This window comes from Helicobacter pametensis ATCC 51478 (assembly GCF_000518225.1).
Lineage (GTDB): Bacteria > Campylobacterota > Campylobacteria > Campylobacterales > Helicobacteraceae > Helicobacter_G > Helicobacter_G pametensis.
Window position 1 is genome coordinate 1 of sequence record NZ_KI912401.1, and the last position, 57446, is coordinate 57446.

At 39.7% G+C, this 57446-nt stretch carries 56 protein-coding genes and 2 tRNA genes (1 of these 58 running past the window's edge); 32 read left to right on the forward strand and 26 right to left on the reverse strand.

What is annotated here, in order from left to right; all coding sequences use genetic code 11:
- Both T391_RS08415 and T391_RS08015 read right to left on the reverse strand, forming a co-directional pair.
- Positions 1 to 498 (reverse strand): DDE-type integrase/transposase/recombinase (locus T391_RS08415; protein ID WP_338041833.1); only part of this gene is annotated, 498 nt, incomplete at its 3' end.
- Positions 473 to 985 carry a helix-turn-helix domain-containing protein gene (locus tag T391_RS08015; RefSeq protein ID WP_027327324.1) on the reverse strand — a complete coding sequence of 171 codons (513 nt, stop codon included), beginning with the start codon at positions 983 to 985 and terminating at the stop codon, positions 473 to 475. The genes T391_RS08015 and T391_RS08415, both read right to left, overlap by 26 nt.
- A 310-nt stretch (positions 986 to 1295) precedes the next feature.
- Between T391_RS08015 and T391_RS08020 the strand changes: the two genes are divergently transcribed.
- Positions 1296 to 2036 (forward strand): Fic family protein, encoded by a 741-nt coding sequence (locus T391_RS08020; RefSeq protein WP_034583902.1) that lies wholly within the window; start codon positions 1296 to 1298, stop codon positions 2034 to 2036.
- A 16-nt stretch (positions 2037 to 2052) separates the two neighbouring features.
- On the opposite strand, the gene T391_RS0104595 is transcribed toward T391_RS08020, so the two are convergent.
- Positions 2053 to 2140, reverse strand: a tRNA-Ser gene (locus T391_RS0104595).
- 97 nt (positions 2141 to 2237) lie between these two features.
- On the opposite strand from T391_RS0104595, the gene T391_RS0104600 reads away from it, so the two are divergent.
- From T391_RS0104600 to T391_RS0104615, 4 genes are all read left to right on the forward strand, one after another.
- On the forward strand, positions 2238 to 3230 hold the full coding sequence (locus T391_RS0104600) for an adenosine deaminase (RefSeq protein WP_027327338.1): 993 nt from the start codon (positions 2238 to 2240) through the stop codon (positions 3228 to 3230).
- A gap of 214 nt (positions 3231 to 3444) precedes the next feature.
- Positions 3445 to 4686, forward strand: a complete 1242-nt coding sequence (locus T391_RS0104605) for an SLC5/6 family protein (protein ID WP_027327339.1) — start codon at positions 3445 to 3447, stop codon at positions 4684 to 4686.
- Positions 4687 to 4696: 10 nt separating this feature from the next.
- Complete coding sequence (locus tag T391_RS0104610) at positions 4697 to 6061, forward strand: L-serine ammonia-lyase (protein ID WP_027327340.1); 1365 nt, start codon at positions 4697 to 4699, stop codon at positions 6059 to 6061.
- A gap of 20 nt (positions 6062 to 6081) precedes the next feature.
- Positions 6082 to 6489 carry an RrF2 family transcriptional regulator gene (locus T391_RS0104615; protein WP_027327341.1) on the forward strand — a complete coding sequence of 136 codons (408 nt, stop codon included), beginning with the start codon at positions 6082 to 6084 and terminating at the stop codon, positions 6487 to 6489.
- 44 nt (positions 6490 to 6533) lie between these two features.
- Here T391_RS0104615 and T391_RS0104620 read toward each other — a convergent pair whose 3' ends face one another.
- The gene (locus tag T391_RS0104620) at positions 6534 to 8750 is read right to left on the reverse strand and encodes a cbb3-type cytochrome c oxidase subunit I (RefSeq protein ID WP_027327342.1); all 2217 of its coding nucleotides are present in this window, start codon (positions 8748 to 8750) and stop codon (positions 6534 to 6536) included.
- A 103-nt stretch (positions 8751 to 8853) separates the two neighbouring features.
- Complete coding sequence (locus T391_RS0104625) at positions 8854 to 11544, reverse strand: autotransporter outer membrane beta-barrel domain-containing protein (protein WP_027327343.1); 2691 nt, start codon at positions 11542 to 11544, stop codon at positions 8854 to 8856.
- Positions 11545 to 11623: 79 nt separating this feature from the next.
- Here T391_RS0104625 and T391_RS0104630 point away from each other — a divergent pair, with 79 nt between their 5' ends.
- Positions 11624 to 12067 (forward strand): hypothetical protein, encoded by a 444-nt coding sequence (locus tag T391_RS0104630; protein WP_027327344.1) that lies wholly within the window; start codon positions 11624 to 11626, stop codon positions 12065 to 12067.
- 154 nt (positions 12068 to 12221) lie between these two features.
- Here T391_RS0104630 and carA read toward each other — a convergent pair whose 3' ends face one another.
- The 4 genes from carA to T391_RS0104650 all read right to left on the reverse strand — a co-directional run bounded on the left by carA (position 12222) and on the right by T391_RS0104650 (position 17098).
- Entirely contained in the window at positions 12222 to 13340 is a 1119-nt protein-coding gene (gene carA / locus T391_RS0104635; protein WP_027327345.1) for a glutamine-hydrolyzing carbamoyl-phosphate synthase small subunit, read from the reverse strand.
- Positions 13337 to 13888, reverse strand: a complete 552-nt coding sequence (locus T391_RS0104640) for a DUF507 family protein (RefSeq protein WP_027327346.1) — start codon at positions 13886 to 13888, stop codon at positions 13337 to 13339. Before T391_RS0104640 ends, carA begins: the two co-directional genes overlap by 4 nt.
- An 82-nt stretch (positions 13889 to 13970) precedes the next feature.
- Entirely contained in the window at positions 13971 to 15995 is a 2025-nt protein-coding gene (locus tag T391_RS0104645; protein ID WP_027327347.1) for a penicillin-binding protein 1A, read from the reverse strand.
- Positions 15989 to 17098, reverse strand: coding sequence for an aminotransferase class I/II-fold pyridoxal phosphate-dependent enzyme (locus T391_RS0104650; protein ID WP_027327348.1), 1110 nt, complete (start codon positions 17096 to 17098; stop codon positions 15989 to 15991). The genes T391_RS0104645 and T391_RS0104650 overlap by 7 nt, the downstream gene beginning before the upstream one ends.
- 127 nt (positions 17099 to 17225) lie before the next feature.
- Here T391_RS0104650 and fur point away from each other — a divergent pair, with 127 nt between their 5' ends.
- The gene (gene fur / locus T391_RS0104655; RefSeq protein WP_027327349.1) at positions 17226 to 17669 is read left to right on the forward strand and encodes a ferric iron uptake transcriptional regulator; all 444 of its coding nucleotides are present in this window, start codon (positions 17226 to 17228) and stop codon (positions 17667 to 17669) included.
- On the opposite strand, the gene pseI is transcribed toward fur, so the two are convergent.
- The 4 genes from pseI to flgH are packed head-to-tail and all read right to left on the reverse strand — an operon-like array spanning position 17662 to position 21299.
- Entirely contained in the window at positions 17662 to 18666 is a 1005-nt protein-coding gene (gene pseI / locus T391_RS0104660; protein ID WP_027327350.1) for a pseudaminic acid synthase, read from the reverse strand. The genes fur and pseI overlap by 8 nt on opposite strands.
- The gene (locus tag T391_RS08025) at positions 18663 to 19934 is read right to left on the reverse strand and encodes a GNAT family N-acetyltransferase (RefSeq protein WP_034583908.1); all 1272 of its coding nucleotides are present in this window, start codon (positions 19932 to 19934) and stop codon (positions 18663 to 18665) included. Before T391_RS08025 ends, pseI begins: the two co-directional genes overlap by 4 nt.
- Positions 19924 to 20610 carry a pseudaminic acid cytidylyltransferase gene (pseF, locus tag T391_RS0104670; RefSeq protein ID WP_027327351.1) on the reverse strand — a complete coding sequence of 229 codons (687 nt, stop codon included), beginning with the start codon at positions 20608 to 20610 and terminating at the stop codon, positions 19924 to 19926. The genes T391_RS08025 and pseF overlap by 11 nt, the downstream gene beginning before the upstream one ends.
- Positions 20610 to 21299, reverse strand: coding sequence for a flagellar basal body L-ring protein FlgH (flgH, locus tag T391_RS0104675; protein ID WP_051420691.1), 690 nt, complete (start codon positions 21297 to 21299; stop codon positions 20610 to 20612). Before flgH ends, pseF begins: the two co-directional genes overlap by 1 nt.
- Before the next feature lie 83 nt (positions 21300 to 21382).
- Here flgH and T391_RS0104680 point away from each other — a divergent pair, with 83 nt between their 5' ends.
- The 3 genes from T391_RS0104680 to gatB all read left to right on the forward strand — a co-directional run bounded on the left by T391_RS0104680 (position 21383) and on the right by gatB (position 24848).
- Complete coding sequence (locus T391_RS0104680) at positions 21383 to 21832, forward strand: GatB/YqeY domain-containing protein (RefSeq protein WP_027327353.1); 450 nt, start codon at positions 21383 to 21385, stop codon at positions 21830 to 21832.
- An 11-nt stretch (positions 21833 to 21843) separates the two neighbouring features.
- The gene (locus T391_RS0104685) at positions 21844 to 23334 is read left to right on the forward strand and encodes an OmpP1/FadL family transporter (RefSeq protein ID WP_027327354.1); all 1491 of its coding nucleotides are present in this window, start codon (positions 21844 to 21846) and stop codon (positions 23332 to 23334) included.
- 92 nt (positions 23335 to 23426) lie between these two features.
- Positions 23427 to 24848: an Asp-tRNA(Asn)/Glu-tRNA(Gln) amidotransferase subunit GatB gene (gene gatB, locus T391_RS0104690; protein WP_027327355.1), complete on the forward strand. Its 1422-nt coding sequence runs from the start codon at positions 23427 to 23429 to the stop codon at positions 24846 to 24848.
- Positions 24849 to 24913: 65 nt separating this feature from the next.
- Here the strand turns inward: gatB and T391_RS0104695 are convergent, their stop codons facing one another.
- The 3 genes from T391_RS0104695 to T391_RS08030 form a co-directional block, all read right to left on the reverse strand.
- A complete protein-coding gene (locus tag T391_RS0104695; RefSeq protein ID WP_027327356.1) occupies positions 24914 to 25999 on the reverse strand; it encodes a hypothetical protein in 1086 nt (361 codons plus the stop codon).
- A 67-nt stretch (positions 26000 to 26066) separates the two neighbouring features.
- Entirely contained in the window at positions 26067 to 27149 is a 1083-nt protein-coding gene (locus T391_RS0104700; RefSeq protein ID WP_027327357.1) for a hypothetical protein, read from the reverse strand.
- A gap of 54 nt (positions 27150 to 27203) precedes the next feature.
- Positions 27204 to 28424, reverse strand: a complete 1221-nt coding sequence (locus T391_RS08030) for a DNA recombination protein RmuC (protein WP_034583912.1) — start codon at positions 28422 to 28424, stop codon at positions 27204 to 27206.
- 176 nt (positions 28425 to 28600) lie between these two features.
- Here T391_RS08030 and ppsA point away from each other — a divergent pair, with 176 nt between their 5' ends.
- The 6 genes from ppsA (at position 28601) to T391_RS0104735 (ending at position 34654) form a co-directional block, all read left to right on the forward strand.
- Complete coding sequence (ppsA, locus tag T391_RS0104710) at positions 28601 to 31018, forward strand: pyruvate, water dikinase (RefSeq protein WP_027327358.1); 2418 nt, start codon at positions 28601 to 28603, stop codon at positions 31016 to 31018.
- A gap of 9 nt (positions 31019 to 31027) precedes the next feature.
- Positions 31028 to 32056 carry an aspartate-semialdehyde dehydrogenase gene (locus T391_RS0104715; protein ID WP_027327359.1) on the forward strand — a complete coding sequence of 343 codons (1029 nt, stop codon included), beginning with the start codon at positions 31028 to 31030 and terminating at the stop codon, positions 32054 to 32056.
- A complete protein-coding gene (locus T391_RS0104720; RefSeq protein WP_027327360.1) occupies positions 32053 to 32568 on the forward strand; it encodes a YqhA family protein in 516 nt (171 codons plus the stop codon). Before T391_RS0104715 ends, T391_RS0104720 begins: the two co-directional genes overlap by 4 nt.
- 14 nt (positions 32569 to 32582) lie before the next feature.
- On the forward strand, positions 32583 to 33605 hold the full coding sequence (hemE, locus tag T391_RS0104725; RefSeq protein ID WP_027327361.1) for a uroporphyrinogen decarboxylase: 1023 nt from the start codon (positions 32583 to 32585) through the stop codon (positions 33603 to 33605).
- Positions 33605 to 34528: a radical SAM protein gene (locus T391_RS0104730; protein ID WP_051420611.1), complete on the forward strand. Its 924-nt coding sequence runs from the start codon at positions 33605 to 33607 to the stop codon at positions 34526 to 34528. The genes hemE and T391_RS0104730 overlap by 1 nt, the downstream gene beginning before the upstream one ends.
- Before the next feature lie 51 nt (positions 34529 to 34579).
- A tRNA-Asn gene (locus T391_RS0104735) sits at positions 34580 to 34654 on the forward strand.
- Positions 34655 to 34747: 93 nt separating this feature from the next.
- Here the strand turns inward: T391_RS0104735 and T391_RS0104740 are convergent.
- The 8 genes from T391_RS0104740 to T391_RS0104775 are packed head-to-tail and all read right to left on the reverse strand — an operon-like array spanning position 34748 to position 40865.
- The gene (locus tag T391_RS0104740) at positions 34748 to 36148 is read right to left on the reverse strand and encodes an aldehyde dehydrogenase family protein (RefSeq protein WP_034583916.1); all 1401 of its coding nucleotides are present in this window, start codon (positions 36146 to 36148) and stop codon (positions 34748 to 34750) included.
- Positions 36141 to 37004, reverse strand: a complete 864-nt coding sequence (locus T391_RS0104745) for a polyprenyl synthetase family protein (protein WP_034583919.1) — start codon at positions 37002 to 37004, stop codon at positions 36141 to 36143. Before T391_RS0104745 ends, T391_RS0104740 begins: the two co-directional genes overlap by 8 nt.
- The gene (locus tag T391_RS08035; RefSeq protein WP_051420612.1) at positions 36964 to 38076 is read right to left on the reverse strand and encodes a DUF7488 domain-containing protein; all 1113 of its coding nucleotides are present in this window, start codon (positions 38074 to 38076) and stop codon (positions 36964 to 36966) included. The genes T391_RS0104745 and T391_RS08035 overlap by 41 nt, the downstream gene beginning before the upstream one ends.
- Positions 38076 to 38381 (reverse strand): YbaB/EbfC family nucleoid-associated protein, encoded by a 306-nt coding sequence (locus T391_RS0104755; RefSeq protein ID WP_027327365.1) that lies wholly within the window; start codon positions 38379 to 38381, stop codon positions 38076 to 38078. The genes T391_RS08035 and T391_RS0104755 overlap by 1 nt, the downstream gene beginning before the upstream one ends.
- Positions 38374 to 38748, reverse strand: a complete 375-nt coding sequence (gene panD / locus T391_RS0104760; RefSeq protein WP_027327366.1) for an aspartate 1-decarboxylase — start codon at positions 38746 to 38748, stop codon at positions 38374 to 38376. The genes T391_RS0104755 and panD overlap by 8 nt, the downstream gene beginning before the upstream one ends.
- The gene (locus tag T391_RS0104765) at positions 38745 to 40058 is read right to left on the reverse strand and encodes a UDP-N-acetylmuramoyl-L-alanyl-D-glutamate--2,6-diaminopimelate ligase (RefSeq protein ID WP_027327367.1); all 1314 of its coding nucleotides are present in this window, start codon (positions 40056 to 40058) and stop codon (positions 38745 to 38747) included. The genes panD and T391_RS0104765 overlap by 4 nt, the downstream gene beginning before the upstream one ends.
- Positions 40055 to 40624 carry a hypothetical protein gene (locus T391_RS0104770; protein WP_027327368.1) on the reverse strand — a complete coding sequence of 190 codons (570 nt, stop codon included), beginning with the start codon at positions 40622 to 40624 and terminating at the stop codon, positions 40055 to 40057. Before T391_RS0104770 ends, T391_RS0104765 begins: the two co-directional genes overlap by 4 nt.
- Complete coding sequence (locus tag T391_RS0104775; RefSeq protein ID WP_034583922.1) at positions 40617 to 40865, reverse strand: NifU family protein; 249 nt, start codon at positions 40863 to 40865, stop codon at positions 40617 to 40619. The genes T391_RS0104770 and T391_RS0104775 overlap by 8 nt, the downstream gene beginning before the upstream one ends.
- A gap of 159 nt (positions 40866 to 41024) precedes the next feature.
- On the opposite strand from T391_RS0104775, the gene T391_RS0104780 reads away from it, so the two are divergent.
- Together T391_RS0104780 and T391_RS0104785 are read left to right on the forward strand one after the other, a co-directional pair.
- Positions 41025 to 42587: an inorganic phosphate transporter gene (locus T391_RS0104780; RefSeq protein ID WP_027327370.1), complete on the forward strand. Its 1563-nt coding sequence runs from the start codon at positions 41025 to 41027 to the stop codon at positions 42585 to 42587.
- An 85-nt stretch (positions 42588 to 42672) separates the two neighbouring features.
- Entirely contained in the window at positions 42673 to 44007 is a 1335-nt protein-coding gene (locus tag T391_RS0104785) for a hemolysin family protein (RefSeq protein ID WP_027327371.1), read from the forward strand.
- 15 nt (positions 44008 to 44022) lie between these two features.
- Here T391_RS0104785 and T391_RS0104790 read toward each other — a convergent pair whose 3' ends face one another.
- A complete protein-coding gene (locus T391_RS0104790) occupies positions 44023 to 44355 on the reverse strand; it encodes a c-type cytochrome (protein ID WP_034583924.1) in 333 nt (110 codons plus the stop codon).
- Positions 44356 to 44419: 64 nt separating this feature from the next.
- Here T391_RS0104790 and folD point away from each other — a divergent pair, with 64 nt between their 5' ends.
- The 14 genes from folD to glnA all read left to right on the forward strand — a co-directional run bounded on the left by folD (position 44420) and on the right by glnA (position 57139).
- On the forward strand, positions 44420 to 45274 hold the full coding sequence (folD, locus tag T391_RS0104795) for a bifunctional methylenetetrahydrofolate dehydrogenase/methenyltetrahydrofolate cyclohydrolase FolD (protein ID WP_027327373.1): 855 nt from the start codon (positions 44420 to 44422) through the stop codon (positions 45272 to 45274).
- A complete protein-coding gene (gene lepB / locus T391_RS0104800; RefSeq protein ID WP_027327374.1) occupies positions 45271 to 46248 on the forward strand; it encodes a signal peptidase I in 978 nt (325 codons plus the stop codon). Before folD ends, lepB begins: the two co-directional genes overlap by 4 nt.
- Positions 46235 to 46882 (forward strand): zinc metalloprotease, encoded by a 648-nt coding sequence (locus T391_RS0104810; protein WP_051420613.1) that lies wholly within the window; start codon positions 46235 to 46237, stop codon positions 46880 to 46882. The genes lepB and T391_RS0104810 overlap by 14 nt, the downstream gene beginning before the upstream one ends.
- A gap of 9 nt (positions 46883 to 46891) precedes the next feature.
- Positions 46892 to 47335 carry a ribose 5-phosphate isomerase B gene (rpiB, locus tag T391_RS0104815; protein ID WP_027327376.1) on the forward strand — a complete coding sequence of 148 codons (444 nt, stop codon included), beginning with the start codon at positions 46892 to 46894 and terminating at the stop codon, positions 47333 to 47335.
- Entirely contained in the window at positions 47336 to 47677 is a 342-nt protein-coding gene (locus T391_RS0104820) for a hypothetical protein (RefSeq protein WP_034583925.1), read from the forward strand.
- A gap of 8 nt (positions 47678 to 47685) precedes the next feature.
- Complete coding sequence (locus T391_RS0104825; RefSeq protein WP_027327378.1) at positions 47686 to 48216, forward strand: adenine phosphoribosyltransferase; 531 nt, start codon at positions 47686 to 47688, stop codon at positions 48214 to 48216.
- 9 nt (positions 48217 to 48225) lie between these two features.
- Positions 48226 to 48807: a DedA family protein gene (locus T391_RS0104830; RefSeq protein ID WP_027327379.1), complete on the forward strand. Its 582-nt coding sequence runs from the start codon at positions 48226 to 48228 to the stop codon at positions 48805 to 48807.
- Positions 48808 to 48811: 4 nt separating this feature from the next.
- Positions 48812 to 50197 carry a leucyl aminopeptidase gene (locus T391_RS0104835; protein ID WP_027327380.1) on the forward strand — a complete coding sequence of 462 codons (1386 nt, stop codon included), beginning with the start codon at positions 48812 to 48814 and terminating at the stop codon, positions 50195 to 50197.
- The gene (gene ychF / locus T391_RS0104840) at positions 50198 to 51298 is read left to right on the forward strand and encodes a redox-regulated ATPase YchF (RefSeq protein WP_027327381.1); all 1101 of its coding nucleotides are present in this window, start codon (positions 50198 to 50200) and stop codon (positions 51296 to 51298) included.
- 88 nt (positions 51299 to 51386) lie between these two features.
- Positions 51387 to 52130, forward strand: coding sequence for an SPASM domain-containing protein (locus tag T391_RS08040; protein ID WP_051420614.1), 744 nt, complete (start codon positions 51387 to 51389; stop codon positions 52128 to 52130).
- A 54-nt stretch (positions 52131 to 52184) separates the two neighbouring features.
- Positions 52185 to 53279 carry a hypothetical protein gene (locus T391_RS0104850; RefSeq protein ID WP_027327382.1) on the forward strand — a complete coding sequence of 365 codons (1095 nt, stop codon included), beginning with the start codon at positions 52185 to 52187 and terminating at the stop codon, positions 53277 to 53279.
- A gap of 75 nt (positions 53280 to 53354) precedes the next feature.
- A complete protein-coding gene (locus tag T391_RS0104855; RefSeq protein ID WP_027327383.1) occupies positions 53355 to 54548 on the forward strand; it encodes a hypothetical protein in 1194 nt (397 codons plus the stop codon).
- A gap of 30 nt (positions 54549 to 54578) precedes the next feature.
- Positions 54579 to 55679: a DegT/DnrJ/EryC1/StrS family aminotransferase gene (locus T391_RS0104860; RefSeq protein WP_027327384.1), complete on the forward strand. Its 1101-nt coding sequence runs from the start codon at positions 54579 to 54581 to the stop codon at positions 55677 to 55679.
- 38 nt (positions 55680 to 55717) lie between these two features.
- Positions 55718 to 57139: a type I glutamate--ammonia ligase gene (glnA, locus tag T391_RS0104865; RefSeq protein ID WP_027327385.1), complete on the forward strand. Its 1422-nt coding sequence runs from the start codon at positions 55718 to 55720 to the stop codon at positions 57137 to 57139.
- Here the strand turns inward: glnA and T391_RS08045 are convergent.
- Positions 57129 to 57446 carry the 3' end of a cation:proton antiporter gene (locus tag T391_RS08045; protein ID WP_244874352.1) on the reverse strand. The gene runs 828 nt beyond the window's last position, so only the last 318 of its 1146 coding nucleotides appear in the window; the start codon falls outside the window, past its right edge; the stop codon is at positions 57129 to 57131. The genes glnA and T391_RS08045 overlap by 11 nt on opposite strands.

A 57446-nucleotide genomic window follows, 5' to 3' on the forward strand; every position in this document is an offset into this window, starting at 1 on the left:
ATTGTAAATCTCTAGCCATTCTCTCAACTTCTCTTCAAATCTTTTTGGTTTTTTAAAGAGTAAATCTTGGTTGTATTGAATGAAACTCTCTTGTATTGTTCTATTAAATCTTTCATTGTGAGCATTTTGCTTTGGACTTCTAGGATAAGTCCATAAGTGTTCTAGTTTTCTCTCTTTGATTAAAGCTTCAAATTCTTTATGAAATTCACTTCCATTGTCTGAAAGGATTGTGATAGTGTTTTTGGATTGATTGGATATAGATGAGCCAAGAGCTTTGGTTCTTAGACTCTCTACACTCTCTATCACTTCTAAGAGTGCTTGAGCAGTGTGTTTAGTATGTTTAGTAGGTAATGGCTTAGCATAGGCTACTCTTGTATTTAAATCAATGGCTGTAAGCACGAAATGATTTCTTCCTTCAAATCTATAAGTAATAGTATCCATTGCAATGGTTTGAAGTGGAGGAGAAGTATAATCAATCTTTTGGTTTTCTTCTTTTATCTATAACTCTAAGTCTTTTTATCTTTGGTTTTTTAAGTGCATATCTCATTTTAAAAGGATCTCTAGAGATAATTCTTCCTATGGTGCTAATGGAGGGGATAGAATAGTTTCTTTCTTTGCAATATTCTCTAAATTCTTTGAGATGAAATATCTTATCTTTTCCCATATTTGGATATATTTCTCTAATCTCTCTGATTTTTCTTATGATCAAAGGGTTTATTCTAGAAGCTCGGAAGGTAATGGGTCTAGAGCTTCTGGGTTTTAAAGCAACAACTCTTTTAGTGTATTTGAGTTTGGCTCTCCACCGAAATAAAGTTCTTCTACTGATATTAAATGCATCAAGTGTTGCATCTAATCCGTGTTTGTCATAGAAGCATAAGACTCTATAACGATATTTGGCTACTTCTCCTGCATTATCCCAATCCTCTATATATTTTTCAACACTCTGATATGTTTTAATGCCTCCAGCAATAAAAAATGTTTGCATATTCTTCTTTCTCCTTAAATGTCTTTAGATTTTTATTCAAATGGAGAAAAGAATCTAGCTCAAATCTACATCCTATCTAAGCCCCATTTTGGATGAGATGATAGAAAGATGCAAAAGTGCCAAAGGTGTTTGGACTTTTGCAAAAATACTTTGACACTCTCACAATCATACAAGGAAGAAAGTCCAAGAATGGAAGCTAGATTGAGTGGAGAGTTTTTCCTGCCTCTCCTTGTATGAATTTGCTTGATTTTTATTCTTATGTTTGTTTGTCATGTTGGAGTCAAATAAACATAAAGAATAGGAGAGAGGAATGAATCTAGAACAAATTTTAAATGAAATTGATGATCTCAAAAACTTAATCGCTCAATTTGAAATTCTAGAAGAAGAAGAAAAATCATTTCGACAAGATTTCAATTTGCGATATACCTATGAAAGCAATGCAATCGAGGGAAATACACTTACACTTATGGAAACAAAAGTTGTTTTGGAGGGTGTTACTATAGGGGGAAAATCACTAAGAGAACATTTTGAAGTGATCAATCATCATGATGCGATTGAGTTTATTGAAGGATTGGTTGGAGAAAAACAACCACTAAATGAATATGATATTAAATCGATCCATTCTCTCATTTTGAAGGGCATTGATGATAATAATGCAAGAACTTATAGAAAATGCAATGTAAGGATTTCAGGATCAGAGCATATTCCTCCAGAACATTTTGAAGTCCCTAGTAAAATGCAAGACTTTATCCAATGGTATCAAACTCAAGATTTGCACCCCATTATCAAGGCCTCAAGAACTCATGCGATTTTAGTGGGTATCCATCCTTTTGTTGATGGCAATGGAAGAACATCAAGATTAGTAATGAATCTTGAATTGCTTAAAGCGGGTTATCCCGCGATCAATATCAAAAATGAAAGCAAATTTGAGTATTACAATGCCCTTGAATTGGCTCACACAAAAGAAGATTTTTCAAAATTTGATGTTTTAGTGGCTCGATATTCTCTCTCAACACTTCAAGAGAAAAAACAGAGATTAGTAAAAATATAGTTGAGAAGTCATAATATGGCAGACAGGAAGGGATTCGAACCCTCGAAGGCTTGCACCTTACACGCGTTCCAGGCGTGCTCCTTCAACCACTCGGACACCTGTCTATAATAAAGCTTGGGATTCTAGCATAAGCTAGGCTCTCATTGTGCTCAAAATCTTCTTTTGTGTATAATCCTCAATCTTTTTTGATAAGGAATCTATATGCTTCACTTTATCCACTCTCTTCCCAAAATCGAACTGCATCTTCATATTGAAGGCGCACTTGAGCCTGAAATGATGTTGAAACTAAGCCATGCCAATGGGATCCCTATCCCTTATCAGAATCTCCAAGAGATTCGACGGGCTTATCAGTTTGGAGATTTGCAGTCGTTTTTGGATCTTTATTATGCGGGAGCTTCTGTGCTTTGTAAGCAAGAGGATTTTTTTGAACTAACATGGGCTTATATGCTTCGATGTCATCAAGAGCGCGTTGTCCATACAGAGATTTTCTTCGATCCACAAACACACACGATGCGAGGCATACCACTTGAAACTGTTGTCAGAGGGATTACTCAAGCACTCAAGAAAGCCAAAGAAGAGCTAGGGATCTCTAGCTATCTGATTGCATGTATTTTGCGCCATCTGTCTGAAGAAGAGGGGATGAGGACTTTGGAAGATCTGCTTGATTTTAGACATGAAGTCATTGGAATCGGCCTTGATAGCTCAGAGGTGGGTAATCCTCCCTCAAAGTTTAAAAATCTTTTCAAAAGAGCAAAAGAAGAGGGTTTTTTGCTAGTGGCACATGCTGGAGAGGAGGGGGATTCTAGCTATATTCAAGAGGCGTTAGAGCTTGGGGTGTGTCGGATCGATCATGGTGTGAGATGTGAGGAGAGTTTGGAGCTTCTTGAAGTATTGAGATCTAGACGCATTCCTTTGACTATGTGTCCTCTCTCCAATTATGCACTTAAAGTAACGCCAAACCTTAAAAATCATAATCTTTTGCGACTTTTGAGGTATGGACTATGTGTCACGATCAATTCTGATGATCCGGCATATTTTGGTGGATATATGAATGCAAATTTTGAAGCGATTGCTCAAGCGCTCCATCCTGCGCAAGATGAGCTGAGACAACTTAGTCTCAATGCTCTGGAGGCAAGCTTTTTGCCACTAGATCAAAAGAAAGAGATCAAAGCACTAATTCTTGAGTATTCTTAATCTAAACTTAAATCATTGAAGTTTTAACCTTGGAAGTAGACTAAGTGTTTTTCTACTTGTTATTTAGGGGATTTTCCCCAAGAGATCCTCAGAAAATGGCAGATATTGTAGAATCTGCTTGATTTAAGAAGAGCGTAATTTGGAGTGCAAAAACTATGGGTTTTGTTAGAATAAATGCTTGGTATACAACCAGATTTTTTTCTAAGGAGCTTTTATGCAGAAAAAATTGAGTTGGACGACATTTGATACACGATGGATGTTGTCTTTGTTTGGAACAGCAGTTGGAGCAGGGATCTTGTTTTTGCCAATTCGTGCTGGGACTGGAGGGTTTTGGCCAATTGTTGTGATGGCTTTGCTTGTGTTTCCTATGACTTGGCTTAGTCACAGAGCGCTTAGTCGTTTTGTGTGTGCATCAAGTGCAGCAGACAAAGACATCACTCATGCTGCTGAAGAGCATTTTGGGCGTGGTATCAGTCTTTTGATTACGATTTTGTATTTTTTTGCGATCTATCCTATTTGTTTGGCTTATGGGGTAGGGATTACCAATACTTTTGATAGTTTTTTTGTCAATCAGCTTGGTTTTGATCCCTTTAATCGCTTTGTCCTTGCTGCACTTTTGGTGAGTGCGATGATGTTTGTGATGACATTGAGTGAAGAATTGGTGACCAAGGCATGTAATGCCCTTGTCTATCCATTGTGCTTAGTTCTTCTTGCTTTTTCTGTGTATTTGATTCCAAGTTGGAAGCTTGAGATTCTCTCAGAAGTTCCAAGTGCCAAAGAATTTCTAAGCGTTGTGTGGCTGACTTTGCCTGTGCTTGTGTTTTCTTTCAATCATTCTCCTGCAATTTCAACTTTTTCTGTTGCGATGAGAAGAGAATATGGTGATTTGGCTCCATATAAGGCCTCTCAGAATCTCTTTAGAACCTCAGGGATGTTGCTCTTTTTTGTCATGTTCTTTGTGGTGAGTTGTATTATGTGTCTTGATGCTCAAGATTTCCAAGCTGCACGCGAGGCAAATATCCCAATCCTTTCATACTTTGCCAATAAACTTGATAATCCAATCATCTCCTATGGTGCCCCACTTGTCGCATTTTTGGCGATTTTGAGCTCATTTTTTGGTCATTATTTTGGTGCTAGAGAAGGGCTTAATGGGATCATTAGAAAAGCCATCAAAATGAGTGGAAATGAGAATCCTAATCTTAAGGCAATCAATATTTTCACAACAGTATTTATGTATGTCACAATGATTTGGGTGGCTTATGTCAATCCAAGTATTTTGGGATTCATTGAAGATCTTGGTGGGCCAATCATTGCTGTGATTTTGTTCTTGATGCCAATTTATGCAGTTTATCGCGTGAAGGCAATGGAAAAATGGAAAAATCCAGCTCTTGATGCGTTTGTGGTCATCACTGGATTGTTGGCTATTTCTAGTATCATGGCTAAATTTTTCCTCTAAAGAGTAGAAAATGGGAAGCAATCTTAGTATTTTTAAAATCGGCGTTGGTCCTTCCAGTTCCCACACTGTGGGACCCATGCTTGCGGGGAATCTTTTTTGTGAATTGATCACACCTCATCTTCAAGATGTGAAAAAAATCAAAATCGAACTTTATGGATCTCTTTCTTTGACAGGAAAGGGACATTTGACAGATTTGGCTTGCATCATTGGACTAAGTGGTATCAAGGCTCAGGAGCTGACGCCAACTTCTAAAGAATCTATCTTGCATTTAGCACTCAATGATCATAAGCTCAATCTTGCTGGAACTCAAGAGATCCCATTTTTTTATGAAGAAGATGTGGTGTTTTATAGAGATTTTTTACCGCTTCATGAAAATGGGATGCGTTTGAATGCTTTTGATGCTGAAGGGAAGCTTATTTGCTCACAAGTGTATTATTCAATCGGTGGCGGCTTCATCGCTACAGAAGAAGAGCTCAAAAATCCTTCTACAACAAGTGGAGATTCTAAGCTTGAGTTAGATTTCACGAGTGCCAAAGATTTGCTTGAATTGTGTAGCAAGTATCACAAGAGTATCGCTGAAATTTCCATGGAGTTTGAGAAGCAATTTCACACACAAGAAGAGATTGAGAAATATTGTCTAGAGATTTGGGATGCGATGCAAGAGTCATATCGCAATGGTTGTGAGCCAAATTCAGAAATTTTGCCAGGACCACTTAAACTCAAGCGTCGTGCTCCAGAACTCTATAGAAAACACAAAAGCACTTCTTCTGATCCTTTGGCGATTGTTGATAGTGTTTCACTGTATGCGATTGCTGTGGCAGAAGAAAATGGTGCTGGAGGAAAAGTCGTCACAGCTCCTACCAATGGAGCCTGTGCGGTAGTTCCTGCTGTGATGCTTTATTTGCAAGAACAGCTCAAAGAACGCTTTGGACCAAAGATGGTAGTCGATTTTCTTTTGACGGCTATGGCAATTGGATCACTTTATAAGAAAAATGCTTCTATCAGTGGTGCTGAAGCAGGATGCCAAGCAGAGATGGGTTCGGCAAGCTCGATGGCAGCAGGTGCGATGGCAATGGTGATGGGTGCTACTCCTGCCCAAGTTTGCTCAGCTGCTGAAATTGCTATGGAGCATCATTTGGGTTTGACTTGTGATCCTGTAGCAGGGCTTGTGCAGATCCCATGTATTGAGCGTAATGCATTTGGAGCGATCAAGGCAATCAGTGCAGCTAGAATGGCAATGAGCAGAGAGAGTGATCCAACTGTTGGGCTTGATGAAGTGATTTTGACGATGTATCAGACTGGAAAAGATATGGATCTTAAATACAAAGAAACTTCTTTGGGTGGACTTGCTAAAACCTTTGGAAGTGTGTGCTAGGAGAATAGAGAGAGAGTTAGATGGTTTTAAATCAGACACAAAAATATGCACTTAAAATCGTCTATCATCTTTCCCTCTCTCCTAACACTATTTTTTCTGCCTTGAAACTTCATACTGATTTGAAAATCCCCTACAAGTATCTCACACATATTTTGACCAAGCTCTCTAAGAGCGACATTCTAAGTGTTCAAAGGGGGAGAGATGGGGGCTTTCAGTTTATCCGTGATCCTAAGAGAGTGTTTTTATACGATATAGTTCAAAGTGTGAGCGAATTGGATGAGCATCGCTGTATTTTGAATGCTTCACAATGTGATTGCAAAAATCCTTGTTTTTTGCATCATAAATGGAGCAAGATCCGTAATGAAATCATTGCCTTACTTAGTGAGACTTCATTGTCAAATTTGGAGAGTTTGAAGATCTTGGATTAGAAGATTGAAATCTTAGTCTAGAGAAAGATCTCTAGACTAGAGTATTAGGCTTTCTTAGCCATATAGATTTTTTGAAGTAGATCAAGGAAGACGATAATCCCACCAATAATCATCATCGAATCTGGAAGGATTCTAAACCACATCCACCCTTCAACCGCTTCTAGTGTTTCTCTCAATCTTGCAAAGTAATAGCCATACTCATATGCAATTTGTGCTTGATGGAAACCAATGATGAGTGTTGGAATACTATAGACGATCACACCTATGGTCAAAAGCCAGAAGCCAACTTTGCTAGGAGTATCACTCCACTCTAGATTTTTGGCCAATGCATTGGCTTTGGCAAGCATATAAACAAAGGCATATGCGATAAATCCAAACGCACCAAGCATCGCCACATGTCCGTGAGGAATGATGAGATATGTTCCATGAGAGTAGTAGTTGATGATTGGAGTATTGATCACCATACCAAGCCATCCTGCTCCAAACCAATTGAGGAATGCACTTCCAGCAAGCCACAAGAAAGGAACACCCCATTCAAATTTTTTGCCCATTGCTTTGATGTGGTTTTGCTCTTTGATTGCTTCAATCATAAGGATGATCAAAGGAAGAGGTTCAAGTGCTGAGAAGATTCCACCAATTGCAATCCAGTGACTATCTGCACCTTGCCACCAGTAGTGATGTCCAACACCAAGAATTCCTGTCAAAACAATCAAAACAAGCTCAAATAGCATCACGCGCTGAGCGATTGATTTTCTCACAAGTCCTAGTGCTACAGATAAGAAAGCAATGACACCAGAGGCAAAGATTTCAAAAGTCAATTCCACCCAAAGATGCACAACCCACCATCGATAATAGTCATCAACAGTGAAATTTGGGATGATTTTGTGAATAGGCATCATTCCAGAAATATAGAGTGTTGCGATCCCAAAAGCAGACCAAATAATCGTCCCGACAAGAATATCTTGCTTGGCTTTTCTGATTGTTGAGAAAACCATAAGGAACCAAAATACTAGCCCAATCAAAAGTCCGATATCCCAAACTCTTCCAAGCTCTAAGTATTCTCTTCCCTCGCTTCCAAGCCAAAACCATGTTTCGCGCAAATATCCTTGAGTCCCAAGATAGATTCCGATTAGTCCACCTCCACCAACAACAAGCAAGGCAATCCACAAAACATCTACAAGTCGTGGGAATCTCAAATCTTTTCCACTCACTAAAGGAGCGATAAATAAACCTCCAACAAGCCATCCAATCGTCACCCAAATAATGGCTAGATTGATGTGAAATTGTCGCACTACATTGAAGGGTAAAATCTCTTGAGGGATGATAAATGTCTCATTTGGTGTTGCATAAATATGCGCCAAATATCCTCCAAGAACAAGCTGAATCACACTAAAGAGTGCCACGATAGGGACATACTTCAAAAGCTTTTCTTGAGATTTAAACATAGAGTTAATCTGAAGAGGAGGAGAGAGTGGCTCATGTTCTGATTCTTTAGATTTGATGAGATATTCATAAGTCATCCAAACCACCAAAATACTCAAAGGCCATAACCATAGCCATTCCCAAAGACTGATAGAATGAGCTTCCCATGTCGCATCTTGATCGATTAGAGGCTCATTGGGCCAGTTGTTTGACCAAGTGACAGTTTTGCCTGGACGATATGTTGTGGCAACAAGAGTGGACCAGTCAAAAAATGCAGCAATCGCTTTAGCTTCTTCTGGACGGATAATCTTTCCTTGATATCCCCAGTCAGGATTCCCATCGACAAGAAAATCAGCAATATACTTCACAGCTTGATGAAAGGCTTCTGTCGTCTCTTGAGTATAGGTGACAGTTCCTTCAGTGAGCTGAACGCTTCTGACATCCTCGATGACTTGAGCCTTGATAGAAGCTTTTTGTGCAGCATCAAGGGATTGAAGATCTTTTTGAAATAGCTTTTGAGAATAGATTTCATAGAGATTGACGATTTTTTTGTGCATCATCTCTGTTGTGAAATCTGGTCCCATATAAGAACCCATTCCAAGAAGAGTTCCATAACCCATTAGACCAAATTGTTGAAAATATCCTTTTCCAGCAATGATATCTTCTTGAGTATAGAGAACCTTTCCATCGCTGCTTTTTACAGAAGCGGGAAGTGGTGGAACCTCTTTTCCAAGATTCGCACTATAATAAACCAAAATCGTGCTCATAAGAATCGTGATGATCCAAAAAGCACTCTTGAGCGATTTTTGCTCCATAAATTTTTGTAGTAATTGATTCATTTTTCCTCCTTTTAGGTTATATTTAGTATTCATTGTTTAATTACTACAAATCTATAGTAATTAAAAACTTCAAAAAAGTCAATCAAAATTTTTTACATAAGGCTTAGAAACCATAAATAATCGGAGGATGTGGTGGTTGTGAAGATGAGGGATTTTCTTGTTTGGCATGGCCGATGGGGATCCTAATACCCGCATTGAGATTAAATACTGGAGCGATACGCCCCAAAAATGCTGAATGCATCTCAAAATAAAAGCGCATTCCTGAGTTTAGGATCAGACTACTTCCGATTCCAAGTTTGAGATTGAAAATATCATCTTGTTTGAAAGTGCCTTGGTTGAAAGGTGTCTGAAGCGTGATGGGATTGCCAGCATTGAATGTGTATTCTGCTCCAAGAGTGACAAACACATCTCCCAAAAAAGAAGGACGATCAAAGCGTCTCCCAAGATCAAAAGATAGGCTTGTCTGGATAGGGATAGAAGAGGCATATTGAGCATGGATAGAGTAATGATTCCTATGTGCTACTGATATGGGTTTGCCACCAAAAATATTGCCGACTACCAAATTGATTTGAGGTTTGAGATAATAAAAGCTATGATCAAAATTTGAAGTCTCAATGGGTAGTCTAAACCGATATCCCATCTCAAAGGATCCAAGTAGAGCTTGAGAGGAGAAATTGATCGAAGATCCAAGCAAATCTTGGGAAGATAGCTTGTATTCATGGTTGGCAAAAAAGTATTTTATGACTATATCTGTGTAGATTCCATTATCAAACAGTGTGCTGCCATACAAAGAGAATCCATATGCGATGCTATTGCCCTGATAGCTTTGATTTTCTCCAAAATCTTGAAATGGCGTGATGTTGAGCGCAGCACCCAAAAAAGTCTTTCCTCTATAGCTATATAGTCCATAATCTGCTCCAAGAGTGATGTCTGTATGCATACTCAAAGCCTGAGAGGCCAAAAGAGTTCCTTTGGCATGAAGGAGGGAATAACTAGTTTTGAGATAGGCTCCAAATGAAGTATTGAGATATCTAAGATCTCCTAAACGCTGATGAAGTGTGGAGATTTGAGAAATAAAATTCTTGTAAGGAATACTAAAGATACCATTGAGGGTTTTGGCAGGTTGTGATGGAGTGGGGTCTGGAGAGAGGCCATTGATATTTCCAATGATCCATTTATATCCGACTGTATTATTTGTCTCATCTTTGAGCTCTTCTTTGATAAGTGAAGTGGTGTAGTTATAAATCCCAATCGGAGTGGAGGCACCGATAAAATTGCCTTGAGTTTCTGTGCTAAGTTGCTTGGCTACGATGAGATGATGTTTTTTGAGATCCACACCAATAAGTGATGAATCAAGGGTTTTTGGATCCCAATAGATCTGAATATAGTGATCTCCTTTGATAAGATTTGTGATGATTTGATCAGTAGCGATTGAGTTACCTTGTGCATCTTTGTCCCAAAGAGCAGTATTTAAAATCCCATAGAGTTTGAAAACTCCCTCATGTCCAGCGATGAGTTTGGAAGTGAGCGTGATGCGATTGGCTTCACTCATACGATCAAAGCTTCTTAGGGTTTGATTGAAATCAGAATATCTTAGATCTATATTTCCTCCACTTCCAGAAGGAGTAAGCTCTGGGGGATAGGGGGGTGGAGGATTGGGTGGAGGTTGATCGGGGATGACTGGATCTTGTTGAGTGGGTAATAAGACATTGAAAAAAATCTCATCAGCAAATGCATTATGGGTTGTGATCCAAGTCCCTTGATTGTGCAAGGCAATCCTTGTGTTGTCTCTATCTCCTCTTTTGGCTGAGCCTGGAGAGTAGGAGAGATTGGCATAAAGTAAGGAATGTGACACATCAAAATCGATCAAAGCATATTGAGTGCGATCTAGAGTCGCATCGATGGTGGCTTTGGAGCCATTTTGCAAAGAGAGAGTGAAGCGTTGGGGGGCGGGATTGGTACTTTGGAGAAAATTGAGATTGATTTTTGCACTTGCTCCATTATTGATCCTCACAATATTTTGAGAATAATAAATTGGAGAATCACCAATCTCAAAATGTCCTTCAAAGATAGATTGGGGAGTCAAAAGATTGAGCTCAAATCTCTGACCTGCTGAGATAATATCTCCATAAATTTGGACATCAAAATCTTTTTCATAAGTATTGATTTTTGTAGCGACTCCGTGATGCTCGACTGCGACTTTGCGAACTCCTGTGATTTTGGGATCAGTGAAAGTTCCTTCTTGATCTCTTAGATCTACAAAAAATCTCCCATCAAACTCAAGTGTCCCACCATTGTGAAAGACAGATCGAACTCTTCCTTTTGGCTTAAGGGTAAGAAAAACATTTTGATCCAGTGTCAATGTGCCTTTATCGAGATAAAACATACGATTGAGTGGAGTGAGAGTGGAATCGATTTGAAACTTTAGTGAGCAGGCCCCTTCATTGCCCTGCATTTTTCCACATGTAAAAGCATTTAAAACTGGGGGGGATTTTTCAGTTCTCCAATAAATTGGGGTATAGCCATCAGCTGTTGCTCCTTGTGTGGTGAGATTGATTTGTAGATCAACTCCTTCAGCAAGCAGATCCCCATCAAAATATTGCTGATTGAGCGTAGGATCAGAAGATGTGGTGAGGGTGAGTGTGCTGTGTTCTTTGAGTGTGATCTCACCAACTATTGCTCCACTTGGTGGCTTGGGTACTTGTGAGATTCCTAACTCTTGCCAAGAATTTGCTTCTATAGAATAAAGAATCTGCGCAAAAGCAACGAAAGAAACAAAAATAGGTATTTTCATGCCATCCATCTAAAAAATATTAAATCAAATATTAGTTTATTTTTTGGATAGGATTGCAATTTTTTAAAAGGAGTTAGAAATGGAGATGGTTTATCCTTATGCACTGATTGTGCATTTGTTTTGTGCGATTTTTTTCGTGGGATTTTTGTTTGCTGAAATAGTCTTTATCACCCCGATTCTAAATCGTATCCCTCAAGAGTGGAGTGCTCAGATCAAAGGTATTCTTGGCACAATGGAAACAAGAGTGATGCCTCCATGCTTATTGTTATTGATTTTGAGTGGAGGGATGATGATTTCTCAGCATCTTGGAGGTGGAAATGGATATTTTGATACGATGGGGCAAACGCTTCTAACGATCAAAATGATTTTGGGATTGAGCATTTTTGCTTTGGCTGCTTTTTCGCTCTCGATGTTTTTTATTTTCAAAAGACCCAATCCGATTGGAAAATATGTCCATCCGATTGTATTTTGTCTCTCATTGATCATTGTTTTGCTAGCCAAATTAGCTTTTATCGTGGGGTGATTTAAGACAAAAAAAGGGGGGGGGGATAAAAATAGGGGGTGATAGGTGATTTGTTTAATCTTTTAGATACCTTCAAAACTAAAATTTTCGATCAGTATATCTAGGCTAGCTAGATGGGTTGATAGCCTTTCTAGCATACTTTTATCCAGAGCGATCAAAGCATTTGAGCAAATTGTCTAAAAAGCTCTTTGCTATCTGTTGGACCAGGGCTTGCTTCTGGGTGATATTGCACAGAGAAGATTGGAGCATTTTTGTATCTTACTCCTTCGATCGTGTTGTCAAAAAGATTGCGATGTGTGACATCAGCGATCTCCAAAATCGCATCTGTGACAGAATAGTTGTGATTTTGTGCCGTGATTTCTACTTTTCCATTGGCAAGATTTTTGACTGGATGATTGCCACCGTGGTGACCAAATTTGAGTTTTTCTGTGGGGTAGCCATGAGCTATGGAGAGGAGCTGATGACCCAAACAGATCCCAAAGATGGGGATCTTGGCTGCAATGAGCTTTTGGATTTGCTTCACTTCATCCTGCAAGACCATGGGATCTCCCGGACCATTGGAGAGAAAAACTCCATGGATTTTTTTGTCTTGATAGAGAGAGATGATCTCTTGGGCATCAAAGTTGTGAGGTTTAAGAATCACATGCAAGCCAGCTTGCACAAGCTCATTGAGAATATTATCTTTGGCACCAAAATCTATGGCAACTACTGTTTTGTGTGTTGGTGGAGTTTGAAAATCCATTTTAGCAAAGCAAAAAGTTCCTTTGGAATGTGCTTTCTCATCCGTGATAGAGACTTTTTGGATGTAGTTGATTTCTTCGATACGAGGAGATTTGGCAAGTCTAGCTTTGAGTTCTTCAATCTCTGAAAATTCTGTAGAAATGATTGCCATCATCGCACCCTGATCGCGAAGCATCGCTGTCACTCCTCTTGTATCAATATCGCAAATCCCCATGATTTGGTGCTTACATAAAAAATCAGAGAGTTTTTCTTGGGATCGGAAATTGGATGGGAAATCTTGATATTTTCTGACAATAATCCCTTTGCAATGTGGAATCTCGCGCTCATTATCTTTGGAGTTTGTCCCTACGATTCCAATTTCTGGCATTGTAAAAGTGATGAATTGTCCTGCATAACTTGGATCTGTGATGATCTCTTGATATCCACTCATGGATGTGTTAAATACCACTTCTCCGACACTAGTGCCATCTGCTCCAAAGCTTAAGGCTTCCAAAAAAGTGCCATTTTCAAAGTAGATATACGCTTTTTTCATAGGTATCCCTTCTTTTTGAGTTCTTCTTCATAGAGTTTGCTAAAGATTAGTTCATATTCATCACTTCCTGCAACAAGCTTGCGTTTATAGTTTTTGAGTTTTTCAATCACGATATCTTCTATTTCTTCATAAAGTTTGACATAGGAATCGATGGCTTTGAAGATGAGGTTTTTGATCACATTGTCTGAGAGAGAGTATGAGATCAAGCCACCTTTGGTGAGTGCATGAAGAATTTGATGAGAGAGATTGCTATAGCGATCATCCCAATTAAGAGGGAATCCGCTCTCTTGTGCGACTTGTTTTTTGATCATCCAAAATAACTGTCTCTCATCAGCACGCATAAACTCAATCTCTTCTAAATTCTCTTCAAGCAGGGATCGTACTTTTTCATCGATAATGATTTCAGCTTTGATGTCTTCTTCTAGGATTGCAAAGATTGTTTTTTGTAAGTGCTCGATCGAGGCTTTTTCATCAATAAAAGTTGAGTTGAAAATATCAAGAGCGATCTTATTTGCTACATAAGGAGCTTGTTGTAATTTGATCTTCATGGTTAAGCCTTTTTTTGGGCAGTATTTTAACTTTTTTTTATTTCAAACTCAATAATCCACCCCTAGATTTGGGTGGAATTATCTAAAAAATTGGTTTTTGCTGAATGCTTTCAAGCTTGCTAGAATTGGAGGGATTAGAGGTGCGTGTATAATAAAAAGTTTCCTTTCCAATGCTTTTTTTATAAACCCCATTTGGGATTTCAAAGTCACGCTTCAATCCTGGCTCTAGCTTAAGTAGGTTTTTGAAAAAATAGGCAAATGCTGGAGGACCTACAACTCCTCCTGATTCATATTTTCCAATTGGAGTATTATCATCGCGCCCATACCATACGATCACTTGCACATCAGGAGAGAATCCACAAAACCATGCATCCACATTGTCATTTGTCGTCCCTGTTTTGCCTGCAAGCTCGATCCCTCTGACTTTAGCTCTTTTGCCTGTCCCACTTGTGATGGTCTCTTCTAGGATGCTGGAGACAAGGAAAGCTTGCTCTTTGGAGGTGATCACTTCTTCTTGAGTTTTAAATGTCGTGATTTGTCCAAATCGATCTTGGATGGAGGAGATGAGATAGGGATCGATCATCACACCGCTATTGGAGAAGACTGAGTATTCGCGTGCTGCTTCAAGTGGGCTTAGACTAAGGCTTCCAAGCACGATAGACATATCTTTGGGAATATGGCTAAATCCAAATTTTTCGATATTTTCATAGATTCGATCAAACCCAATAAGTTCAACGAGATTGATTGTGGCAAGATTGAGAGAATTGATCAGTGCAGTTTTGAGCGTCACCACTCCGCTAAAGCTCCTTGAATAATTCCTAGGTCTCCAATACTCAACCTCCTCATTTTCTTCAATCACTTGTAGATCTTGCTCATTTTGCTTTTTGGATTGGGCATCAAAGGTTCTATTGAAACTTCTTGCGACATCTGGGACTTGACTAGCTGGAGAATAGCCATTGTCAAATGCGATTTGATAGATGAAGGGTTTGATCGCGCTTCCAAACTGTCTTTTGGCTTGTGTTGCTCGATTGAATGGACTTTTGCTATGATCAACCCCTCCTACAAGAGCTAGGATTTTCCCAGTATGATTTTCAGTCACAACCATCGCTCCATTGAGTGTCGTATCTGGGGTAGTTTCTTGATTGGACTTTTGTGTTTTGCGCTGTCTTGAATGGATGCGATCAAGAATCCGATCATATCCGACTACAAGTGCATCTTGAGCAATCCTTTGATAATCCAAATCAATATTGAGTCTAATGACATAACCCCCGCTTCTAAGATTTGCAATGTGAGAGAGTTGCTTGAGTGTTTCATCCACGACATAAGGAGCTTTGTTTTGGGTAAGGCTTTGAGAATATACTTCTGGGACTTCTGAAATACTTGCATAGTATTCACTCTCAGAGATCCAGCCTAGGGTTTTCATCCGCTCAAGGATGTTGTTGGCGCGAGAGAGTGAGAATTCTAGATTGCGTGTAGGATCATAGAAACTAGGTGCGCGTGGAAGTCCTACGATCATGGCGATTTCTTTGAGGCTCAAATCTTGAAGAGATTTTTTGAAATATCCTTGTGCAGCAGCCTTGATTCCATAATATCCATGCCCAAAGAAAGTTTCATTGAGATAGCGCTCTAGAATCTGCTCTTTGGAGAGTTTGTTTTCGACTTGAAATGCAAGAATGGCTTCTTTGAGCTTTCTGACCAGAGTTTTGTCTCGATTGAGTGCGACATTTTTGACAAGTTGCTGAGTGAGTGTGCTTCCTCCCTCTACATATCTACCAGCAGCAATATTTTTGAGCATCGCCCTAGAAACTGCATCAAAGTTAATCCCCCCATGTTCAAAAAATAGCGTATCTTCTACAGCCAAAAGAGCCTCAATCATCCGTGGAGGAATCTCATCAAATGAAGCATAAAATCGCAGTTCATTATCAAAAACATTTGCCACAAGACGCCCCTTGCGATCAAAAATCTGTGTTGCAAGTTCGGGTTGATAATTGATGACTTTATCAAGACTTTCTTGAAGCTGAAAATAGAGTCTTGTGATGAAGGCTGAAGAAATCAAAGCAAGCAGTAAGCAGATGATAAGAAAGGAAGTTTTGATCTTTTTTAGCATTTGTATCCTATTGATTTTAAAGCGTTTTGGAGTATTTTACATAATTTTTGAGTTTGCATTTTGGAGTTTTTGAGATTGAGACTGATGCGTAATCTTGGGGTGTTTGAAGTTGGTTTCCGAATCGAACCTACAAGAAAATGATGATCAAGAAGAAGTTGTGAGATCTCCATCATTTGCTCTTGTTTGACAAAGGGCAAGATGGCGAGTTGGGATTGAGGGAGGCATAGGGGTTGCAAGGATTCTCTTTGCTCTTGAAGTTTGGTGGAGATTTCTTGAGTGTGTTGCTGGATATAGAGGAGATTTTCATGTGCTAGGGCGATATCAAAGAGACTGGGTGCTGTTGTATAGATTGAGGACTTGGCTTTGGAAAACAAAAAATCAGTCACACTTTTAGCTCCAAGGACAAACGCTCCATAACTTCCATAGGCTTTGCTCAGCGTGCCCATCTTGATGATATTTTGGGAGATGGGGAGGTGATGGTAGTCTAGATAGCCCTTGAGATTATCTCCGATCACTCCGCTACTATGGGCTTCATCAATGATTAGCAGTGCATTGTATTCTTGGGCGATGAGAGCAAATTCTTTGGAGGCGATATCTCCATCCATCGAATACACTCCTTCAATCGCGATGAGAATCCTGCCTTTGGCTAGATGGGATTTGAGTTTTTGACGCAAGTCGTTGGGGTCATTGTGAGAGAAAAAAATCGCCTGATCTTTGAGGAGCTTGGCTGGGTATTGCCCACTTGCATGATAAAGCTCATCAATAAAGATTAGATCATGTTTGCGCACAAGAGTGTCAAATAAAGCAAGATTTGCTAGAAAGCCACTTCCAAAAAGTGTGCAAGATTCAAAACCAAAATAAGAAACAAGCAGAGATTCCAAATCCAAATGCAGCGGATGATAGCCATTGATAGCCATAGAAGAGATGGGGGCATGGATAGGTGAGGTTTTAAGTCTAAGGATGGCTTTTTCCAAAAGTTGAGAATCACAAGCAAGCCCTAGATAATCATTGGATGCATAATCCATAAGGTAAGAGGGGTGGATTTTTTTCTCTCTTAGAAGTTTGGATTTTTGGAGGATTGATAATTCTTTGGAATAGGGCATTGCTTTCCTTGATATCCCCCTAGTTTAGGGGCAGGGTTTATTGTTTCTCATTATAATGAGTTATTTGATAAAATTAGTCATTTGTATCCATGTGCTTAGGGAATGATTAAATGATAGAGGAGTAGTAGTGGAGAGACTTGAAACACTTGAGGCGATCCTTGAGCGACTAAGAAAAAGCATTAGAGAAAAGGGATTGAAAAATTCCAAACAAAGAGAAGAAGTCTTGGCCGTTTTGTATAAAAGTGGCACGCATCTTAGTCCAGAAGAGATTGCACAGCAAATCAAGCTTGCAGATAGAGGTGCTAGTCTCTCTTCTGTGTATCGCTTGCTTGCTTATCTTGAGCAAGAAGGTTTTATTTCGGGTTTGAAGACAAACCATGGGGGCAAGCGTTATGAAATCGCTTCCAAACTCCATCATGATCATATTATTTGCCTAGAGTGTGGGGAGATTATTGAGTTTGTTGATGAAGAGATTGAGCGCTTACAGTTGGAGGTCGCTCAAAAATTTGGTGCCAAACTCATAAGCCATGATATGCGTTTGTTTGTCAAATGTGAGAAATGCTCTAGCTAAGATCTTCGCTTCTAAGCGCATCTCCAAATTCCAAATCCCTCTTCACTCTTTTCCCAAGGATTAGATGCAAATCTCTAGGATGTAGCCCGATATTTGGGCGCTTGATGGTGAGATGCTCTAGTGTGATTCTCTCACCTTTGTGGATTGGTTTTTGGATAAAAATACTGCGAGAGAAGATGCGCTTGGGATCTTGTGGAGAGTTTTGATAGTGTGGATCTCCTAGGGCTTGGGATGCAAGATGCACTTGTTTGATCATCTCTTCAAATTCTTTGGCATTTAAGCTAAAAGCACTATCAGCCCCACCCAAAGAGCGATCAAGGATGAAATGCTTCTCAATCATACTCGCACCCAAAGTCGTAGCCATCACAGGAAGTAAAAACCCCTCACTATGATCAGATAATCCAAATTTCACTCCCCATTTTTTGGCAAACTCAGGCATCGCCAAGAGATTGGCATCTTCAAATTTGGCAGGATAGGCTGAGGTGCATTTAAGTAGTGTGATGTCATATGCTCCTTGACTTTTGCACGCTTCAAGTGCTTCTTCTATCTCCTCATCAGTAGCAATTCCACTTGAGAGAATGAGGGGCTTTTGGGTGCGAGCCACCTGTCGGAGTAGTTCTAGATCAGTGAGTTCAAAGCTTGCGATTTTATACATCGGGCAAGATAGGGATTCTAAGAGTTCTAGGGCTTTGAGACTAAAGGGAGAGCTAAAGAGAGTGATCTCAAGCTTTTTGGCATAGTCAAAGAGTTCTTTATGCCACTCAAATGGTGTATAGGCCTGAGAGTAGAGATCATAGAGAAACATTCCATCCCAAAGTCCTCCTTTGATTTTGAAATGCTCTTTTGGAGAATTGAGCGTGAGGCATTCTGGAGTGTAGGTCTGGATTTTTATGCAATCTGCTCCAATTTCTTTGGCTTTTTGGATGTGTTTGAGGGCGAGATCTAGGTCTTGGTTGTGATTGGCGCTAAGTTCGGCGATGATCAATGGTGGATTCATTTTGTCTCCTTTTGATAGTGCATGATGAAATGATCTTGATACTCTTTTGATATGCAAAAATGATGCTTTTGATAAAAGGCGATTGCTTTGGTGTTGGTTTTGAGCACCTTTAATTCTAGTGTTTGGATATCAAGCTTTGAGGCGATCTGAAGCAGTTTGAAAAGGATTTTGGAGCCTGCTTGTTTGCATCTCATATCTTTGTAGATTCCAAGGGTTGCGAGGTTGGGAGCGATGAGATGGAGTGAGCCAGATCCAATGATGCGTCTGCCTTCAAAAAATGCAAAATACATCATCTGATTGGGCTTGATGGAATCAATAAATCTAAGATGCTCTTTGAGTGTGATTGGAGCTGGATTGAAACTAGCTTGTCTGACTTCTGGTTGATTTCTAAGAGAGAGGATTTGTTTTTTTTCATAATGTGTGAGGTGTTGGAAGAGTTTGATGGTGGGGGGGAGAGAAAGGTATTGATGTAGCCAGAGTGAAAATAGCTTTGGAAGTTTTGAGCCAAAGTGGGTAGAAAATGTTTGAGTGCGAGCAAGGGCATTGCTGAGTTTGTGTGAGAGTTGATGATGGGGGTTGAAAATGATTGGGAATCTTTTCTTGTAGGCATTGAGTTGAGGTTTTTGGTTTGGAGCGATACAAAGAGCGATGATTTTTTTGTTGCGCGAGATGACCTCATTGAGCGTGCCTCCTCCAGCACAAATCACATATTCACTCTCATCAATCAAAGTGCAAATTTCATGGGAAGATAGGTTGTGACTTGATTGAGGATGTTTAAAGGTGGGGCTAATGATTTTGGGTGTGAAATGTGAGGGGAGAGCATCAAGGATTTGTGTGATCAGTGTGTTTTGATCGCTTCCACCTAGAGTGATTAAGACTTGATTGGGGATGGTTTGAGTAGATGGTGGAAGCAAAAAGACTGGATTGAGAATCACACAAGGGATTCCAGAAAATCTTTTGGATCTCAGAGCTGTTGGGCTTAAGATCAAAGCTTTGGAAGGGTAAGAGAGACGATGAAAATCATCTAGGCAAATCAGACACTTAGATCTTTGATCTAGGAATTGATAAGCACTTTTTTCTAAAATATAGCTATCAATGATGACAAACTCATAGAAGAGGTCTGGGATGGGTGCAGGCAGAGCGTGAAATGAGATTTGAAACTTAAGATGATGAAAATATCGCACAAAAAGCTCGATGAGATTCTCACAACGCCTCAAATGTCCCAATCCATAAGAATCCCCCCATTCACAAAAGACATCAATGCGCATGGTGTAAGAGTTGATATTTGAGTTTGGCTAGCTCAAAATCTTCTGGTGTATCAATATCTTGGATTTGATGATTTGGGACAATGATTGGCAGACTTGTGGGTGAAAAAATCGGAATCTGATCGATAAAAGTGCGTGCTAGTCCAAAATAAAATTGCCCCCCATCATGATAGATCTTGGGGAGATCTTGTGAGCGTATGTTTTGATGCTCTGGATATAGCATCTCTAGGGTTTGATCCTCCAGAATAAATCCTCTTAAAGGAGTGAATGAAAATTCAGTTGCTATAAACACATAAGAGGGAGATTTGCTCTCTAAGAGTTGGTAGGCTTGGATGAGATGAGTGGATTGAAGAAGTGGAGCTGTGGGATAGATGCAGCATATGGGTGTGTTGGCCTGAATTGAGCATTGCTTGATTGCATCTATGATGACATCAAGAGTTGGGGTGAAATCATCGCTTAGGCATTGATCTCGCAGAAATGGAACAATCGCACCATATTGTTTGGCGATGGAGGCGATGTGTGGAGAATCTGTGCTTACGATGATGTGCTCAAAAAGCTTGCTTTGATGTGCTGCTTGGATACTGTAGGCGATGAGTGGTTGGCCTAGGAAGTCTTTGATATTTTTATTTGGGATTCTTTTGCTCCCAGCGCGTGCTGGGATGATTGCGATGGGTTTCATCAAAATGGCCATTTATCTTGGATGGCTTGAGTGGTTGGCTTTTCTTTGGTTGTGTTGCTGATCGCACCCGCATTTTTGTATTCGATTTTGGCATCTGCGATGTATTTGGAGGCAATGGTATTGTCCCTTGAAATATCATAGGGTCGGATAACACCACTCAATCGCATCACTTGCTTTTCTCCATTGACCAAGATTTCTTTGTTGCCATAGATGAAGTAATTTCCATTTTCCAAAACCTTGATAATGCGTGCGGTGATGGTCATTTTGGTGCTTTGGCTTTGATTTTGATTGCCCCCTCCTTGGAAATTTGAAGCATTGTTTCCTTTTTGGAGAGAAAAATTTGCCTGATCATTGAGGTATTTTGTCGCTTCTTTTTGGGATTCATCTTCTCCATTGTATGTGAGCATCGGTGGGGTGGAGTTCCCTCCAGAGTTTCCATTGTAGGTTTTGTTGGTGTTGAAAGAAGATTCTGAGCTTTCATCGATGAGGACTGTGATGAGATCATCAGGTTTCATTGCGCGTCTATCAGCAAAGAGCGGACGATCTCCTTGACCAAAGAGACTGCCAGCCTTATTGAACTCTGGGATGAATTCTTTCTCAGGCATATTCTCAACATAATCAGGAGGAGTGAGATCGATACTTGGCTCATTGGCTCCAAGCAACCCCGCACACAATAAGATAAAATACATTTTTTTCACTACGCAATCCTTTGTTTCAAAGTGAACTTGCGAAGAAAAAAGCAAAAATAATTCCAAGTATAAAGAGGCAGAAAATGAGTGAGATCAAAGAGAGAATGATGCAGGATTTGAAAGATGCGATGAAGAGTGGCGATACAGCAAGACGAGATGCTTTGAGATTGCTTAGTGCATCTCTTAAACAAGTCGAAGTTGATGAGAGGATTGAGCTTAGCGATGAGCGTGTGATAGGGATTTTGAAAAGTGCTTACAAACAAAGAGAAGATGCTCTTGAGGCATATACTCAAGCTCAAAGACAAGATTTAATCCAAAAAGAAAAATTAGAAATGGATATAATCCTCTCTTATCTTCCCAAACAATTAAGCGATGAAGAATTGGCTCAGAGAGTTGCTGGACTGATTGATAGTCTTCAAGCACAGGGGATGAAAGATCTAGGAAAAGTGATGAGTGCCAGCAAAGAGCTAAGTTCTGTAGCAAGTGGCAAGAGGATTAGCGAGATGGCAAAGAGACTGCTAGGTAGTCAATAAAAGGAAAAAACATGAAAAAACACTTGGTCGTAGTTACGCTTGGGGCGTATTCTCTATATGGAGCTGGATTTAAACTCAATGAGCATAGTCTAAACTCTATCGCTCTGAGTTCAGCCTATGTCGCTGGGGCTAATGGTGCTGATAGTGCGCTCTATAATCCAGCCAATATGGGGATGGGTAAGTTTGCCAATAAGCATGAAATCGAGGTTTCTGTCACTTGGCTGAATGTCCCAAGCTTTGATTTCACAACAGATTTCACAAAGGTCAAAAATGAAATCGGACGCGATCAGGGGACGCAAGTGAGTTGTAAGCCTAATAGCGTGTTGGGATCTTTAACCTGTGTTGGTGTTGACTTATTCGCTCCAGGTGCCCCTCAGGGTGTTCCAAAAGCAGATGGCCATGCCAAAGCGACCAATTTTGCCTATCCTGAGATTTTTTACAAATCCCCAACTTTTTATGGATTCAATGTCGGATTATCTGTCACTGCACCTTCGGGGATGACGATAGATTGGGATGGAGAAGGAGGGAAGTTCCTAGATAATAGCTTCATTGCGATGGTGGAAGCCAATCCTGTGATCTCTTTTAAGTTTGCTGAGTGGTTCTCAATCGGAGGAGGAGGGAGAGTACTCTATGGAATGGGGAAATTTAAAAACTCTCTGTATGTGCCTTATGAGCAATCGATGCAAATAGGTACTCCCGGGTTTACGGCAATTGTTACAAGTAAGGGTACCACAGCAGTAGATCAGATCTCTGATACAAAGGGCTGGGGCTATGGATGGAATGCTGCATTGACCCTCAAGCCTCTGTATTTTTGGAACAAGGGCTTAAGTATCTCAGCTACCTATCGCTCACCTGCGCATATTAACTTTGAGGGCACACTCAAAGCCAAAGCTCGCACAGGAAGTGCAGATAAACCAATGGTCACAGCAGATATGGATGCAGATCTCACACTCTCAACAGATCTTCCACCAGTGATGCAAATTGGCGTAGCTCAACAGATTGGGAAGTTTTTGGTGGAGTTTGTGTATGAGCGCAACTTCTGGAGCTATGGAGATAAGTTTGAGTTCAATTATAAAAATCAAAAATTTAGCAATATTGCAGGAAGTCAGGCTGGACAATTGGGTTCTACACCAGAACAGCAAGAGCAAGCAATGCATAATATGATGAGTGGGGCGGACTATGATGCTGTAGCGATTGGTCGGGGGTGGCAAGATACCAACTCATATCGTCTAGGTGTGACTTATGGAGTGGGGCAAAAGCTTAGGTTGATGGCTTCTGTGGCTTATGATGAAACTCCAGTGCCAAGTGATGCATTTGGAATCCCTGATGCTGATGGATATATGGTCGGTGTAGGGGCAAGATATTCGATGTTTGATGACACACTTGATGTGGGTGCGGCTTATTCTATGACATTCAAAGACAATCGAAAGTCAGCCGTGCAATCCCATGATGGCTGGGGAAAACTCCAGCTTGTCAATGTCTCAATGGCTTGTCGATTCTAAAATGCCCAAAAGGAGGTGGAATGCAAAGGAATTTCTGTATTTTATGGGAGAGATTTGTTTGATACAATCCATCTTTTTCAAAAGGGTTAAAAATGAATTTTGAAACTGTTATTGGACTAGAAGTCCATGTCCAACTCAATACAAAAACAAAAATTTTCTGCTCTTGTGCGACTTCTTTTGGAGAGAGTCCCAACACCAATGTGTGTCCGACTTGTTTGGGATTGCCTGGGGCATTGCCCACGCTTAATCGTGAAGCAGTCAAAAAGGCGATTTCTTTTGCTACAGCAATTGATGCACAGATCAATCAAAACTCTATCTTTGCTCGCAAAAACTATTTCTACCCTGATTTGCCTAAAGCCTATCAAATCAGTCAATTTGAGGTTCCAATCGTAGGAAAAGGACAGATTGAGATTGTTTTAGATGGAGTGAAGAAGACAATCGGTGTCACTCGCGCTCATCTAGAAGAAGATGCTGGGAAAAATATCCATGAGGGTGAGTTCTCCAAGATCGATCTCAATCGTGCTTGCACTCCACTGCTTGAGATTGTGAGTGAGCCAGATATGAGAAGTGCTGATGAGGCAGTCGCCTATCTCAAGAAGCTTCACTCTATCGTGCGCTTTATTGGGATCAGTGATGCCAATATGCAAGAGGGAAGCTTCAGATGTGATGCAAATGTCTCCATCCGTCCAAAGGGAGATGAGCGATTTTATATAAGAGTAGAGATCAAGAATCTCAATAGTTTCAAGTTTATTGGCAAAGCCATCGAGTATGAAGTGCAGCGTCAGATTGAGGCGTGGGAAGATGGAGTGTATGAGAGAGAGATCGTGCAGGAGACGCGCCTTTTTGATCCTGTGAGTGGAATCACAAGATCGATGAGGGGCAAAGAAGGCGCAGCAGATTATCGCTATTTCACAGATCCTGATTTGCTTCCTGTTTTCATCGATGAGGAATTGATGAAAGAGGGGAGAGATATTAGCGAGCTTCCTGATGAGAAGAAAGATCGTTATATGAGGGATTTTGGGATCAAAGAGAGTGATGCTGAGGTTTTGATTGGATCTTTGGAGCTTTGTGAGTATTTTGAGGCTATGCTTGAGTATGGAGCCAATCCAAAAGGAGCATTGACATGGCTGACAACTGAGTTGCTTGGGCGCTTGAAGGGGGATGTGACGATTTTGAATTGTGGGATTGATAGTGAGATGTTGGCTACGCTTGTGAAGCGAATCAGTGAGGAAAAAATCAGTGGAAAAAGTGCCAAAGAATTACTAGATGTTCTTGTTGAACAAAAGGGAGGGGATGTGGATGCTTTGATCACATCCATGGGGCTAGAGCAAGTTAATGATGATGGAATGATCATTGAAGTGATTGAGCGTGTTTTATCAACACATGCAGACAAAGTGGAAGAATACAAAAGTGGCAAAGATAAGCTCTTTGGCTTTTTTGTAGGTCAGGTGATGAAAGAAGCAAAAGGAGTCAATCCCTCAAAAGTCAATGAACTCCTAAAAGAAAGACTATAAGAAGAAAGATACAAATCTCTAAGAGAGATTGCAAAGGGGATTCTAGATCTTAGAATCCCTTGAGATCAAAATCGATATTTGATCTCAGTATTAAGTCCATTTGTATCAGGGCTACCAACATATTCAAAAGAGATACCAAAATCCCTCATCGGCATAAAATCTGCCCCAACCAAAAACGCAATAGGGTATTTTTCTACCTCCACATTGTAGGCTGAGACGATGCCACCAGTGATCTGAGTGAGATCTCGTCCTTTGGTCGCACCAAAGAGTATCACTCTTTGAAGTCCTACATGTGCTGTAAGAATCCCATGATAGCTATAGCCAATGCGTGGGGCGACATACATCAGTGGTTTTTGGACAAATCCACTGATGTGATTTTTGAGATCATTGAGCTGGACATAACCTCCTGAGAGCATACATGAGGCAAAGAATCCTTTATATCCTAGGAGAAAATTCGCTCCCCCCATAGCGACCCATCCATCAAGAGAATTGCTCATATCTCCCATTTTGAAATCAATTTGACCTATTCCATTTGTAGGCATTGATGCAACACCCACATGTGTAGTCTGATCAGTTTTGATATAGGCAGTTGTTGCAAAAAGCTGCATAAATGGAAGGAGGAATACATCAGCCTTCACCCCAAAAGCCATAGTTTTAGTCTCTACTCTTCCATCTGAAAGTGCCCATTCTTTCTCTTCTCCTGCTCCAAGGAGTTTGTTAAGACTTTGTGCTCCATCTTTCTCAGCACAAATGCTTTGCATGATCTCTTTGTATTCTGGTGGGACGATATTGAGATTGGCACAAAGTGCTTCACCGATATGTTGTCCTAGAGTGCCTTTGAAGTGCTTGACATGGTAGCGCTCATGTGTGAAACTTGATATCAATGAAACTCCGATAGGATTGGGAAAAGTCCCAGGTTGGATATGCATCATGGATTGAAAAAGTGGAAGATATGAGGCACTTTTGGGAATCTTGGAGGGGATTAAATAGTGCATATCTTGGATGGGAAGGTCATCAGGAGGTTTTGGGGCATCAAGAAGGGATTGATCTTGAGGGGATTGAGCCTGATTTTCTTGAGAAGAGAGAGGCACAGAGATCTCTACCCCCCACAAACACAACGAAATAAAAAACAAACAAATAATTTTTCTCATTATTGTCCTTTTTTGAGAATCTTTTGGAAGAGATTCTCGCATCAAGGTTAATTAATGAGTAATGAGATTAGAATCGATAGGCAAGTTCGGCATTGATTCCATTTGTGTCTGGACTGCCAACATATTCCACAGATAGTCCTAAATCTCTTGCAAACATAAACTGAAAGCCTGCGAGGAAATTGATGGGAAATTTATCAACTTCTACAGAATATCCTGCTACAAGCCCACCTGTAGTTTTGCTCAGATCTTTGCCTTCTGTGGCTCCAAAGAGTTCCACTCTCTGCACCCCAACATGTGCGGTGACAATCCCATGATAGCTATAGCCAATGCGCGGGGCGATATACATGAAGGGCTTTTGCACAAAACCTGAGACATTATTGATGCGATCATCAAGCTGGACATATCCACCAGAGATCATCAGCGAGGCAAAGAAACCTTTGTAGCCAATCATAAGATTTGTCCCACCCATGACTAGATATCCATCAAGAGAGTTTCTGATGGTGGAGACAGGGATGGTCATATTATTGGCTGTAGCCTTGCCACCCATAGGCTTAAGAAAGAGATTGATAAGACCTTGCTCGACTCCATTTGCTTCGCGTGCAAAGGGAATCGTAGCTTGTCCGATACGGGTTTCTTGCTCCATATGGAGATAGGCTCCTGTCACAAAGAGTTGCATAAAAGGAAAAAGTAAAATATCAGCCTTGATTCCAAATGTTGATGTGCGTGTCTCTGACTTTCCCTCAGAGAGTTTCCATTCTTGAGGTGTAGTATGAAAAAGTCCATTGCCAAGTTTTATCAGTGTGGGACCTGACTGTGCATTGAATTTTTTGACATTAAATCTTTCCACCAAATGACTTCCGATGAAAGATACTCCGATGGGATTGGGCAATGTGCCTGCTTTGATGCTAAGCAGGGTTTGCAAAAAGGGTAAAAATTCTGCTGTTTTGGGAATGGGAGAGTGAATCAAAAATTTGCTTTCTGTGACAGGAACACTTTCGCGAGGGACGGCGATAGCTTTTTCTCTTTCTTTGATTTTATCAATCAGTCTTTCTTCTTTGTGTTCTTCTTTTTCTTGTTCTTTTTCTTGGGGAAGGGGATCTTGGGCTATGAGTTGCGATCCCAAAAAGAGTGCCAAATAAAACTTTCTCATCATTTTCCTTAGTTGATTGTGTCTCCATTGTGTGAGCAAAGGGGTGATTATATCCTAATCTGCCTTGATGCTTTTTTTGGTTTTGGCACCCAATTCTTTGAGTTTTTCAAAGCGTGAGAGGAGATTGCCATGGCCTGATCTGAGTTTATTGTCTAGATCAGCTTGAGATTTTTGCAGACGATTGATAAGTGTTTGAATCTCTTCAAAGTTTTGCACAACACCGATGAATTTGTCATAAAACTTCCCAATCTCTTCAAATGCTTTTTGTGCATTTTGGTTGCGCTTGATGTCAATCCAAGTGATATGGATGGTTTTGAGCGCCATAAAGAGCGTGTGAGGTGTGGTGAGATAGATCTTTTGAGTATAGGCGTATTGATAAAGAGCGGGATCAGATTCTAATGCTAGATCAAGGAGATTTTGATAAGGAATAAAAAGCAAAATAAAATCATAAGTGTTGGAATCAAAGTCTTTGTAGGGTTTTTTGGCAAGTTCATCGATCCTGTTTTTGAGATTGGAGGCGATTTGAGCTTGTGCATTGGGAGAGTGAGAGTGGAGATCCCAATCAGTGGGAAGAGAGAATTTGGAATCAATGATGATGCTTTTGTGATTCTCAAGATAAACAATAGCATCAGGGATATATCGAGATCCTTCGATACGGAGATTTTCTTGGAGCTTGTATTGTTCACCTTCTACTAATCCGCTGTGCTCTAGGAGCATTTTGAGCTGTATCTCACCAAAGTTTCCTCTGATTTTTTTATCACCTTTGAGAATCTGTGCAAGTTTGTTGGCATTTTGCTCCACATTTTTGCTGTATTCAAACATATTTTTTAGGCTTGTTTGGATGCTTGTTTCATTTTGGGTGAGGCGCTCTGAGTATTCTTTGACTTGCTGTTGGATGGGAGAGAAAATTTCTTTGAGGAGTTTTTTGGAATCTTCATTGAGGAGATTTTTGTTTTGAGCAAGGAGAGTGTTGGTGTGAAGGGTGCTTTGTGAGGTAAATTCTTCTTTGAGGGCTATGAGGTTTTGATCATATTTTTCTTCAAGTCGCTTTAGATTTTGATCATATTGAGCTTGGATCTGCTCTTTTTGTATGCAGAAATCGCGCTTGTATTCTTCTAGTAATTGAGATTTTTGAGAAAGCTCAAGTTCAAGGAGGGCGAGCTGTTCTCTTTGTTTTTGTGTTTTTGTGATGAGTGTTTGTCTGCTAAACCAGATGAGAATACATAGCATCAAGAGTAAGACAGAGCCAATTTGGAAGAGCAAAAGTAAGTTCATATTTATCCTTTGAGATGTGAGTTGCAAAATAAAATGAAATTTTGCATTTATTTTGTGGATTTTTGGATTGGATTTGGTGGATATTGGGTGAGGTGCGAAACACTTTGATGTTTGATTTGAGGATTAAAAATTGTATGATTTTGAAATTTTAAAACTCAAAGTGAATGGGAGAAGGAATGAAATACATCAAGTTTTTTAAAGAACTTAATAATAAAGATGTTCCAATTGTTGGGGGGAAAAATGCAAGCATTGGAGAAATGTTTCAAGAGTTGCTTCCAGTTGGGATCAAAGTCCCCAATGGATTTGCAATCACAAGTGAGGCATATTGGTATTTGCTTGATAGTGCTGGGATTAGAGAGCAGATTGTTGCGTTGCTTGAGGGTGTGGATCCAACAGAGATTGATGTATTGAAAGTGAGAGCCAAGAAGATTCGAGATCTGATTTTTCAAACACCTCTCCCACTAGATCTTAGAGATGAGATTTTGCAAGCTTATAAAATCCTTTCTGATGAATATGGAATGCAAGAGGCTGATGTAGCTGTGCGAAGCTCGGCTACTGCTGAAGATTTGCCTGATGCCTCATTTGCTGGACAGCAAGATACATATCTGAGTGTTAAGGGGCAGAGTGAGCTGATTCATTATGTGAAATCATGCTTTGCTTCACTCTTTACAGATCGTGCGATTAGCTATCGTGCATCAAGGGGCTTTGATCATTTTAAGGTAGCTTTGAGTGTGGGTGTGCAGAAAATGGTGCGAGCAGATAAGGGGAGTGCTGGAGTGATGTTCTCAATCGATACAGAGACAGGATTCAAAGATGCGGTATTGATCACATCAAGTTGGGGATTGGGTGAGAATGTCGTAGGTGGGATGGTGAATCCTGATGAGTTCTATGTCTTTAAACCTACTCTTTTGGAAGGTAAGCGCCCTATCATCAAGCGTCAGCTTGGACATAAGCATCAAAAGATGGTTTATGCACCCAAAGGAAGTGAGCATCCTACCAAGAATATCCCCACAACAGAAAAAGAATACAACTCATTTTCAATCGATGATGAAGATATCTTGAAACTTGCTCGCTATGCCATTTTGATCGAAGAGCACTATAGCAAGGAAGCTGGAGAGTATCGTCCAATGGATATGGAATGGGCCAAGGATGGAGAAAGTGGAGAGATCTTCATCGTCCAAGCACGACCTGAAACTGTGCAATCTCAAGTGATCAAAAAAGGCGGAGGGCAAACGGTAGAAAAATATCGCTTCAAAACTCCTATCGCCAAATCTGAAGTGATTCTCAAAGGGATTGCAATTGGCGGGAAGATCGGAAGTGGGAAGGTTAGGATCATCAATGATATTGAGCATATGGGGTCATTCAAAGAAGGAGAGATTCTAGTCACTGATAATACAGATCCTGACTGGGAGCCAGCGATGAAAAAAGCTGCAGCAGTCATTACCAATAGAGGTGGGAGAACATGTCATGCTGCTATCGTTGCGCGTGAGATTGGTGTGCCGACAATTGTAGGAGCCTTGGGTGCGACAGAACGACTTTATAATGGGATGGAAATTACGATTTCTTGTGCTGAAGGTGAGGAGGGTTATATCTACAATGGGATTCACCCCTATGAAGTGGATGTGATCGAGCTATCAAATTTTGAACAACCCAAAACAAAGATCTATCTCAATATCGGAAACCCAGAAAAAGCATTTGATTTTTCAAGATTCCCAAATAATGGTGTCGGACTTGCTCGTATGGAGATGATCATCCTCAATCAAATCAAAGCTCATCCATTAGCACTTGTGGATATGCAAAATCAAAAAGAAGTCAAATGTGCTCATGAGATTCAAAAACTTATGAGTGGATATGATAGTCCCAAAGATTTCTTTATCCAAAAAATTGCTGAAGGGATGGGGATGATCGCATCAGCCTTCTATCCAAATCCAGTGATTGTCAGGACGAGTGATTTTAAATCCAATGAATATCGTGGGATGATTTGTGGGACAGATTATGAGCCACATGAAGAAAATCCAATGCTTGGATATAGAGGTGCGAGTCGATACTATTCAGAGCAATATAGAAGTGCCTTTGAGTGGGAGTGTCAGGCCTTGGCTATGGTGCGAGATGAGATGGGGCTTACAAATCTTAAAGTGATGATTCCATTCCTTAGAACTCCAGAGGAGGGCAAAAAAGTCCTAGAGATTATGCGACGCAATGGTTTGGAGCAGGGCAAAGATGGGCTTGAAGTGTATGTCATGTGCGAGTTGCCAGTCAATGTGATTTTGGCAGATGAGTTTTTGAATCTCTTTGATGGATTCTCTATCGGATCCAATGATTTGACTCAATTGACTTTAGGTGTTGATCGAGATGGTGAGCTTGTGAGTCATATTTTTGATGAGCGAAATCCTGCGATGCTTGAGATGTTTAAGCGAGCGATTGAGGCATGTAAGCGACACAATAAATACTGTGGGATCTGTGGTCAGGCTCCAAGTGATTATCCAGAGGTTGCTGAGTTTTTGGTCAAAGAGGGTATCACCTCTATTTCTCTCAATCCCGATTCGGTTATCCATACTTGGGAGAGAGTGCTTAAGCTAGAAAAAACTCTATAAGGAATACAAATGAAAAAATACAAAGTGGCGATCGTGGGGGCAAGTGGAGCTGTGGGGGAAGAGATTTTGAGAATCTTGGAGGAAGAAAATTTCCCCATTTCTTCAATCCTTCCTCTTGCAAGTGCTAGAAGTGCTGGAAAATTTGTCGAGGCTTTTGGGAGTGAATGGGAGATCCAAGAGCTCACCCATGAGATTTTTGCCAAAGAGCAGGTGGAGATCGCCTTTTTTTCTGCTGGAGGGAATGTGAGTGCAGAGTTTGCTCCTAGTGCGGCAAAGGCTGGGGCTGTAGTGATTGATAATACAAGTCATTTCAGAATGCAAGCAGATGTTCCCCTTGTTGTTCCAGAGGTCAATCCAGAAGATATCAAAGAATGGAAAAAGAGCGGAATTATTGCCAATCCCAATTGTTCCACGATTCAGATGGTGCAGGTTTTATCACCCTTGCATCAAGAATTTGGTATCAAAAGAGTGGATGTCAGCACTTATCAGGCTGTAAGTGGAGCGGGCAAAAAGGGGATGGAAGAGTTGATTATGCAGATGCAAAAATTTTTCGCCTTTGAGCTTGAAGCATGTCAGCCTCAAGCTTTTCCCCATAGGATTGCCCTCAATCTGATTCCTCAAATTGATGTTTTTATGGACAATGATTACACCAAAGAGGAAATGAAAATGATTGGTGAGACACAAAAGATTATGCATTGCTCATTTCCAATCAGTGCGACATGCGTGAGAGTCCCAGTGCTTAGAAGTCATAGTGAATCAATTAGCATTCATTTTGAGCATGAGGTCGATACTCAGAGGGCAAAAGAAATTTTGAAAAAAGCCCCAAATCTAGTCGTGCTAGATGATCCATCAGAAAAACTCTATCCCATGCCCTCCATCGCAACAGATACAAATGAAACTTATGTAGGACGCATCAGAAAGGATTGCTATGATAGTCATATCTTGCATTTGTGGTGTGTGGCAGATCAGTTGCGTGTAGGTGCTGCGACAAATGCTGTGAGAATCGCACAAAAATGGATTGTGGAGATGGAGGGATGAAGTTCCTCCATAAAATTTTTGCTCGTATTCTCTGGAATTCTCGGTTATTTATTATTTTTGCTGTTGTATTGTCGATGGTGGGATCGATTTTGCTTTTTTTGGTTGCGAGCATAGATATTCTCAAAGCTGTTGGTGCGACTTACCAATATTATATGGGGAATATGGGTGAAGATGCTGATATTCACAATCTTCTTCTAAACGCAATCATTATGGCGATTGATTTGTATTTGATTGCCGTTGTATTGCTTATTTTTGCCTTTGGCTTATATGAGCTTTTTATCGCCAAAATTGAGATCAAAGATGAGCAAAGTTCTAAAGTTTTGGAGATTCATACGCTTGATCAGCTCAAAGATAAGCTAGCAAAGGTGATCGTGATGGCATTGATTGTGGCGTTTTTTTCAAAGGTATTGAATATGGGAATGAAAAATTCGCTAGATATGTTGTATTTTGCAGCCTCAATTCTTGGATTATCGCTAGGGCTTTATTTTTTGCACAAAGATTCTAAACACTAAATCAAAGGATAAGAATGATTTTTATTGATGCCGCTTTAAGGAAGGAAACCCCCTATACACCGATTTGGATGATGCGTCAAGCTGGAAGATATTTGAGCGAATACAAAGAGACTCGTGCTAAGGCAGGGAGTTTTTTGAATCTTTGTCAGAATGTTGAGCTTGCAGCTGAGGTGACTTTACAGCCTATTGATATTTTGGATGTCGATGCAGCAATTTTGTTTAGTGATATCTTGGTTGTTCCCTATGAGATGGGCTTGGGCTTGGAATTTTTGGCTGGTGAAGGTCCAAAATTTCAAAATACAATCCGCTCCATAGAAGATCTCAATCAGCTCAGAGAGGGTGCATCAAATCGTCTGGATTATGTCTATGATGCGATTTCTTCAATCCGCTCGAAACTCTCCAAGGATAAGGCTTTGATTGGATTTTGTGGTTCTCCTTGGACTTTGGCTACCTATATGATCGAGGGTGAGGGAAGCAAAACATACACACATAGCAAAAAAATGCTCTATGCCAATCCCAAGCTTTTAGCAACACTTTTGGAGAAAATCACTTCTGAGCTCAAAGCATATCTTGAGAATCAAATCAAAGCAGGGGCAAATGCTGTAATGATTTTTGATTCTTGGGCAAGTGCTTTGGAGAGAGAAGCTTATTTGAAATTTAGCTGGAACTATATGAAAGAGATCGCGTATGATCTCAAAAAGAAATTTCCACATATTCCTGTTATTTTATTTCCAAAGGGAGTGGGTAGCTATCTTGATCATTTAGATGGTGAGTTTGATGTCTTTGGTGTGGATTGGGGGACTCCAATGGAGCTCGCAAAAGCAAAGCTTGGGAATCGATATGTATTGCAAGGCAATCTTGAGCCTGCTAGATTATATGATTATGAGGCGATGGAAGAGGGTGTCGATCGCATCATTTCTGTGATGGGAAGAGAGGCTGGACATATTTTCAATCTTGGACATGGGATGATCCCAGATTTGCCTAGAGAGAATGCAATCGCACTTGTGCAAATGGTGAGGCAAAAAACAAAACGCTGATGAAGCAAATCGTCTTTGGTCCAATCCTCTCGCGTCGTTTTGGATTGTCTCTTGGTGTTGATCTTTCTCCAATGCTGAAGCAGTGTAATTTTGATTGTGTGTATTGTGAGCTTGGTGGAGCCAAGACTGTGGAAAAAATGACAGATGTGATTGCATTAGAGAAGATCATAGAAGAAATACAAGAAGGGATGGAAAAAAATCCAGAGATTGATGTTTTGAGTGTGACTGCTAATGGTGAGCCAACACTTTATCCTTTTTTGCTTGATTTATCTTCCAAGCTCAAAGTAATGACGAAGAATCGATGCAAGACTTTGATTTTGAGTAATGGCTCTTGTTTTGGGACACCTCAGGTCCAAGAGGCATTGCAAAATTTTGATATCGTCAAATTTTCCCTAGATTGTATTAGTGATCAAAGTTTCAAAAAACTTGATCGCCCGCATAAAAGTTTGAATATCAAGCAGATTTTAGAGGGAATTGAGGATTTTGCTAGAGGATATTGTGGAGAGCTCGTCGCTGAAGTGCTTGTGATTGAGGGGATCAATGATGATTTTGAAGAGATGAAAGAGATTGCTAGTTTCTTAAGAAGGGTTGGGGTCTCAAGAGTGGATCTTGGAAGTCTTGATCGTCCTCCAGCTTATAAGATCAATGGCGTTGATAATGATGTGCTGCTTTCTTTGAGAGAAGCGTTTGAGGGGCTATGTGTGAGTATCCCTACACGCAAAGGTAATCAAAAAATACAAAGGCATAAATTAGCAAGCAAGGAAGAATTGCTTGAGATTCTTGCAAGGCGTCCGATTGCAGAGGATGAGTTTTGTGAGCTTTTTGTCAAAGATAATCTTTCTTTTCTTGAGGAGCTTCTTCAAGAAAAAAGAATCTGTGTCAAAAATGTTGCAAATATGAAATTTTTCACGATGAACTCTTGACAATAGGAGTAAAAAAATATAAAATCCCATTTCACTTTTGAGCTTATTTATTCCGGATTAGCTCAGCGGTAGAGTAGGCGGCTGTTAACCGCTTGGTCGCAGGTTCGAATCCTGCATCCGGAGCCATTCTTATTTCTTCTGATTTTTAATCCATCTTATTTTGTTTTCTTGTTTTTGATTAGAGCTAAGGTTTTGATGTGTTTTCTTCCTTAGAAAAATCTAAGAAAGAAAAGACTTGATAAATTTCATCTTGGATAGGAAGCCAAACATGGGCTTATCATAAGGAGGATATCGTAGAGGAATTTCATAATCAGGAGCTGAATAAATAGCTTTTTTGTGTGAAAAAGTCTCGATACTAAATTTTCCATGATAGCATCCAATCCCACTGTGTCCTACACCGCCAAAAGGCAAATGAGGATTGACAATATGCATAATGCAATCATTGATACATCCCCCACCAAATGAAACAGAATCTAGGATTTGTTCTTGATTGTGTTTGTTTTGACTGAAGATATAGAGTGCCAAGGATTTTTCAAATTTCTTTGTAAAGTCAATGCATTCTTGAAGATTCTCAAAGCTCAAAATAGGAAGAATTGGAGCAAAAATCTCTTCTTGCATAATAGGCAAAGAAAGAGCAGGATTATCTGAAGTGAGTTTGCCAAAATCAATCACTGTGGGTTCAAGCTTTTCTTCATCTTTGTTCCCACCATAGATTTGACCCAGATTGCAATCAAAATCCAAAAGTTTGATCATACGCTCATAATGTCGTGATGAAATCGTTTTACCAATGTTTTGGATGGGTTGATCGCCAAAGAAATGTTTGATTTCATCAAGGAGAAGAGAGAGAAATTGATCTTTGATAGAGTGATGAATCAGCAAGAAATCTGGTGCGATGCATGTTTGCCCAGCATTGAGAAATTTACCCCAAGCGATTCTTTTGACTGCGATCTTGAGATTGGCGCTTTCATCGATGATACATGGATTCTTCCCGCCAAGCTCAAGAGTAGATGGAATGAGATGTTTTGCACAATGTGAGGCGATGATTTTCCCTACAGGCACACTCCCTGTAAAAAAGACAAAATCTGGACGCTCCTCAATAAGGGGTTGAACCACACTTGAATCACCGATCAATACATCAATATAGCAGGAAGGAAAAATACCTTGAATAATCTTTTGAATGATTTGCTGTGTGTGATGAGCATAGTTTGATGGCTTGAGGATTGCACAATTTCCCGCAGCGATTGATCCAATAAGAGGGATTAGACAGAGGGCAAAAGGATAATTCCATGGTGAAATAATCAAAGACACACCATAGGGTTCGTGTTTGATATAGCTTTTGCCCATAAAATGTGTCATCGGTGTTTTGACTTTTTGGGGATTTGTATAGGATTTGAGTAATTTGAGTGTGTGATCAAGTTCATGCAAAACTTGCATCACTTCACTCATATATCCCTCAAAATGGTGCTTATTGAGATCTTTGTGCAGTGCATCCAAAATCTCTTCTTCATGCACTTGAATAGCATTTTTAAGCTTCAGTAGAGCATCTTTTCTGTATTGGTATTTTCGACTTTCTCCAGTAGCGAAAAATTCCTTTTGAGAATGAATGAGTTGTTTAAACATTGAAATATCCTTTGAGTAGAGATAAAAGATTGTTCGCCAATTTTTCATCGAGCGTATGAAGCATACTTTGAATCTGATGAATTTGGTTTTCTAATTCCTTTTGAGCATTTTGAAGCCCCAAAAGATTGACATAGCTATTTTTGATTTCATCACTTTGTGTGGGTTTTCCTGCTTTTTCTTGCGTATAAGTTGCATCAATGAGATCATCACGAATCTGAAAGAAAAGCCCTAGAATGATGCCAAGATCCCAAAGTTTGTCATTTTCTTGCTTTGAAAGATTGGCGATAATCCCCCCCATTTTTAAACTTGAAGCAATGAGTTTAGCTGTTTTGAGAATATGAATTTTTTGAAGTTTTTCAAAATTGAGAGTTTGATTCTCAAAATAACAATCTAGTGCTTCACCTATAATCATCTGACATGCATTGAATGATAATGTAGAGATGAGTGAAGATTGAATTTTGGGATCAAATGAGGATTGTGTGATGAGATAAAAGGCATAGCTATTGAGGAAATCTCCACTTAAAATAGCCGTTACTTCATCATACTTGATGTGAAGAGTTGGATGATTGCGACGCAAAGAGGCATTGTCGATGCTTGGCAAATCATCGTGAATGAGAGAAAAGGTATGCAAGATCTCTATTGAAAGTGCTGGAAGAAATGCATGGTGAAGAAGATTTGGCACATATGCATCGATCACGCAAAACATAAGTGCTGGACGAAATCTTTTGCCTCCATTTTTGACCATCTCCCATATGGCTTTTTGAAAATGTGGGTGAAAGCTTTGGGCTTCTGGGGTGTGGGATTGTAGAAAAGATTCAAAATCCAAAAGGATTGTATCTAGCTTTGATGTAGTCATTTTGTAATCCATTGATGAGATTGAGTGTAAATTGAAAACCATCTCTTGAGATCAATACTTCAAGCTTGCCTTTGGAGACAGCTTGAGTGAGAATCTCTCTTAAGCGCTTTTGAACTTTTTGTGGATCTTGTTTGGTGTAGCTAAAGATTCTTTCTCCATTGATCCAAAGGAGTGCATCGCCTTGGAGTAGGCCTTGTTGAAGATTGTGCTTGCTTGGATCAACGGAGATGATTTTGAGTTCATGATCAAGCTTGATACCAATCCTATCGAAGAAAACATCAGGAAGGAGGAATCCCCCATAACGCTCTTGCACACTGACATCAAAAGTCAGAGTTTGTGGTTTTTTATCTTGGATTCTTTTGATTTTGACGCGTGCGATGGAATCTTTGGGCAGATTGGAGACAAACCATTCAAATTGATAATAATCTTTGATGGGTTGATCATTGATTGAAAGAATTTCATCGTTTTTAAGAAAGGGGACATTGGGAAAAAAGGGATCTACATATTGAACTTTGAGCGTTTGATCTCCTTGTTTGGGTGGATAGAGTCTGATACCAAGATCTCCATAATAGGGCTTATCTTGTGAAAGAAAACGGTTGAGATACTTGCTGTCAATAAAAAAGGTATCTCCCATTCCTAGTCCATAAATCTGATAACAAATATTAGAAATCACTCCATTATTTGGAATCTTCCCACTAAATCTAGCGTAGTTTAAAAATCCTTTTTGGGCTTGGATAATGATTCCCTTTTGTACATTTGAGTGATTGATTGCAGCCACATTGAGAGATTTTGCTTTGGAATCAATGGGCATTAGCATATAGCTTTGCTTGTTTTTTGTGGGTAGATTGAATGCATAAAGACCGATAAATGGATCAGCCTTGATGATTTGGAGATTCTTTGGAGGAGGGGTTTTGAAAAAAGCGACGAAAAACTTCTGTTTGCCATATTCAAGTAGCACTGCTCTTGTGTTGTAGATAGAGATAGAAGCATCTTTATAATATTTTTGACAAAAACTAAAGTCGTATGAAAAGCTTAGGCTCAAACAAACAAGAAGCACACAAATAAAGCGCATCAAGATTGTCCAAAAAGATTGAATCCATTGAGCATATTGAGTGCATCACTTTTTTTGTTCTCATCGACATTGTGATAAGCATCATTGATGGCGCTAATGAGCAAGATTTGTAAGGATTCTTTATCCTCTAGGAGTGAGGAGTCGATATTGAGATCAACCACTTCTCCAGATCCATTCATGCTGACGCTGATGAGACCACCACCACTTTTGCTTGTGTAGATTTTGTTTTTATTTTGTTCTTGGAATTCTTTGGCTTTTTCTTGGATTCCATTAAGCATCTCTGTGAGCTTGCTTGGATCAAACATTATGAACCTCCTTGGAGATATGTTGAATCTTATTTTCTTCATCAACAAATACAACGCTAGGCTTATAGGAATGAAGTTCTTCTTGAGAATAAGATGCATAAGCAATAATGATGATTTTATCTCCACGATGAGCTTTGCGAGCGGCTGCTCCATTGAGACAGACAATCCCTGAATCTTTATCTCCATAAATCACATAGGTGCTGAAGCGCTCGCCATTGTTGATATTGACGATATCGACTTTGATCCCCTCTAAGAGATTGGCACTTTTGGCGAGAGTTTCATCGATGGTAATTGAGCCTTGATAGTTAAGATTTGCATCTGTAACTGTTGCACGATGGATTTTGCTATAGAGCATCTCTAACATCATAAATTATCCTTCTTTGTAGTTTGGGTGGATTCTAGCACAGAGCGGATGACTTCACGATCATCAAAGGGGATGAGTTGATCTTGAATGATTTGATATTGTTCATCTCCTTTGCCCAAAACAAAGAGAATCTCATCAGGCTGTAAATTATGAATCGCTTCTTGGATGCTTGCAAATCGATCAGGATTGCGTGAGATGATTTTGTGTTGGTTTGTGATACCTTGAGCAATCTCATCGATAATTACTTGCGGATCTTCACTGCGTGGATTATCGCTTGTAAGATAGATTTTTAGTGCATATTGATCTGCGATATGACCCATTTTGGGTCTTTTACTTTTGTCACGATCTCCTCCAGCGCCAAAAACAACGACGATTTTTTGACCTTCAAAACTCTCTAGTATTTTTTTCATTCCATCATCTGTATGAGCAAAATCAACGATGATTAAGGGAGTAGTTGAGAGGATTTCCATCCTTCCTTCTACTCCTACAAATGAAAGCAGAGAATGAGAAATTTGCTCCAAAGAGAGAGGGGTGAGCTTGGAGATACAAGTGATGGCAGCAAGGACATTGTAGAGATTGTGCAGTCCGCACATTTTGAGTGTGAGAGATGTGCTTGAAGTGGGGGAGTGAATCTGAGCTGAGATAGATGGAGAGATAGAGAAATTTTGGGCAAAAAAATCAGCTTGATTTTTGATTCCGTATGTGGTTTTGGTTTGGATAGAGGCATTGGGCTCATCAGAGTTGATGATTTGGATTGAGTTATCATCAAAAAAGCTATTTTTGATACGAATGTATTCTTGCAATGTTTGATGAAAGTCAAGATGATCGCTTGTGATGTTGGTGAGGATCTTGGCAGCAAAAGGAATAGAGGCGATACGATTTTGAGCAATTGCATGTGAGGAAACCTCCATGACAAAGAAATCACAATCACTCGCCTCTTCTAGCAAGGCATAAAGCTCCAAAACCGTTGGTGTTGTAAGCCCTTTGAGTCTTTTTTGTTCTCCATTGATAAAAAATCCTCGTGTGCCAAGAAGCGCGACTTTGTAATGGTGAGAAAGTAAAATATGCGCAATGAGCGCGGCTGTTGTGGTTTTGCCATTTGTCCCAGTAATGCCAATGATATGAGCAGGGAGTGTGAAGTGCTGATAGAGTTGATCTTGATGGATGCTTTGATTTTGACTAATAGTGTGATGAAATCGCTTATTGAGTGTGGTTTGCACGAAGAGACAGTCTGGATCTAGGGCATCACTAGAGTGATCGCTGATGGATTTAAATGATCGTTGATGAATGGTGATAGGTTTAGAAATTTTCATTTGAGATGTTTAAATGCCTTTTGCAAGATTTGGTTGAGTTGGAGATCAAACCCTGTAGTTTCGCTGATGTTTTCTGCATATTGGATTGAAAGATCAGCACGCCCTTTGTCAATCAAAAAATTTAGAAACTCATAAACTTCTTCTTTGTGAGAGAAGATAATTTTTGTGCTTAGCGCAAAATCTTCAAATGCTTCTTTGAAGTTTGATTTGGTGAAAACAAAATTTTTGAAATCTTCATATGAGATACATGAAAAGGATTCGGAGTTTTGCGCTAGAGAAGCAAAGAGTTGCTCTGTCTCTTGATTGTCTTTTTGATCCATCGAATTGATGAGATTGATAATTTGCTCTTGTGCTTTTTGAGGAGTGAGCTCAAAGAGGAGGGCATAATAAAACTCCAGCAATCCCAATGCTTTGTGGGAATCTGATTGTGCGATGTCCCAGAGCAAAAATCCCATTTTGGCTTTGAGATTTGATGGATCTTTTTGGATAGCTTGATTGAGAAAATCAAATGCCTTTTGAAATTCACCCCTTGAGAGTGCATTGAGTGCAATTTGTGCTTTAGTCATTCTCAACTCGCACAACAGAGATGTCTGGATGAATATCCATCTTGAGTTGATGTTCAATCTTGTTTTTGAGAGTGATGGTACTGCTTGGACATCCTTTGCATGCTCCTTGTAGTTGAATATAAACACATCCATTATCTATTTTGACCAATTTTAGATTCCCTCCATCTCTAATAAGGTAGGGGCGAACTTTTTCTAGGCTAACTTCGACAGGTTTTTGTAATTCAGAATCTGAGAAAATCAATCCATGCTCCTTTTTTGAAATGACAGCTTTGATTGGCTGTTATTTGGTTATTGCCCTGATTATATAGCGCTTTAATTAAAAAAAGTCAAATTCAAGTTTTGGGATTGGTATGATTATATGTTTATTCAGCATATAAGTTCATACACAAGGAAGTTTGAAGTGGATATCAAGGATTATAAGAGGCTTGATCGTGCATCTCGATCGATTCAGAAAGATAGCTTAAAAATAGGGATTGTAATGATCTTTGTGATTGCTACTGCTCTCTATGCCTTTAGTGTGCCCAATATTTCTAATCCCGCGATGCTTGTATTTGCCACTATTGTTGGTGGCTATATGGCGATGAATATCGGTGCTAATGATGTGGCAAACAATGTCGGTCCAGCTGTTGGATCCAAAGCTATTACACTTTTTGGGGCGATTATTATCGCTGCTATTTGTGAAGCGATGGGTGCGATCATTGCTGGGGGTGATGTTGTGGATACTGTTAAATCGGGCATTATTAGTCAGTCTGCTATCGCTGATCCTCAAGTTTTTCTTTTGTTGATGTTTGCTGCTTTGCTTTCTGCGGCATTGTGGCTCAATCTTGCGACTTTTGTCGGCGCTCCAGTTTCGACAACTCATTCTCTTGTTGGAGGGATTTTGGGAGCTGGGATTGCAGCTGGTGGTGTAGGAGTTGTCAAATGGGGAGTGTTGCAAAATATTGTTTTGAGCTGGGTGATTTCACCCGTGATGGGAGGATTGATCGCTGTTGTTTTTTTGATGTTTATTAAAAAGACGATTCTTTATAAAAAAGACAAAAGAGAGGCAGCACGAAAAATCGTCCCAATCTTGATCGCTGTGATGAGTTTTTCTTTTTCACTCTACTTGATCACAAAGGGATTGAAAAAGATTTTGCCAATGAGCATGGAAGTCGCTGTGGGAGTAAGTGTTGGGATCGCTCTTGTGGCATTTTTGTTGATCCGTCCTTGGGTGCGCAATAAGGTAAAAGAGATCGATAATACCAAGGAGGCAGTCAATGATCTTTTCACAATTCCACTTGTTTTTGCCGCAGCTCTTTTGAGTTTTGCGCATGGTGCCAATGATGTTGCTAATGCAATCGGGCCACTGGCTGCAATTAATCAGGTGCTTTCTGAGGGATTGGAGCTAGGAAGCAAAGCATCTGTTCCGCTCTGGATTATGGTTGTAGGTGCTTTGGGGATTTCACTTGGGCTTGCTCTCTATGGTCCAAAATTGATCAAAACCGTTGGAAATGAGATCACAGATCTTGATAAAAAGCGTGCATTTTGTGTAGCAATGAGTGCTGCAATCACTGTTTTAATCGCATCTCAGCTTGGATTACCTGTGAGTTCTACACATATTGCAATTGGTGGAATCTTTGGTGTTGGCTTTTTGAGAGAGTATCTTCAAAAGAAGCAATTCCAAGCTCAAGAATTGATCTTGCAAGCCCATGCTGGAAAAGATGAGAAAGAGGTGGAAGAATTTTTGGAGAAATATAATCGTGCAAGTATGAAGCGCAAGGGCTTGATCCTAGAGGCACTAAAAAGACGAGAAATACGCATTTTGGACAAAAAAGAAACCAAGAAATTAAAAAAAGCTTACAAAAATGAACTTGTTAAGAGAAGTGCATTGACTAAGATTGTGGCTTCATGGTTGATTACTGTTCCAGTATCTGCTTTGCTTGGTGGCGGGGTTTATTATCTTTTGCTTGCATTTGGCCTATAGAATTTTGATTTATTGATTCAAAAAAGATAGAATGTGAAGTTTTGTTTTTATAAGCTTAGATAATTAAAATTTAAGGAGTTTTTCTTTGGATCCCTACCAGTCGGTTTTGATGGTTGTTTTGGCGTTGGTTCTTGTTTTTTTAAATGGTTTTTTTGTTCTATCGGAGTTTGCGATCGTCAAAGTGCGTCGATCCAAGCTAGAGGAACTTGTCAAAAATGGGAGTGGGGGATCTGCAAAGCTTGCTTTAAAAATTTCCAATTCTCTTGATAGTTATTTGAGTGCGACTCAGCTTGGTATTACTTTGTCTTCTTTGGCATTGGGATGGATCGGTGAGCCAGCGATCGCAAAACTTTTTAATTCATTGTTTATTGCATTTTTGGGGTATGAAAATACGGTTTTGGCACATACTTTGAGTTTTGTGGTCGCATTTACATTGATTACCTTGCTTCATGTTGTGTTGGGTGAGCTTGTCCCAAAATCAATCGCAATTGCTAAAGCTGAGCAGATGGCTTTGCTTGTTGCTCGACCTTTGCATTATTTTTGGATTTTGCTCTATCCATTTATCCGTCTTTTTGAGATGCTTTCTGGATTTGTGTTGTCCATGATGGGAGTGCGTCCTGCGACAGAGCATGAAATTGCACATTCTGATGAAGAACTTAAGATTATTGTCGGTGAAAGTTTGAAGGGCGGATTTATTGATTCTATTGAGGGTGAGATTATCAAGAATGCTGTAGATTTTTCAGACACTGTCGCCAAGGAAATCATGACACCTCGTAAAGATATGATTTGTCTCAATGCAGATGAGGACTATGAAGAAAATCTCAGAATCGTGATGGAAACCAATCACACAAGATATCCTTACTACAAAGAGAGTAAGGACAATATTTTGGGGATGATTCATATCCGCGATCTACTTCAAGATACTACAAAAGAGACGCATGATCTAAGTGCTCTTGTGCGTCAGCCATTGATTGTCCCAGAAAATGCTTCGATCTCAGAAATCCTCAAGCGTATGAATAAAGAGCAGATTCATACCGCCCTTGTTGTCGATGAGTATGGTGGAACCTCGGGTCTTTTGACCATGGAAGATATTATTGAGGAAATTGTGGGAGATATTAGTGATGAATATGATTTCAGAAGTGAAGAGGTGGTTCAGCTAGATGAGACAAGTTTCAGAGTGAGTGGGATGCTAAGCTTAGAAGATGTTGAAGAGCTGATTGATGTCAAGTTGAGCGATGAGCATGAGCATGTGACTTTGGGGGGATATGTATTTAACCTGTTGGGGAATCTGCCTTCTGTTGGGGAAATTATTGAAGATGAGATGTGCTCTTATGAGGTGTTGGCTGTGGAAGGTGCACGGATCAAGGAGATTAAGGTGAGCAAAAAGGAATTATCTTGTGTGAATGAGAGTGATGTCTAAGAGAGACACACTCTTTTAAAGGCTTTGCAAAAATTTGAAAATTGCCTCAATCTCTTTTTCTGTGAGATAATACTTGGGCATCACGCCTTTGCTTGAATTGATGTTTTGAGCAAAGTCCTCATACGATAGATGTCTAATTGATGGGGCAAAGAGCTGTTTTTCTTTGTTTCTTGTTTTATAAGTTGCAATAAGTTTGCCCTCTCCTTTGTCTCCATGACAGGCTTTGCAACTGATGCCTCGTGGATTTTCATAAAGCTTCTTTCCATATTCTAAATCATCGATAAAATCTTCTTGAGAATAAAGATGAGACAAAAGAAAGAGAGAGAGCAAGATTTTGTAGTGTTTCATGCCATTCCTTGAGCACAATTTAATCTATAATTATAAGGAATAATCCAATATTTAAGGGAAATAAGTGATTGCTTTAGATGGGAAGAGTCTGAGTGTTTTGATCGAGAAGGAAATCAAGCAAGAAGTTGAGAAGCTGAATGCAGAATTTATGTATCCGACATTGGCTGTGATCTTGGTGGGAAATGATGCGCCTAGTGCTTCTTATGTCAAGATGAAATCACAAGCTTGTGAGCGTGTGGGAATCAATTCTCTTGTATTTGCTATGCCTGAAAATGTAACCGAGAAATTTTTGCTTCAAAAAATTGAGGACCTTAATCAAGATTCAAAAGTTCATGGAATTCTTGTGCAATTACCTCTACCTAAGCATATCAATACCCAAAAAATTTTAGAGGCAATTTCTCCCCTGAAAGATGTAGATGGATTTCATCCGATCAATATGGGAAAATTGATGCTTGATCTTGAAGGTTTTGTGCCTGCTACACCTTTTGGTGTGATGCAGTTATTAAAAGCTTATCACTTGGATGTGCGGGGAAAAAATTGCACAATTGTTGGAGCTAGCAATATTGTAGGCAAACCCCTTGCTTCATTGCTTTTAAATGCTGGTGCGACAGTAAGTCTATGCCATATCCTAACCCAAGATGTAGGATTTTTTACAAGACATGCAGATTTTGTGTTTGTTGGAGTTGGGAAGATAGGATTATTGCAGGCAGATATGATTAAAGAAGGTGCTGTGATAGTTGATATTGGAATCAATCGCACAGATGAAGGGAAGATTGTTGGTGATGTGGAATTTGCTTCTGTTTCGCAAAAGAGTAGCTATATCACTCCAGTCCCTGGAGGTGTAGGACCTATGACGATTGCAGCACTTCTTCAAAATACAATTAAGAGTGCCAAAAACTTTGCAAAAGGACTTAAATGAAATTTCTCTCTAAGCTCTATCGCTTCTCATCCTCTTGGACTGGGACGATCATCATTGTTGCTTTTGTGATTTTTTTTATAGCTCAGGCTTTTGTGATTCCTACAAGATCGATGGTTGGGACACTTTATGAAGGTGATATGCTTTTTGTCAAAAAATTTTCTTATGGGATTCCAATCCCAAGAATCCCTTGGATTGAGATCCCTGTTTTCCCAGATTTGAAAGGCAATGGTCACATCATCGAAGGGGAAAGACCAAAGCGAGGAGATGTCGTAGTATTTATCCCACCCCATGAAGAGAAGACCTATTATGTCAAGAGAAATTTTGCAATTGGTGGAGATGAAGTGATATGGAGTGCACAGGGTTTCTTTTTGCGCCCAAAAGAAGGAGATGAGGGAATCAAAAAGTATTTTCCTCATGCCCAAGTTCAAGAATTTTTTGGCAAAAAATTCATCAAAAATCCCTATATGCAAAATCACTTAGGAATCGCTTATCACTCTCATAATGCAAGATTCCAAGAAGCAGTTAATGCTTTGAGTTTTGATGAAGAAAATTGGGCGATTGCCGGCACTTGTCAAAATGAAAAAACCAAAGAGATCTATGAGTGCAAGCAAGAGTTTTCTATGATCCCTATTGGAAGAGATGGTAGAAGGATTGAGGGATCTACACTTTATACACACTCTGATGTGGTGTTTTATAAAAAGATTGCAGATGATGAGTTTTTTATGATTGGTGATAATCGTGACAATAGTCTTGATTCTCGCTATTGGGGAAGTGTGCCTTATGCGCAAATCATTGGAACTCCATGGGTTGTGTATTTTTCGATCAATCTTAGCAATTCTCAAGAGGCACAAGAAGAAGCCCAAAGATTGGGCAAAGAAGATGGATGGTGGAAATACACAATCCGCTGGAATCGTGTCTTCAAATCCCTCAATAGTCTGGAGGAAGATCTAAGGAGCAAGAATGTTGGGAATTGATTTTGATCCTTGGATAATTCTTTTCTCTTATCTTGCATTATTAGTTACGATTATAGGCTGTGAGCTTTGTTTGAGTTATGTTACAAAATATTATGCACAGGATTGTATTGAGCCAAATGATTTGGTGATCGATGGCAAAATCACATTTAATCCTTTGAAATACTTTGATGTATTTGGGACGGTGGTTTTTCCTCTGGCGATGATTATTTTTCAAGCTCCTCTTTTATTTGGTTGGTCCAAGTCTTTGTGGCTCAATATGCAGAAGGTTGTGGATCGCTATGGCCTAAATCTTGCCATTCTTTTGGCTTCTAGTGGAGTGTTTTTTCATTTCTTCATAGCTTTTTTGTCTAGCTTTATCCTATCTGCCAAGTTTTTGCCACAGATGGCAATCCTTTGGGAAAATCTTATTTTATTTAATGTCTTTTTTGTTGTGATTAAGCTTTGTCCTATTTTCCCTTATGATGGATTGAAAATCTTGAGTTATATTGGTCTAAAGCTGGGGAGTGATTTGCTAATGCGTTTTTATTGGATGTTGATCCCCTATGGTATGTTTGTTTTGATTCTTGTGATTTTGACTCCACTGAGGGAATTGATACTTATCCCTGCTGTGACGATTTTAAAATTTCTATTATAAGGATGAATAATGAAGTATTTCTTGGCAACGGATCACGCAGGGATTAGGGTGAGGGATTTTATTCTTTCTTATTTTAAAAAGATTGATCAAGAGATTGTGGATTTATCTCCGACTGGAGAGAAGAGTGTGGATTATCCTGACTATGCTAAGAAAGTTTGTTTGGAGGTTTTAAGAGATAGTAGTCATCGAGGGATTTTGGTTTGTGGGAGTGGGATTGGGATGAGTATTGCAGCAAATCGATTTGGGGGGATTCGTGCTGGATTATGCACAGATGCATATATGGCTAAGATGACACGCCTCCATAATGATGCCAATGTTTTGTGTTTGGGTGAGAGAATCAGTGGGTTAGGTGAAATCGAATCGATTTTGGAAGCGTTTATTCAGACAGAATTTGAGGGAGATCGTCATCTTAGAAGAATAGAAAAAATTGAAAAATTCTCAGAAGGATTCTAAATGTGGGGCTTGATTGGTCAGTGGTTTTTTGTAACGATTTTTATTATTTTTGTTCTGTATATGGGGATACGGACTTTTTATTATCGATCTGTTGCACAGAGGGAAGAAAAAAATTCTGCCAAGATGAAGCTCACATTGCAAGATGCTGAGATTTTGATCCGCAAACATCAGGTTCAGCTACAAAGAGCACTGGGGGACATTGATATCCTCACTCAAGAACTCACAGCTCTCAAGGGGGATATCCGAAGTCTTAAGCAGAGAAATTCTCAATATAAAATCGAGGCTGATCGCTACAAGGCAAGGATTAAAGAACTTGAACAAAAAATTGAAGCATTATTGTAGGAAAAAAGATGATTGATACTCAGTTATTGTCCAAAATTCGCTGCATTCAGGACTATCCCAAAGAAGGGATTTTGTTTCGTGATATCACAACGCTTTTGCAAGATGGCGAAAGTTTTGCGTCTCTCATTGATGCTCTCAAAGAGCGTTATTTGGAAATGAATATTGATTTTGTTGTTGGGTTAGAATCTAGGGGTTTTGTATTTGGAGCACCCTTGGCTTATGCTCTTGGTGTGGGTTTTGTGCCAATTCGCAAGAAGGGAAAACTCCCATTTTTGAAAGTGAGCAAAAGTTATGCATTGGAATATGGGGAAGATGAGATGGAGATCCATCAAGATGCTTTTAAGAATCAAAATGGCTCGCGTGTCGTTTTGATCGATGATTTGATCGCAACAGGTGGAACAGCATGGGCTGCTTTGGAATTGATCGAAGAGATTGGAGGAGAGTGCGTGGAGGCTTGCTTTCTGCTTGATCTTGTGGATCTTGGAGGATCTAGTAGGCTCAAGACAAAAACAAAGGTTCATAGTATTTTTGAAGTATAGGGAGAGCTTATGGGGTTTGAGCAATGGATCATTGATCTTTGGAATACTCATGCTGGGACATGGGGTTATTTGATCCTGTTTTGTTGGAGTATTTTAGAGGGAGAGCTTGGCTTGATTTTTGCCGGACTTGCTGCTCATGATGGACATATGAATCTATTTTTGGCTATTTTTGTTGCTGGACTTGGAGGATTTGCTGGGGATCAAATTTATTTTTATATTGGCAGACTCAATAAAAAGAATCTTAAAAATATGCTGAGCTCACAGCGAAGGAAATTTGCCCTTGCTCATATTTTGCTCAAAAAACATGGCTGGCCTATTATTTTTATCCAGCGTTATATGTATGGAATGAGGACAATTATCCCGATCAGCATCGGATTGACGCGCTATAGTGCTCTAAAATTTGCCCTAATCAATTTGCTTAGTGCATGGGTGTGGGCAGGTCTGACAATTATTTTTGTTTGGTATTTTGGGGATTGGATTTGGGAGATTGTTGGATGGCTCAAATCTCACCCTTATTTATTAGTCGTTTTGCTGATTGTATTGGGTGGAGGAATCTTGTATTATTTTCATTATCAAACCAAAAAGAGGTAATTAAATGCTAGAAATTAAAATCAGTGATCAGAAAGCACAATGTGAAATTGAATTTATCACTTCTGTTGAGGGAAGTGAGGATGAAGTCATTTTGAAAGAAATGAATTTTAAGGATGTTTTTTTCGTCCAAGAGACGCGTAAGCTTTATATCAAAGTTGAGAATCATGATCCTGATACTTTGCGAGAATCTGCAGCAAAAGCAGTTAGATATATCAAAAAGCTCCCTTTTGAAAGTGCAAGAGTACATTTATGTGGTGGAAGAAAGGGGATTGAGGCTATTTTAATGGGGCTTTATTGCGGAGATTATGTGTTTGAAACATATAAAACACAAAAAGAAGAAAGTCCCTTGAGGGAAGTTTTTATTGAGTGTGGATGCGAAACGCTTGGGGTAGTTTTGGAAGAATGTAGGGTGGTGGCTTCAAATATCTTTCTTGTAAGAGATTTGGTCAATACGATTCCCAATGAAGCAACACCAAGCTATTTGGCACAAATTGCCAAAGATAAAGCCCAAGAATTGGGGATTGAGTGTAGTGTCTTGGATCAGAAAAAAATGCAAGAAGAAAAAATGGAATCTCTTCTTGCTGTTGCGCGTGCTTCAGTCCATGAGCCAAAACTCATTCATCTTAGCTATAAGCCCAAAACAAGTAAGGCACGACTTGTGTTTGTAGGCAAGGGCTTGACTTATGATAGTGGTGGACTAAGCCTTAAGCCTGCTGATTATATGGTCACCATGAAGGCAGATAAAGCCGGAGGCTGTGCTGTGATGGGGATTATCTTTGCGATTGCACAGCTTGGACTTCCTTTGGAGGTGCATGGAATTATCGGGGCAGTGGAAAATATGATCGGAGGCAATGCTTATAAGCCTGATGATGTATTGATCTCGCGTGAGGGCAAAAGTATTGAAGTGAGAAATACTGATGCAGAAGGGCGCTTGGTGCTTGCAGATTGTCTAAGCTATGCCCAAGATCTTAAACCTGATTATCTTATCGATCTAGCAACGCTTACTGGTGCTTGCGTTGTGGGACTTGGAGAATTTACTTATGGGATCATGGGACATAATACAGAGCTTAAAAATCACTTTGAGCAAAATGCACTCCAAAGTGGAGAGCTTGTTGCGCAGCTTCCATTTAATTCGCATTTGAGAAAGTTGATTGATTCTAAGATTGCTGATGTATGCAATGTTTCTTCATCACGCTATGGAGGTGCTATTACTGCTGGAATGTTTCTAGCAGAGTTTGTGCGTGAAGAAAATCGAGATAAGTGGTTGCATCTTGATATCGCAGGACCTGCCTATGTCGAAAAAGAATGGGATATCAATCCCTATGGTGCAAGTGGGATTGGTGTAAGAGGATGTGTTGAATTTGCAAAATCTTTGGTTGAGGAGAAATGAATGGGATTGTCAATTGGGATTGTTGGACTTCCAAATGTAGGAAAATCAACTACATTTAATGCACTAAGTCAGACACAAAATGCACAAGCGGCAAATTATCCTTTTTGCACTATTGAACCCAATCGAGCTGTGGTGCCTGTGCCCGATAAGAGATTGGGAGAATTGGCTAAGATTGTCCATCCTGAGAGGATTCAGCATTCTGTTGTGGAGTTTGTGGATATTGCAGGATTAGTGCGAGGAGCAAGCAAGGGGGAGGGGCTTGGGAATCAATTTTTGGGCAATATCAAAGAGACTAATGTGATTTTGCATATTGTGCGATGTTTTGAGGATGAGAATGTCACTCATGTCGAGGGTAGAGTAGATCCTGTGGGAGATGTAGAGATCATTGAGCTTGAGCTATTGCTAGCAGATTTGCAGACTTTGCAAAAGCGTATTGAACGCTTAGAGCGCCAAAGTAAGGCAGATAAAAATGCCAAAGCTTCTCTTGAGATTGCTTTTCAATTGCAAAAACATCTCGAAGATGGTTCACCTGTGAGAACCTTTGATCAAAGAGATCATGAACTTTTTGTTGAGCTTGATCGTGAATTGCGATTTTTGACAAACAAAGAGGTGATTTTTGGTGCAAATGTGGGGGAGGAAGATTTGCTTGGGGACAATGTCCATGTTCAATCACTCAAGGCTTATGCTCAAAATAATGGTTGTGAGGTGGTTAAGTTATGCTCAAAACTTGAAGAAGAGATGGTGGGGATGAGCGAGGATGAGAGATCTGAATTTCTTGATTCTTTAGGATGTGAGATGAGCGGATTGGAACAAATTATCCAAAAGGGATTTGAAAAATTGGGATTGATTAGTTATTTTACAGCTGGAGTAAAAGAAGTAAGAGCTTGGACGATTCGCAGAGGAGATAGTGCTCCAGTTGCCGCTGGAGTAATACATAAAGACTTTAAAAAAGGTTTTATTCGAGCAGAAACGATTTCTTATGAAGATTTTATCAAGTATGGTGGAGAAGTCAAAGCAAAGGAAGCAGGAGCTATGCGTGTAGAAGGCAAAGACTATATTGTCCAAGATGGGGATATCATGCATTTTAGATTCAATGTCTAAACGCTTTAAAAAGGTTTATATCGAGATCAGCGATATTTGCGGGCTAACTTGTAGCTTCTGTCCTTCTCAAAAGGGGAGGAGGGGGAAAATGGATCTTGGATTATTTGAAACGATTGCCTATCAATTGAGGGGAAAAACAGAACGGATGGATTTTCATCTCCTTGGAGATCCACTTAAGAATCGAGAATTCCTGCTCTATCTACAAATTGCAGAAAAAACTCATCATCAAGTTGAGATTGTTACAAGTGGATATTATCTTAGAAATTGGAAGTTTAGCCAGCTCCTTGCCTCGCCAATTGTTCAGCTCAATATTTCACTTAGTGCCTATAGCGACCCATGCAATCCCAAAACAAGAGATTATCTTCAATCCTGCTTGGAGCTAGCTAAATTTCATCAATCACAACAATCCAAATGTTTTCTCAATTTCCGAATGCATCAAAGTCGAATTGATCCAGTATTGATCCAGCAATTTTGCGAATACTTTGGTGTCAAAGATGTATTTGATAGGGGAAGGATCAGGCTTGGTTCTTATCTCTTTTTGCGAATCAGTCGTGATTTTGAATGGATTCATCAAGGCCTTATTGCTAGGCAGACAAATAAATTTTGTCATGGTCTTATTTCTCAAATTGGAGTTTTGGCTAATGGAGATGTGGTCCCTTGCTGTATTGATTGTGATGGAGGGATTGTGCTTGGGAATCTTAAGGATCAAAGTTTGGATGAAATTTTGGCTACACCTTTGGCTCAAAACATTGTGCAAGGATTTCAAAGAGGAGAGGCCTATCATCCTCAATGTCAGCGCTGTACTTATCCTGCTCAGACAAAAATGGACTGATTTTTGCTGATTGCTCTTTAATTGTAAAAGGAATCTTGTAAGGATAATGACTTGATGCGCAAATTGATGTGTTTAGTATTGTGTTTTGGCTCTCTTATATCCTCAGAGATTGCTCTTGCTTTCAAACAAGGCAAAGCCAAAGCTCATGTTGGGACTTTTGCGTATATTGATTTTTTGGGTGATTCAACTTTTTGGGATCTTGGAGCGTCTTTTTCGTATCAAAGTGGAAATTTTTATGGCTACAAATTTTTGGCATCAGCTTGGTTTAATCCCCCATTGTATGAAGTCAATCGAGGGTTTAGGGACAATAAAACATGGTTTGAAATCACAGAATTGGGGATCAATTTTTTTAACTCAAGACTTAATCTTGGCTTTGACGCTGGGCGTTTTGCGTATCGAGCAGATTGGGTTGATAACTATGTCCAAGGTTTGAGTTTTTTTCACACTTATTCTCCATTCATTAGCTATGGCATTACTTGGATCAATCAGAGTGCATTGGTTGAAAATTATCAAATGACGGGTTTTAGGCGTTCTGATAATTGGCTTGGAGGTGTGCTTATAGATGGGCAGTTTAAGATTCCAAATACAATTATTGAGCTAGAACCCTATATTTATAGTGTGGCCAATATGTTTTGGGCTCCAGCAATTAGGACTAAAGCAACTTTTGAATTTCTAAAATTCAACTCCGATCTGATTTGGGAGGGCACACTTCTCTCTTATGTTGCTTATCATAACCGTGAGTTTAGGGGTAGTGGGATTTTGTTTTGGTCTGACTTGATTTATCGTGATCGATTGAGGAACTTTGATGCAGGAGGGGGAATCATGGCAACCAATCGCAATGGTGTGAAAGATTTGGCTGTTTTTGGACAAAGCACACAATTTGAAAATATCGATGGAATGCTTGATGGAGGCTCTACAAGTCTTTATGCTTTTGGAAAATTTCATTTTAAATATGATATTTCTCTAAAAATCGCATCGCGTTTGACTTTTGTGGGAGAAAATAACTTGTTTGGACTAGAAGCACGCGCAGGATATTTCCCGATTAAGAAGCTTGAACTTGGACTTGATTTTTTGATGCTTGCAGGATATAAAACTCAAAATAAGCAAGATCATTACGCAATGAGAGCATTTTTGCAATATCATTTCTAAAGTTTTTTATTTCTAAGCCGATTGTGTTAGATTAGTAATACAGAGCTTTTATCTTTGGAATATGGAGGAAAAAGAATGAAAAAGAACTTTTTTGGATCGTTAGCATTGATGGGGTTGGCTATTTCCACTGTAAGTGCTGTGGATTTCAATACATTTGGTCATATTGGAACAGCTTATAGCTTTGGCACAAAAGCAAATGTTGATGGACAGAAGCCTTGGTATGGAGGATTTACTGGGCGTCTTGGATTTGAGGTGGGGATGGGACCTGTAAGTATCGGGCTTGGGGTTGCTGGAGGGATGCCTTATGCAATCAAACCAAATGGCTGGTATAAAGACTATATTGAAAATCAAAGATTCACAAATCCTAAGGATGTGAAGTGGTACAACTGGATTAGCGATGCATATTTGCGTGTCGATACGCGTATGTTTTCAATTGTAGGTGGGCGCTATGATCTGACTACTTTCTTTGCTGGTAAAGATGGTAAAACACACACAGGCGTGGATTGGATTTCTGGACAAAATGAAGGGGTGAGCTTCAAACTTGACACAAGATATTTTTCATGGTGGGGAATTTATTCTTATGAAACAATGGGCTTTGGGTCCAAAACGACCAATCGCTTGGGAAGTGATTTGATGGGATTCCGCCAGTATGGTAAGAGCGGACATTTGATCTCGAGTGGTTTTGATATCAATATCAAAGAGATGTTTTATATTGATCCTTTTGTGACTTACAATATTGATCAAAAATATCTCCAAGTAGGTGGGAAGCTACAAGCAAATTTTGGTAAAGGCTTTTTCAAATCCAAAACAACACTTCGAGGAATGTATCAACGCAGAGATAATGTCAATACAAATACTTTCCTAGGTTGGGGAGATCAAGAATTTTTGCTTGCTAATGTCTTCAAGTTTGGTGGGGGTGGTTACTATGTAGCCAAGGATGATGGAATCATCTATGAGAGTGAAAGCACAAGATTCTATGGCACGACTTTTGGTGGGAATATCAATTTCTTTAGTGCCAATAGTGCTGTTTGGTATGTTTTTGCTGGAATTGAGCATAAGTTCTTCAACTTTGATTTTCTCTATGCCGATGGGGATTACAAAGAAATCTCAGCAATTGCTCAAGTCAATCTCTATAAAGACAGATGGGTTGATTTTGGAGTTGGTGGTGGATGGGTGCGATCGAGCACTTATGTGGGGATCAATAGCAATCAAACATATAGAAAAGGAACCCAAGATCGAGGTGTTGCTTTTGTAAAACTATCATTCTAATCCCTCTTTTGATAGAGGGAAGGGGGATTTATGACTATAGATTTTGCCAATCTTTCTAGACAATACAACCTTTATAAGCATCAAATCGATTCTGAGATTTCCTATACTCTTAAGCAAGCCTCTTTTATTATGGGTGAGCAAGTTGAGCGCTTGGAGATAGCTCTCGCACAATATGCACAGAGTCCCCATGTGATTGCTTGCTCAAGTGGGACAGATGCTCTGATCTTGGCATTGATGGCCGCTGATATTGGAGTGGATGATGAAGTGATTACGACGCCATTTAGTTTTTTTGCTAGCAGTGAAGCTATTGCTTTTTTGGGGGCAAGACCTGTCTTTGTCGATATTGATGAGCATACATTCAATCTTGATCCTGCATTGATTGAGGATCATATCACTTCCAAAACAAAGGCAATCCTACCTGTGAGCTTGTTTGGACAAGTTTGTGATATGGAGACCATATCACACATTGCTCAAAAGTATGATTTGTTGGTGATTGAGGATGCATCTCAGAGTTTTGGAGCCTCTTATAAGGGGAAGAAATCATGTGCTTTGAGTGATTTTGCAACTACAAGCTTTTTTCCTAGCAAGCCCCTAGGGTGTTATGGTGATGGTGGAGCTGTGTTTTGTCAAAGAAAAGATGATGCTGATAAAATACGGGCTTTGCTTAAGCATGGACAGATTCGGCGCTATGTTCATAAATACATTGGACTTAATGCAAGACTTGATACGCTTCAAGCTGGAATCTTGCTTGCCAAATTGCCATTTTTGGATGCAGAGATTCTAAAGCGTCAAGAGATTGCCTTGCGTTATTGTGATGCTCTTAAAGATTGTATTCTTCCATCGATTGGAGAGAAATGTAAGAGTGTGTTTGCACAATTTTCAATCCGCACCAAACATCGAGAAATCTTGAGTGCAACACTTAAAAAAAGAGGAATACCCACTGCCATTCATTATCCCATTCCTTTGCATTTACAAGAGGCCTTTGCTTATTTGGGATACAAAAGAGGAGATTTTCCTGTGAGTGAGAAGGTGGCAGATGAGATTTTATCTCTACCTATGAATGCTTTCTTGACTGAAGTAGAGCAAGAATATATCATCACTCATTTTAATCAGATTGTTGCTTCATTATAGAAAGTAGTAGAATGATATTTTATGAATGAGGAGAGCATATGGAGAAGAAAATTTCTGAATTTTTTGCATTTTGTCAAGAGCATGAAGCTGAGTTTATTGATTTTCGCTTTACAGATATCAAAGGCACTTGGCATCATATTAGTTTTTCTATTTCTGCTGTAGATGTTGAAACATTTGAGAGAGGAATCCCTTTTGATGCAAGCTCATTGCCAAATTGGCAACCCATCAACCAATCAGATATGATTCTCATCCCAGATCTTGTGCGCTATTTTGTCGATCCATTTAGTGCTGATGTGACAGTGATTGTATTTTGTGATGTGTGGGATATTTACAAAAATCAACCTTATGAAAAATGTCCGCGTAGCATCATCAAAAAAGCGATGCAATATCTCAAAAATAGTGGGATTGGAGATGAGGCATATTTTGGACCAGAGAATGAGTTTTTTGTCTTTGATAGCATCAAGATACGCGACAATATCAATGCGCAATCCTATGAAATCGATACAGAAGAGGGAGAGTGGAATCGAAATCGCGAATTTGAGGGTGTCAATATGGGACATCGTCCTGGGACAAAGGGAGGCTATTTTCCTGTGCCACCTATTGATAGTATGGTGGATATTCGTGCAGAAATGGTCAAAGTACTCAATCAAGTAGGAATTGAAACTTTTGTAGTACATCATGAGGTGGGGCAGGCACAAGGAGAGATCGGGATCAAATTTGGGGATATGCTTGAGGCTGCTGACAATGTGCAAAAACTTAAATATGTCGTCAAAATGGTTGCACATCTCAACGGAAAAACTGCAACTTTTATGCCCAAACCACTCTATGGAGATAATGGCAGTGGGATGCATACTCATATCAGTATTTGGAAGGATGGACGCAATCTTTTTGCTGGTGATGAATATCAAGGGTTAAGTCAAATAGCTTTAAATTTTTTAGGTGGTGTATTGCATCATGCTAGAAGTGTGGCAGCATTTACCAATGCATCGACAAACTCATATAAGCGTTTGATTCCAGGTTTTGAGGCTCCATCGATTCTGGCTTATTCTGCACAAAATCGTAGTGCAAGTGTTCGTATCCCCTTTTCACATGGTGAGAAAGCTAAACGCTTGGAATTTCGATTTCCTGATAGTTCAAGCAATCCCTATCTCGCATTTGCCGCACTCTTGATGGCAGGACTTGATGGGATCATCAATGCAATTCCTGCAGGAGAGGCGATGGATATTGATCTTTTTGAGCTGACACTTGATGAGATCCGTGAGAAGGGAATTAGACAGCTTCCACATACATTGCGCAGTGCGATTGAAGAGATGCTTGCTGATCGCGAATATCTAAAAGTCGGAGATGTTTTTAGTGAGGAGTTTATCCAAACTTATAAAGCCTATAAGTTTGAGGCTGAGATCTGGCCTTGGGAGGCTCGACCTCATCCTTTTGAGTTTATTAGTACTTTTAGTTGTTAGAAGATGGGGGGAGGGGAGATTCTTTCCAAAATGAAAGAATGATTTTGATTGAGGTCATAAAGAAGATTCCCTCAATCATAGCACCTACGACAAAAGCATAATATTCTTGCAATGAGATAATTTTGAGTTGCAAAGCAAGAGTTGAGGCAGCGATGAGAAAGGTGAGGGGCATCGCATCGCTGAGAGCATAGAGCAGTGCATTTCTTGGGGATTTGAGAAATGATCTAAAAGAGATAAAAGATCCAATAAGACGAATTCCTAGCATCCCAGATACGACAATCAAAGCATTATGCAAAATCTGACTATT

What these genes read in the sequence shown, in the direction of transcription:
- T391_RS08015 (WP_027327324.1), bottom strand. Translation starts at nt 985, where the DNA reads ATGCAAACATTTTTTATTGCTGGAGGCATTAAAACATATCAGAGTGTT.
- T391_RS08020 (WP_034583902.1), top strand. Translation starts at nt 1,296, where the DNA reads ATGAATCTAGAACAAATTTTAAATGAAATTGATGATCTCAAAAACTTA.
- T391_RS0104600 (WP_027327338.1), top strand. Translation starts at nt 2,238, where the DNA reads ATGCTTCACTTTATCCACTCTCTTCCCAAAATCGAACTGCATCTTCAT.
- T391_RS0104605 (WP_027327339.1), top strand. Translation starts at nt 3,445, where the DNA reads ATGCAGAAAAAATTGAGTTGGACGACATTTGATACACGATGGATGTTG.
- T391_RS0104610 (WP_027327340.1), top strand. Translation starts at nt 4,697, where the DNA reads ATGGGAAGCAATCTTAGTATTTTTAAAATCGGCGTTGGTCCTTCCAGT.
- T391_RS0104615 (WP_027327341.1), top strand. Translation starts at nt 6,082, where the DNA reads ATGGTTTTAAATCAGACACAAAAATATGCACTTAAAATCGTCTATCAT.
- T391_RS0104620 (WP_027327342.1), bottom strand. Translation starts at nt 8,750, where the DNA reads ATGAATCAATTACTACAAAAATTTATGGAGCAAAAATCGCTCAAGAGT.
- T391_RS0104625 (WP_027327343.1), bottom strand. Translation starts at nt 11,544, where the DNA reads ATGAAAATACCTATTTTTGTTTCTTTCGTTGCTTTTGCGCAGATTCTT.
- T391_RS0104630 (WP_027327344.1), top strand. Translation starts at nt 11,624, where the DNA reads ATGGAGATGGTTTATCCTTATGCACTGATTGTGCATTTGTTTTGTGCG.
- carA (WP_027327345.1), bottom strand. Translation starts at nt 13,340, where the DNA reads ATGAAAAAAGCGTATATCTACTTTGAAAATGGCACTTTTTTGGAAGCC.
- T391_RS0104640 (WP_027327346.1), bottom strand. Translation starts at nt 13,888, where the DNA reads ATGAAGATCAAATTACAACAAGCTCCTTATGTAGCAAATAAGATCGCT.
- T391_RS0104645 (WP_027327347.1), bottom strand. Translation starts at nt 15,995, where the DNA reads ATGCTAAAAAAGATCAAAACTTCCTTTCTTATCATCTGCTTACTGCTT.
- T391_RS0104650 (WP_027327348.1), bottom strand. Translation starts at nt 17,098, where the DNA reads ATGCCCTATTCCAAAGAATTATCAATCCTCCAAAAATCCAAACTTCTA.
- pseI (WP_027327350.1), bottom strand. Translation starts at nt 18,666, where the DNA reads ATGAATCCACCATTGATCATCGCCGAACTTAGCGCCAATCACAACCAA.
- T391_RS08025 (WP_034583908.1), bottom strand. Translation starts at nt 19,934, where the DNA reads ATGCGCATTGATGTCTTTTGTGAATGGGGGGATTCTTATGGATTGGGA.
- pseF (WP_027327351.1), bottom strand. Translation starts at nt 20,610, where the DNA reads ATGAAACCCATCGCAATCATCCCAGCACGCGCTGGGAGCAAAAGAATC.
- flgH (WP_051420691.1), bottom strand. Translation starts at nt 21,299, where the DNA reads ATGTATTTTATCTTATTGTGTGCGGGGTTGCTTGGAGCCAATGAGCCA.
- T391_RS0104680 (WP_027327353.1), top strand. Translation starts at nt 21,383, where the DNA reads ATGAGTGAGATCAAAGAGAGAATGATGCAGGATTTGAAAGATGCGATG.
- T391_RS0104685 (WP_027327354.1), top strand. Translation starts at nt 21,844, where the DNA reads ATGAAAAAACACTTGGTCGTAGTTACGCTTGGGGCGTATTCTCTATAT.
- gatB (WP_027327355.1), top strand. Translation starts at nt 23,427, where the DNA reads ATGAATTTTGAAACTGTTATTGGACTAGAAGTCCATGTCCAACTCAAT.
- T391_RS0104695 (WP_027327356.1), bottom strand. Translation starts at nt 25,999, where the DNA reads ATGAGAAAAATTATTTGTTTGTTTTTTATTTCGTTGTGTTTGTGGGGG.
- T391_RS0104700 (WP_027327357.1), bottom strand. Translation starts at nt 27,149, where the DNA reads ATGAGAAAGTTTTATTTGGCACTCTTTTTGGGATCGCAACTCATAGCC.
- T391_RS08030 (WP_034583912.1), bottom strand. Translation starts at nt 28,424, where the DNA reads ATGAACTTACTTTTGCTCTTCCAAATTGGCTCTGTCTTACTCTTGATG.
- ppsA (WP_027327358.1), top strand. Translation starts at nt 28,601, where the DNA reads ATGAAATACATCAAGTTTTTTAAAGAACTTAATAATAAAGATGTTCCA.
- T391_RS0104715 (WP_027327359.1), top strand. Translation starts at nt 31,028, where the DNA reads ATGAAAAAATACAAAGTGGCGATCGTGGGGGCAAGTGGAGCTGTGGGG.
- T391_RS0104720 (WP_027327360.1), top strand. Translation starts at nt 32,053, where the DNA reads ATGAAGTTCCTCCATAAAATTTTTGCTCGTATTCTCTGGAATTCTCGG.
- hemE (WP_027327361.1), top strand. Translation starts at nt 32,583, where the DNA reads ATGATTTTTATTGATGCCGCTTTAAGGAAGGAAACCCCCTATACACCG.
- T391_RS0104730 (WP_051420611.1), top strand. Translation starts at nt 33,605, where the DNA reads ATGAAGCAAATCGTCTTTGGTCCAATCCTCTCGCGTCGTTTTGGATTG.
- T391_RS0104740 (WP_034583916.1), bottom strand. Translation starts at nt 36,148, where the DNA reads ATGTTTAAACAACTCATTCATTCTCAAAAGGAATTTTTCGCTACTGGA.
- T391_RS0104745 (WP_034583919.1), bottom strand. Translation starts at nt 37,004, where the DNA reads ATGACTACATCAAAGCTAGATACAATCCTTTTGGATTTTGAATCTTTT.
- T391_RS08035 (WP_051420612.1), bottom strand. Translation starts at nt 38,076, where the DNA reads ATGCGCTTTATTTGTGTGCTTCTTGTTTGTTTGAGCCTAAGCTTTTCA.
- T391_RS0104755 (WP_027327365.1), bottom strand. Translation starts at nt 38,381, where the DNA reads ATGTTTGATCCAAGCAAGCTCACAGAGATGCTTAATGGAATCCAAGAA.
- panD (WP_027327366.1), bottom strand. Translation starts at nt 38,748, where the DNA reads ATGATGTTAGAGATGCTCTATAGCAAAATCCATCGTGCAACAGTTACA.
- T391_RS0104765 (WP_027327367.1), bottom strand. Translation starts at nt 40,058, where the DNA reads ATGAAAATTTCTAAACCTATCACCATTCATCAACGATCATTTAAATCC.
- T391_RS0104770 (WP_027327368.1), bottom strand. Translation starts at nt 40,624, where the DNA reads ATGACTAAAGCACAAATTGCACTCAATGCACTCTCAAGGGGTGAATTT.
- T391_RS0104790 (WP_034583924.1), bottom strand. Translation starts at nt 44,355, where the DNA reads ATGAAACACTACAAAATCTTGCTCTCTCTCTTTCTTTTGTCTCATCTT.
- lepB (WP_027327374.1), top strand. Translation starts at nt 45,271, where the DNA reads ATGAAATTTCTCTCTAAGCTCTATCGCTTCTCATCCTCTTGGACTGGG.
- T391_RS0104810 (WP_051420613.1), top strand. Translation starts at nt 46,235, where the DNA reads ATGTTGGGAATTGATTTTGATCCTTGGATAATTCTTTTCTCTTATCTT.
- rpiB (WP_027327376.1), top strand. Translation starts at nt 46,892, where the DNA reads ATGAAGTATTTCTTGGCAACGGATCACGCAGGGATTAGGGTGAGGGAT.
- T391_RS0104820 (WP_034583925.1), top strand. Translation starts at nt 47,336, where the DNA reads ATGTGGGGCTTGATTGGTCAGTGGTTTTTTGTAACGATTTTTATTATT.
- T391_RS0104825 (WP_027327378.1), top strand. Translation starts at nt 47,686, where the DNA reads ATGATTGATACTCAGTTATTGTCCAAAATTCGCTGCATTCAGGACTAT.
- T391_RS0104830 (WP_027327379.1), top strand. Translation starts at nt 48,226, where the DNA reads ATGGGGTTTGAGCAATGGATCATTGATCTTTGGAATACTCATGCTGGG.
- T391_RS0104835 (WP_027327380.1), top strand. Translation starts at nt 48,812, where the DNA reads ATGCTAGAAATTAAAATCAGTGATCAGAAAGCACAATGTGAAATTGAA.
- ychF (WP_027327381.1), top strand. Translation starts at nt 50,198, where the DNA reads ATGGGATTGTCAATTGGGATTGTTGGACTTCCAAATGTAGGAAAATCA.
- T391_RS08040 (WP_051420614.1), top strand. Translation starts at nt 51,387, where the DNA reads ATGGATCTTGGATTATTTGAAACGATTGCCTATCAATTGAGGGGAAAA.
- T391_RS0104850 (WP_027327382.1), top strand. Translation starts at nt 52,185, where the DNA reads ATGCGCAAATTGATGTGTTTAGTATTGTGTTTTGGCTCTCTTATATCC.
- T391_RS0104855 (WP_027327383.1), top strand. Translation starts at nt 53,355, where the DNA reads ATGAAAAAGAACTTTTTTGGATCGTTAGCATTGATGGGGTTGGCTATT.
- T391_RS0104860 (WP_027327384.1), top strand. Translation starts at nt 54,579, where the DNA reads ATGACTATAGATTTTGCCAATCTTTCTAGACAATACAACCTTTATAAG.
- glnA (WP_027327385.1), top strand. Translation starts at nt 55,718, where the DNA reads ATGGAGAAGAAAATTTCTGAATTTTTTGCATTTTGTCAAGAGCATGAA.